The sequence below is a fragment of the Streptococcus sp. BS35b genome (assembly GCF_000286475.1).
Classification (GTDB): Bacteria; Bacillota; Bacilli; order Lactobacillales; family Streptococcaceae; genus Streptococcus; species Streptococcus oralis_W.
In genome coordinates this window covers 56163-113833 of record NZ_ALKH01000011.1, presented here as the reverse complement: position 1 = coordinate 113833, position 57671 = coordinate 56163, and the positions used below count along the sequence as shown (strand labels likewise).

Annotated in this window: 53 protein-coding genes (2 of these 53 cut by a window edge); 43 read left to right on the top strand and 10 right to left on the bottom strand. The window is 41.0% G+C overall.

Going from position 1 to position 57671, the window contains the following annotated elements:
• Positions 1-1173, bottom strand: the 5' portion of a protein-coding gene (locus tag HMPREF1149_RS09075) for a sodium-dependent transporter (RefSeq protein WP_002879111.1). 168 nt of this gene lie to the left of the window's left edge; 1173 of the gene's 1341 nt are visible here — the first part of the coding sequence; it begins with the start codon at positions 1171-1173; its stop codon lies beyond the left edge, outside the window.
• A gap of 253 nt (positions 1174-1426) precedes the next feature.
• Here HMPREF1149_RS09075 and HMPREF1149_RS09070 point away from each other — a divergent pair, with 253 nt between their 5' ends.
• The gene (locus HMPREF1149_RS09070; RefSeq protein WP_000274763.1) at positions 1427-2167 is read left to right on the top strand and encodes a MerR family transcriptional regulator; all 741 of its coding nucleotides are present in this window, start codon (positions 1427-1429) and stop codon (positions 2165-2167) included.
• 28 nt (positions 2168-2195) lie between these two features.
• Here the strand turns inward: HMPREF1149_RS09070 and HMPREF1149_RS09065 are convergent, their stop codons facing one another.
• Genes HMPREF1149_RS09065 through HMPREF1149_RS09050 form a run of 4 tightly spaced genes read right to left on the bottom strand, consistent with a single transcriptional unit; the run spans position 2196 to position 5281 of the window.
• Entirely contained in the window at positions 2196-2651 is a 456-nt protein-coding gene (locus tag HMPREF1149_RS09065) for an 8-oxo-dGTP diphosphatase (RefSeq protein ID WP_001081770.1), read from the bottom strand.
• 10 nt (positions 2652-2661) lie between these two features.
• Complete coding sequence (locus HMPREF1149_RS09060; protein ID WP_000400047.1) at positions 2662-3183, bottom strand: DUF1697 domain-containing protein; 522 nt, start codon at positions 3181-3183, stop codon at positions 2662-2664.
• Between the two features lie 13 nt (positions 3184-3196).
• The gene (locus tag HMPREF1149_RS09055) at positions 3197-4378 is read right to left on the bottom strand and encodes an NAD(P)/FAD-dependent oxidoreductase (RefSeq protein WP_000680068.1); all 1182 of its coding nucleotides are present in this window, start codon (positions 4376-4378) and stop codon (positions 3197-3199) included.
• 57 nt (positions 4379-4435) lie between these two features.
• Positions 4436-5281 (bottom strand): DegV family protein, encoded by an 846-nt coding sequence (locus HMPREF1149_RS09050; RefSeq protein ID WP_000219948.1) that lies wholly within the window; start codon positions 5279-5281, stop codon positions 4436-4438.
• Positions 5282-5405: 124 nt separating this feature from the next.
• Here HMPREF1149_RS09050 and HMPREF1149_RS09045 point away from each other — a divergent pair, with 124 nt between their 5' ends.
• From HMPREF1149_RS09045 to metK, 21 genes are all read left to right on the top strand, one after another.
• Positions 5406-5963 (top strand): TetR/AcrR family transcriptional regulator, encoded by a 558-nt coding sequence (locus HMPREF1149_RS09045; protein WP_000004151.1) that lies wholly within the window; start codon positions 5406-5408, stop codon positions 5961-5963.
• Between the two features lie 18 nt (positions 5964-5981).
• Entirely contained in the window at positions 5982-6449 is a 468-nt protein-coding gene (locus HMPREF1149_RS09040) for a deoxycytidylate deaminase (protein WP_000136989.1), read from the top strand.
• Between the two features lie 88 nt (positions 6450-6537).
• Positions 6538-7167, top strand: coding sequence for a uracil phosphoribosyltransferase (gene upp / locus HMPREF1149_RS09035; RefSeq protein WP_000515972.1), 630 nt, complete (start codon positions 6538-6540; stop codon positions 7165-7167).
• 172 nt (positions 7168-7339) lie between these two features.
• On the top strand, positions 7340-7930 hold the full coding sequence (locus HMPREF1149_RS09030) for an ATP-dependent Clp protease proteolytic subunit (RefSeq protein ID WP_000613462.1): 591 nt from the start codon (positions 7340-7342) through the stop codon (positions 7928-7930).
• Between the two features lie 78 nt (positions 7931-8008).
• Positions 8009-8278, top strand: a complete 270-nt coding sequence (locus HMPREF1149_RS09025; protein ID WP_000462131.1) for a YlbG family protein — start codon at positions 8009-8011, stop codon at positions 8276-8278.
• Between the two features lie 88 nt (positions 8279-8366).
• Positions 8367-9527 carry an ABC transporter substrate-binding protein gene (locus tag HMPREF1149_RS09020; RefSeq protein ID WP_000726111.1) on the top strand — a complete coding sequence of 387 codons (1161 nt, stop codon included), beginning with the start codon at positions 8367-8369 and terminating at the stop codon, positions 9525-9527.
• Between the two features lie 119 nt (positions 9528-9646).
• Complete coding sequence (locus HMPREF1149_RS09015) at positions 9647-10516, top strand: branched-chain amino acid ABC transporter permease (protein ID WP_000941409.1); 870 nt, start codon at positions 9647-9649, stop codon at positions 10514-10516.
• A 3-nt stretch (positions 10517-10519) separates the two neighbouring features.
• A complete protein-coding gene (locus tag HMPREF1149_RS09010; protein WP_000856253.1) occupies positions 10520-11476 on the top strand; it encodes a branched-chain amino acid ABC transporter permease in 957 nt (318 codons plus the stop codon).
• Entirely contained in the window at positions 11476-12240 is a 765-nt protein-coding gene (locus tag HMPREF1149_RS09005) for an ABC transporter ATP-binding protein (RefSeq protein WP_001186023.1), read from the top strand. Before HMPREF1149_RS09010 ends, HMPREF1149_RS09005 begins: the two co-directional genes overlap by 1 nt.
• Complete coding sequence (locus HMPREF1149_RS09000) at positions 12240-12950, top strand: ABC transporter ATP-binding protein (RefSeq protein ID WP_001132115.1); 711 nt, start codon at positions 12240-12242, stop codon at positions 12948-12950. The genes HMPREF1149_RS09005 and HMPREF1149_RS09000 overlap by 1 nt, the downstream gene beginning before the upstream one ends.
• Positions 12951-13262: 312 nt before the next feature.
• Complete coding sequence (locus HMPREF1149_RS08995; protein ID WP_000255708.1) at positions 13263-15041, top strand: phosphotransferase; 1779 nt, start codon at positions 13263-13265, stop codon at positions 15039-15041.
• Position 15042: 1 nt separating this feature from the next.
• Entirely contained in the window at positions 15043-15228 is a 186-nt protein-coding gene (locus HMPREF1149_RS08990; RefSeq protein WP_000858683.1) for a hypothetical protein, read from the top strand.
• 1 nt (position 15229) lies between these two features.
• Positions 15230-16657 carry a cytosine permease gene (locus HMPREF1149_RS08985; RefSeq protein WP_000041471.1) on the top strand — a complete coding sequence of 476 codons (1428 nt, stop codon included), beginning with the start codon at positions 15230-15232 and terminating at the stop codon, positions 16655-16657.
• Positions 16658-16809: 152 nt separating this feature from the next.
• Positions 16810-17466, top strand: coding sequence for a CBS domain-containing protein (locus HMPREF1149_RS08980; RefSeq protein WP_000268650.1), 657 nt, complete (start codon positions 16810-16812; stop codon positions 17464-17466).
• A gap of 110 nt (positions 17467-17576) precedes the next feature.
• A protein-coding gene (gene prfB, locus HMPREF1149_RS08975; protein WP_155991711.1) for a peptide chain release factor 2 occupies positions 17577-18672 on the top strand; the annotation gives its coding sequence in 2 pieces (ribosomal slippage) (positions 17577-17648 and positions 17650-18672; 1095 coding nt in all).
• Positions 18673-18689: 17 nt separating this feature from the next.
• On the top strand, positions 18690-19382 hold the full coding sequence (gene ftsE, locus HMPREF1149_RS08970; RefSeq protein ID WP_000022273.1) for a cell division ATP-binding protein FtsE: 693 nt from the start codon (positions 18690-18692) through the stop codon (positions 19380-19382).
• Positions 19375-20301 carry a permease-like cell division protein FtsX gene (gene ftsX / locus HMPREF1149_RS08965; RefSeq protein ID WP_000625557.1) on the top strand — a complete coding sequence of 309 codons (927 nt, stop codon included), beginning with the start codon at positions 19375-19377 and terminating at the stop codon, positions 20299-20301. The genes ftsE and ftsX overlap by 8 nt, the downstream gene beginning before the upstream one ends.
• Positions 20302-20516: 215 nt before the next feature.
• The gene (locus HMPREF1149_RS08960; RefSeq protein ID WP_000973834.1) at positions 20517-22703 is read left to right on the top strand and encodes a PTS transporter subunit IIBC; all 2187 of its coding nucleotides are present in this window, start codon (positions 20517-20519) and stop codon (positions 22701-22703) included.
• 51 nt (positions 22704-22754) lie between these two features.
• A complete protein-coding gene (locus HMPREF1149_RS08955; RefSeq protein WP_000670868.1) occupies positions 22755-23570 on the top strand; it encodes an endonuclease/exonuclease/phosphatase family protein in 816 nt (271 codons plus the stop codon).
• A 103-nt stretch (positions 23571-23673) separates the two neighbouring features.
• On the top strand, positions 23674-25017 hold the full coding sequence (locus HMPREF1149_RS08950; RefSeq protein ID WP_009067735.1) for a DEAD/DEAH box helicase: 1344 nt from the start codon (positions 23674-23676) through the stop codon (positions 25015-25017).
• 196 nt (positions 25018-25213) lie between these two features.
• On the top strand, positions 25214-26404 hold the full coding sequence (gene metK, locus HMPREF1149_RS08945) for a methionine adenosyltransferase (protein WP_000003925.1): 1191 nt from the start codon (positions 25214-25216) through the stop codon (positions 26402-26404).
• Positions 26405-26475: 71 nt separating this feature from the next.
• Here metK and HMPREF1149_RS0102170 read toward each other — a convergent pair whose 3' ends face one another.
• A complete protein-coding gene (locus HMPREF1149_RS0102170) occupies positions 26476-26775 on the bottom strand; it encodes a DUF1827 family protein (protein ID WP_000767188.1) in 300 nt (99 codons plus the stop codon).
• 58 nt (positions 26776-26833) lie between these two features.
• The gene (locus HMPREF1149_RS08940; RefSeq protein WP_000013095.1) at positions 26834-27286 is read right to left on the bottom strand and encodes an NUDIX hydrolase; all 453 of its coding nucleotides are present in this window, start codon (positions 27284-27286) and stop codon (positions 26834-26836) included.
• 176 nt (positions 27287-27462) lie between these two features.
• On the opposite strand from HMPREF1149_RS08940, the gene HMPREF1149_RS08935 reads away from it, so the two are divergent.
• Positions 27463-28365 (top strand): helix-turn-helix transcriptional regulator, encoded by a 903-nt coding sequence (locus HMPREF1149_RS08935; protein WP_000841078.1) that lies wholly within the window; start codon positions 27463-27465, stop codon positions 28363-28365.
• A 54-nt stretch (positions 28366-28419) separates the two neighbouring features.
• Positions 28420-29034 (top strand): GyrI-like domain-containing protein, encoded by a 615-nt coding sequence (locus HMPREF1149_RS08930; RefSeq protein ID WP_000873103.1) that lies wholly within the window; start codon positions 28420-28422, stop codon positions 29032-29034.
• A 42-nt stretch (positions 29035-29076) separates the two neighbouring features.
• Here HMPREF1149_RS08930 and HMPREF1149_RS08925 read toward each other — a convergent pair whose 3' ends face one another.
• Both HMPREF1149_RS08925 and HMPREF1149_RS08920 read right to left on the bottom strand, forming a co-directional pair.
• Entirely contained in the window at positions 29077-31338 is a 2262-nt protein-coding gene (locus tag HMPREF1149_RS08925) for an ATP-dependent Clp protease ATP-binding subunit (protein WP_000882475.1), read from the bottom strand.
• Between the two features lie 237 nt (positions 31339-31575).
• Positions 31576-31806: a DUF1797 family protein gene (locus HMPREF1149_RS08920; RefSeq protein WP_000443577.1), complete on the bottom strand. Its 231-nt coding sequence runs from the start codon at positions 31804-31806 to the stop codon at positions 31576-31578.
• Between the two features lie 191 nt (positions 31807-31997).
• Here HMPREF1149_RS08920 and HMPREF1149_RS08915 point away from each other — a divergent pair, with 191 nt between their 5' ends.
• From HMPREF1149_RS08915 to HMPREF1149_RS08825, 19 genes are all read left to right on the top strand, one after another.
• Entirely contained in the window at positions 31998-32681 is a 684-nt protein-coding gene (locus HMPREF1149_RS08915; protein WP_009067706.1) for an amino acid ABC transporter permease, read from the top strand.
• On the top strand, positions 32681-33415 hold the full coding sequence (locus tag HMPREF1149_RS08910; protein ID WP_000140919.1) for an amino acid ABC transporter ATP-binding protein: 735 nt from the start codon (positions 32681-32683) through the stop codon (positions 33413-33415). The genes HMPREF1149_RS08915 and HMPREF1149_RS08910 overlap by 1 nt, the downstream gene beginning before the upstream one ends.
• Positions 33416-33448: 33 nt before the next feature.
• Positions 33449-33769 (top strand): TfoX/Sxy family protein, encoded by a 321-nt coding sequence (locus HMPREF1149_RS08905; RefSeq protein ID WP_000168537.1) that lies wholly within the window; start codon positions 33449-33451, stop codon positions 33767-33769.
• 148 nt (positions 33770-33917) lie between these two features.
• Positions 33918-34775 carry a bifunctional methylenetetrahydrofolate dehydrogenase/methenyltetrahydrofolate cyclohydrolase gene (locus HMPREF1149_RS08900; protein ID WP_000057230.1) on the top strand — a complete coding sequence of 286 codons (858 nt, stop codon included), beginning with the start codon at positions 33918-33920 and terminating at the stop codon, positions 34773-34775.
• A gap of 4 nt (positions 34776-34779) precedes the next feature.
• On the top strand, positions 34780-35553 hold the full coding sequence (locus HMPREF1149_RS08895) for an HAD hydrolase family protein (protein ID WP_000673609.1): 774 nt from the start codon (positions 34780-34782) through the stop codon (positions 35551-35553).
• Positions 35554-35610: 57 nt separating this feature from the next.
• On the top strand, positions 35611-36462 hold the full coding sequence (locus HMPREF1149_RS08890; RefSeq protein ID WP_000863013.1) for an NAD(P)H-hydrate dehydratase: 852 nt from the start codon (positions 35611-35613) through the stop codon (positions 36460-36462).
• A gap of 196 nt (positions 36463-36658) precedes the next feature.
• A complete protein-coding gene (locus HMPREF1149_RS08885) occupies positions 36659-39151 on the top strand; it encodes a bifunctional DnaQ family exonuclease/ATP-dependent helicase (protein WP_000980470.1) in 2493 nt (830 codons plus the stop codon).
• Between the two features lie 5 nt (positions 39152-39156).
• Positions 39157-40380 (top strand): FtsW/RodA/SpoVE family cell cycle protein, encoded by a 1224-nt coding sequence (locus HMPREF1149_RS08880; RefSeq protein ID WP_000830409.1) that lies wholly within the window; start codon positions 39157-39159, stop codon positions 40378-40380.
• Positions 40381-40390: 10 nt separating this feature from the next.
• Entirely contained in the window at positions 40391-40939 is a 549-nt protein-coding gene (locus HMPREF1149_RS08875) for a DJ-1 family glyoxalase III (RefSeq protein ID WP_000048214.1), read from the top strand.
• A gap of 89 nt (positions 40940-41028) precedes the next feature.
• Positions 41029-41592: an HAD-IA family hydrolase gene (locus tag HMPREF1149_RS08870; protein WP_025170457.1), complete on the top strand. Its 564-nt coding sequence runs from the start codon at positions 41029-41031 to the stop codon at positions 41590-41592.
• A 13-nt stretch (positions 41593-41605) separates the two neighbouring features.
• Positions 41606-43552, top strand: a complete 1947-nt coding sequence (gene gyrB, locus HMPREF1149_RS08865) for a DNA topoisomerase (ATP-hydrolyzing) subunit B (RefSeq protein ID WP_000134079.1) — start codon at positions 41606-41608, stop codon at positions 43550-43552.
• Between the two features lie 80 nt (positions 43553-43632).
• Complete coding sequence (ezrA, locus tag HMPREF1149_RS08860; protein WP_000064799.1) at positions 43633-45360, top strand: septation ring formation regulator EzrA; 1728 nt, start codon at positions 43633-43635, stop codon at positions 45358-45360.
• Positions 45361-45463: 103 nt separating this feature from the next.
• The gene (pgdA, locus tag HMPREF1149_RS08855) at positions 45464-46852 is read left to right on the top strand and encodes a peptidoglycan-N-acetylglucosamine deacetylase PgdA (protein ID WP_009067703.1); all 1389 of its coding nucleotides are present in this window, start codon (positions 45464-45466) and stop codon (positions 46850-46852) included.
• An 81-nt stretch (positions 46853-46933) separates the two neighbouring features.
• Positions 46934-47776 carry an aldo/keto reductase gene (locus HMPREF1149_RS08850; RefSeq protein ID WP_000844582.1) on the top strand — a complete coding sequence of 281 codons (843 nt, stop codon included), beginning with the start codon at positions 46934-46936 and terminating at the stop codon, positions 47774-47776.
• Between the two features lie 289 nt (positions 47777-48065).
• Positions 48066-52577 carry a S8 family serine peptidase gene (locus HMPREF1149_RS08845; RefSeq protein ID WP_001081920.1) on the top strand — a complete coding sequence of 1504 codons (4512 nt, stop codon included), beginning with the start codon at positions 48066-48068 and terminating at the stop codon, positions 52575-52577.
• Between the two features lie 317 nt (positions 52578-52894).
• Positions 52895-53266 carry a GFA family protein gene (locus HMPREF1149_RS0102160; protein ID WP_000912009.1) on the top strand — a complete coding sequence of 124 codons (372 nt, stop codon included), beginning with the start codon at positions 52895-52897 and terminating at the stop codon, positions 53264-53266.
• A 211-nt stretch (positions 53267-53477) separates the two neighbouring features.
• Positions 53478-54395: a glycine--tRNA ligase subunit alpha gene (gene glyQ, locus HMPREF1149_RS08835; RefSeq protein WP_000038747.1), complete on the top strand. Its 918-nt coding sequence runs from the start codon at positions 53478-53480 to the stop codon at positions 54393-54395.
• Positions 54396-54655: 260 nt separating this feature from the next.
• The gene (gene glyS, locus HMPREF1149_RS08830; protein WP_000164777.1) at positions 54656-56692 is read left to right on the top strand and encodes a glycine--tRNA ligase subunit beta; all 2037 of its coding nucleotides are present in this window, start codon (positions 54656-54658) and stop codon (positions 56690-56692) included.
• A gap of 44 nt (positions 56693-56736) precedes the next feature.
• Positions 56737-56994, top strand: a complete 258-nt coding sequence (locus tag HMPREF1149_RS08825; RefSeq protein WP_000377481.1) for a DUF896 family protein — start codon at positions 56737-56739, stop codon at positions 56992-56994.
• An 82-nt stretch (positions 56995-57076) separates the two neighbouring features.
• Here the strand turns inward: HMPREF1149_RS08825 and HMPREF1149_RS08820 are convergent, their stop codons facing one another.
• A protein-coding gene (locus tag HMPREF1149_RS08820; protein WP_000673667.1) for an NAD(P)H-dependent oxidoreductase crosses the window boundary here: on the bottom strand, positions 57077-57671 show its 3' end. It continues 650 nt past the right edge of the window; the window shows 595 of its 1245 coding nt (coding positions 651-1245); its start codon lies beyond the right edge, outside the window; its stop codon occupies positions 57077-57079.

Below are 57671 nucleotides of genomic sequence, written 5' to 3'. Positions count from 1 at the left end.
GAGAGCTCCAAATGGCATGAGGAGATTGGAAACCAAGAAGTCCATAGCATCAAAGAAGGTCTTCCCCAAAATGTGAACATCCGCCATGACCCCATAGGATAGAGCTGAAGGAATTCCAAAGACAAAGGTCAAGATTCCTAAAATAGCACTCCATTTAGCACGCTTGCGGTTGTCCTGATTGGTGATATTGCCCACATTGATTTCCAGCATCACGACAGAAGAAGTAACCGTCGCAAAGAGGAAGAGCAAGAGGAAAAGAATGTAGAAAATAGTTCCAAAAGGCATCTTGTCAAAGAGTTGAGGCAAGACGATAAAGAGCAGGCTTGGTCCCCCTTCAGACTGAATATTGAAGGCTGACATGGCTGGGAAAATGGCTAGACCCGCCATGATGGATACAGAGATGTTCATAGCGACAATGGAAATCCCTGACTGGACCAGATTGGTTTTCTTGTCCAAGTAAGATGCATAGGTCAGCATGGCTGTCACTCCTAGTGAGAGAGCAAAGAAAGATTGACCCAGAGCATAGAGGAGACCAGCGCTAGTTAGTTTTGAAAAGTCTGGTTTGAGAAAATAGAGAACCCCTTCCATGGCATTTGGCAAGCTGAGAGAGCGCCCGATGATGACGACAAAGATGATAAAGAGCAGGGGCATCATGACTTTTGAAGCTCTTTCAATCCCTTTTTGAACCCCACGTGATACAATAAAGATATTCAATAAGATAAAGGCTGCTTGAGCTCCTAGGGCAATGGCTGGATTTGAAATGATTGAAGTAAATAACTGAGCATAATCACCCGTTCCACCAAGTTGGAACAATTTCCCAAACTCAATACCTAGATAGACTAAAATCCATCCTCCGATAACACTGTAAAAGGAGAGGAGGATAAAGAGGGCAAAGGCACCAATCCAACCGATAAAGTTGTACTTGTTATTGTTGCCTAGTTTTCCAAAGGTTTTGATAGCGGAAACGCCAGCACTACGGCCAAGGGCAAATTCAGCCAGCAGGAGCGGGAAACCGATTAAAATAGTGGAAATGAGAAAGACTAGTAAAAAGCCTCCACCGCCATTTGCAGCAGTCATATAGGGAAATTTCCAAACGGCACCAAGTCCGATGGCTGAACCAGCAGATGCTAGGATAAAGCCTAGTTTCGAACCCCATTGCGATTTTTCTGACATAGTTGAAACTCCAATCTCCTTTTTTAAAATAAGAAAAGGCTACTTGAGTTGTCAAATAGCCTTCTCTCAATGGCTCTTTATGAGCCTTCTGTTTGATTGATAGACTTGACTATCCTATCATGTTTTCAAAGGTCTGTCAAGAAAACCATTTTCAAGTTTTCACACCTTTCTCAAAAAGTTAAAAATTTTTCGTAAAAACACTTGACTCTGACCTAAGGGGAGGGGTTATACTATTTCTTGTAAGGAGGAAATCATGTACCATATAAAAGAAGCTGCGCAGCTTTCAGGTGTCTCTGTCAAGACCCTGCACCACTACGATAAGATAGGGCTTCTGGTTCCCTTAAAGTCGGAAAACGGCTATCGAACCTACAGTCAGGAGGATTTGGAACGCCTTCAGATTATTCTGTATTATAAATATCTAGGTTTTTCTTTAGAAAAAATAGCAGAGCTGTTAAAGGAAGAAAGGACAGATTTATTGCCCCATTTGACTAGGCAGTTGGACTATTTGACCCAAGAAAGGCGACATCTGGATACCTTGATTTCCACCTTGCAAAAAACTATTCAAGAACAAAAAGGAGAAAGAGAAATGAGTATTCAAGAGAAATTTGCTGGATTTAACTACCAAGACCATCAAAAATACCACCAAGAGGCGGTAGAAAAATATGGTCAAGAAGTCATGGATAAGGCCCTCGAGCGCCAAAAAGGCCGTGAAGACGAGGCTACGACTGCCTTTAACCAAGTCTTTCAAGCCTTGGCTCAAAATCTTCAAGCTGGTCTGCCTGAAACAGCAGCTGAAAACCAAGAGCAAGCAGCTAAGCTCTTGCAAGCCCTTCGTACTTATGGATTTGACTGCTCTATTGAGGTCTTCGGCCATATCGGAAAAGGCTACGTCTATAACCCAGAGTTTAAGGAAAACATTGACAAATTTGGAGCTGGAACAGCTCAATACACATCAGATGTTATTGCTGCTTACGTTCAGACAAATGCAGAATAAATAGGCTAGGAATTTCCTAGCCTATTTTTTACTTCAAATCGTAAAGCCAGTCGTCACCGTCTTTGTAGTAAAAAAATTCACTGAGATTCTCTTCTAAAAAAACACGAAGCATATCAGACATATCATCAGTAGCAAGTTTTAGATGAGACAGATTATCAAAATCCTCCCACCATACCTTTCCTTCGTCTGAAGATTGGAGCTCACCAGTAAAGTGTTCTGTCTTGTAAAAAAGGACGACGTAACGATAATCCTCCTCATCATACCAGTCTTTAATACCACAGAGTTGGGGTTTGGAAATGGTCAGACCAGTTTCTTCTTTGACTTCTCTGATAACGGCATCGGTAAAAGACTCTCCGCGCTCTACATGCCCACCAGGAAAAGTAATGCCAGGCCAGTCAGGATCAACTCGATCTTGAACTAGAACTTTGTTTCCGTTTTGAATCATACACATGTTGACAAATTCGACTAATTCTCGTCTGTTCATATTGTTTTTCCTATTTTGTTAGTAACTTTTCCACGACGTTTAACTTTCGCATGGTCAGAACCACGCCAAACAATTTTTCAAGATAGTTGGTATTGAGCTTTTTTTGTTTTGCAGTTCTAGGAAGATAGAGGTAGAGACAGTAATCGCCTACACAGATTTCTTCCTCGCCGTAGTCAGTTTTCAATTTTTCTAGTGGCAGACTTTGGATAAGTCCTTGATAAAGAATTACATGCACACGATCATGAAGATAGTCTTCTTTAAATGGATTCTCATGAACAATCTTTTCAAAATCGTTCTTATTCTTGATAACCATTTTTAAGTCGGCCCCAATTTTTTCCTTTATCAAAGTATGAATGCGTTCTCGTATTTCTTCTAAATCTGAGTCACTCTCAAGAATGATATTCCCACTTTGAATATAGGTTCGAACGTGTTGAAAACCAGCTTCTGTCAAAATATCTACCAAATAAGACATTTTCGGGATAGCATTTTTTCCATTAGGAGTAACGCCTCTTAGTAAAATAATATGTTCCAAAGGACTTCCTTTCTTATTTGGTATTTATTGGATTGGAGCCTGCCACCCAGCCGGTGCAGAGGGCAGAAGTGATGTTAAAGCCACCCGTGTGGGCATTGATATCCAGGACCTCGCCAGCAAAGTGAAGTCCAGGAACGAGCTTACTTTCCAGAGTTTTAGGATTGATTTCCTTGAGGCTGATGCCACCTTTGGTGACAAAGGACTTGGCAAGAGACATTTTGCCAGTCACAGGGATTTTTAGGGCCTTGATGGACTGGAGCAGTTGGTCTCGTTCCTTTTCAGTTAGTTGTTTGACTTTTTCAGGATAGCCTTGCACAAGAAATTCTGCCAAGCGTTCTGGCAATAAGGTTCTTAAAGCATTTTTCAAGGATTTTTCCCGATTTTCTTCTAGAAATGCCACCAAGTCGCTCTCAGGAAGTTGAGGCAAAACATCCAGTGAAAGAACTTCCCCACCCTTGACAAAGCTGGACATACGCAAGGCAGCAGGGCCCGACAAACCAAAGTGGGTAAAGAGCAGATCGTGAGTGATGATATGCTTGCCATAGCTTAAGGTCACATCGTCTAGTGAAATCCCTTGAAGCGCTTTGTGTGGAAAATCAGTCAACAATGGGCTCTCAGCAGCTTCAAGCTCGGTAATAGTATGTTTGAAATGACGGGCGATTTCATGTCCAAAACCAGTAGAACCAGTAGACGGATAGGATTTTCCGCCAGTTGTGACAATGAGTTTATCACAAGTGAAGCTTTGGTCTGCGGACTTGAGGACAAACTGGTCGTCTATCTTTTTAACCGAAACAATCTCCGTTTGAGTAGCAACTTGACCACCTAGTTCAGTGATTTTCTTTTCCAAGGCCTCGATAATGGTCCGAGATTTGTCACTGGAAGGAAAGACGCGTCCGTGATCCTCGACCTTAAGTTTAACACCATTCTCCGTAAAAAAGTTGATGATATCGTGGTTATCAAACTGGGAGAAGACACTGTACAGAAAGCGTCCATTTCCAGGAATTCCAGCCAGAAGGTCATCTAAAGTTCCATTGTTGGTCACATTACAACGACCACCACCGGTACCAGCTAATTTTTTTCCGAGTTTCCGATTTTTTTCGATGAGAAGAGTTTTCTGACCATAAAAGCTACTGGAAATCGTAGCCATCATGCCAGCAGGCCCTCCACCGATGACAATAGTATCAAAATGTTTCATAGCTCTATTGTACCACAAAAAACAAGAGATGCTTGGCATCTCTTGTTGCTCATAATCTTAGTTAATTTCATATCCCATCAATAAACCGCCATCTTCTGCATAGAAACTGCAGAGACCAGACGTCGGGATGATTTTGATATTGGCTTGTGGGAAGGTTTCCAGCAAGCGTTCTGACAATTGCTGACAGAATTTTTCATTGCTGCGATGAGCCATGACGATACGGCCACCAGCGTAGCCAGCCTTGATGAGTTCTTCATAGGCTGCTTGAAGGGATTTTTTTGGTCCACGCGCTTTTTGGAGCAGTTCTAGGGTTCCAGTTTCACTTGCTTCCCCAACCATACGGATGTTGAGAAGGCCAACAACTGTACCGATAAGCTTACTCAAACGACCATTTTTGACCAAGTTATCGACCTTAGCAAGGACAAAGAGCAACTTCGTTTTTTCTTGGTAGGCTGTAATGGCTTCAACAATTTCCTCATAAGAAAGTCCTTGATCAATCAAGCTATTGATTTTTTCGACAATCAAGTCAACCTCACCACCTGCAGACAATGTATCGATCACATGAATCTGAGTGTCAGGGTGTTCTTCAAGGTAGATATTTTTAGCGAGCTGTGCACTATTATGGCTACCTGAAAGAGTACCAGTGATAGTAACGACAAAGATATGCTTAGCACCTTCAAATGCACGCAAGTAATCATCAGGGCTAGGACAAGCTGATTTTGAAGCCTCAGAAGTCGCATACATGGTTTCCATCATGTGGTCAATGTCAAGATTGGCATCATCAATAAAGACCTGATCAGCTACTTGAATGGTTAAAGGAACACTAACAAATTCAGTATCAATAGCAGGAGTTGCCAGTTGGCGATAATCACAACCAGAGTCAGCCACAATCTTCCAAGTCATAGAAATTCTCCATCTTTGTCACTTATACATTGACAAAGGTTCTGTCTTTTTTTACAATTGTATCATGAATGTCCTTGAAACAAAAGCACCATCCGTCTGTTGTTACAAGTAGAAAGAAATTGTTATGTCTGAACGTAGAATATCTGAAAACTCTCTTGAAAATCTCAGAAAATCAAATCAAGAATCCAATTTTTTAACCAGAGAAGCAATCGAGACGGCTCTTTTGCAACTTCTAGAGAAAAAGGACTTGGCAAAGATCAGTATTTCAGAATTAGTCAAGCGGGCGGGCGTCTCTCGTGCCGCCTTCTATCGTAACTATGACTCCAAAGAAGAGATTTTGGAAAGCGTCTTTAAACGCAGTGTCCATAATATTATGGAACAGTTGAGCCACTACGATGTCAAAACAGACCTTTATCTAGTCTGGGTTCACCTTTTCCGTGCAGCCAAGAAAGAAGCCAAGGTCATCCAACTTGCTCTGGACTACCACTTAGAAAAGATTTTTGTCCAAGCCATGCAGGAATTTCTGGAAAAATACCACGGAAAGTCAAAAGGCGTTAGCAGCTACCTTCATTCCTTTTGGAGTTCTGCCATCGTATCAGTCCTGCTCAAATGGATCAAGGATGGCATGAAGGTTCCAGCTGAAAAGATTGCCGATTTACGCTTGCCATTTTTCAAAAAATAGAGGAAAAGGAGAAGATTTATGACAGAAAAAAGACTGGCTTGGGATGAGTACTTTGCAGCCCAGGCTTTACTGATTGCCAATCGTTCGACCTGTAAACGTGCCAAGGTGGGAGCTGTCCTAGTCAAGGACAATAAAGTCATTTCAACAGGCTATAATGGTTCCGTATCGGGAACGGAGCACTGTATTGACCACGAATGTTTAGTCATTGAAGGTCACTGTGTCCGAACCCTTCACGCCGAGGTTAATGCCATCTTGCAAGGAGCCGAACGAGGGGTTCCCAGAGGTTTTACAGCCTATGTGACCCATTTCCCTTGTCTGAACTGCACCAAACAACTGCTACAGGTTGGTTGCAAGCGCGTGGTTTATATCAACCAGTACCGAATGGATGACTATGCCAAATACCTCTATCAAGAAAAAGGGACCGAGCTAACCCATTTACCATTAGAGACTGTTCAGACAGCTCTCCAAGAGGCAGATTTGATTTAAAAATTAATAAAAATAAATGGTTTAGAAAGCTTTTTAAACCGTTTTTTGATATAATAAGAAGAATAAATTGAAAGAAGGAACTCAGAAAATGGGAAAAATTGAAGTCATTAATCATCCACTCATTCAACACAAATTGTCAATCTTGCGTCGTACAGACACTTCTACAAAAGCTTTTCGTGAGCTAGTAGATGAGATTGCAATGTTGATGGGATATGAAGTACTTCGTGATCTTCCACTTGAAGACGTTGAAATCGAAACACCTATTACAAAGACCGTTCAAAAACAATTGGCTGGTAAAAAATTAGCGATTGTTCCAATCTTGCGTGCAGGTATCGGGATGGTAGATGGTCTCTTGAATCTGGTTCCAGCAGCAAAAGTTGGACACATCGGTATGTACCGTGATGAAGAAACCCTTCAACCAGTTGAATACTTGGTGAAATTGCCTGAAGATATTGACCAACGTCAAATCTTTGTCGTTGACCCAATGCTTGCAACAGGTGGCTCAGCAATCTTGGCTGTAGATTCGCTTAAAAAACGTGGTGCTTCAAATATCAAGTTTGTCTGCCTGGTATCTGCTCCAGAAGGTGTAAAAGCCCTTCAAGAAGCACACCCAGATGTAGAAATCTTTACTGCGGCTTTGGATGAACGCTTGAACGAACACGGTTATATCGTTCCAGGTCTTGGAGATGCTGGAGACCGCTTGTTCGGTACTAAATAAAATCCCAAAGTAAATAGTGAAACTAGAAGTTCGTTTTTAACTTGAAAGGAGGTTGAGTTTTTGTTTCTGTTTAGAGAATAGAGCAAAAATTTGACCTTTTTTGACCAAAAAGATATAATAGTTCTGTATTGAGTCGTAAGACTAAGAAAATTCAACATAAAAGGAGAAATGAATGATTCCTGTAGTTATTGAACAAACAAGCCGTGGAGAACGTTCCTATGATATTTACTCACGTCTACTAAAAGATCGTATCATCATGTTGACTGGACCAGTTGAAGACAACATGGCCAACTCCGTTATCGCCCAATTGCTCTTCTTGGATGCCCAAGACAGTACAAAAGATATTTACCTTTATGTAAATACTCCGGGTGGTTCTGTTTCAGCTGGTTTGGCAATCGTTGATACCATGAACTTTATCAAGGCAGATGTCCAAACAATCGTTATGGGGATGGCAGCCTCAATGGGGACTATCATTGCATCAAGTGGTGCAAAAGGCAAACGCTTTATGCTTCCAAATGCAGAGTACATGATTCACCAACCAATGGGTGGTACAGGCGGTGGTACCCAACAAACAGATATGGCAATCGCTGCAGAACACTTGCTCAAAACTCGTAAGACTTTGGAGCAAATTCTTGCAGATAACTCTGGTAAAACAGTTGAGCAAATTCATGTAGACGCAGAACGTGATTACTGGATGAGTGCCCAAGAAACACTTGAGTATGGTTTTATTGATGAAATCATGGCCAACAATTCTTTGAGCTAACCAAGCTAAAAAGCAAACTCGACGGGGTTTGCTTTTTTTGATATAATAGGAGAAGATTTCTTAGAAAGAGGATTTATCATGTTTGAAAAGGTCAATCGTTCAGGATTAATCATCTATCTTTACTATAATCGGGATGCAAAGAAACTTCAGGAATACGGTGACATCTGTTACCATTCTAAGAAGCATCGCTATTTGCAACTCTATGTTCCAACTGAGGAGTTAGATGACTTAGTAGAGAGATTAGGTAAGGAAAGATTTATCAAGAAAATTAGACGGTGTCACATTCAAGAGTTAGAAACTCCCTTTGTTGGCAATCTCTATCGAAATAAAGAAAACGTTATCATTTAAAAAAGTGAATAAAAAGGTTGACAATTTTCTGATAATTCGGTATATTCTTAACATACTATTTTGGAACAATATTATAAGGAGATAAAAAATGAAGAAAAAATTTGCCCTATCTTTTGTGGCCCTTGCTAGCGTAGCCCTTCTCGCTGCTTGTGGAGAGGTCAAATCAGGAGCCTCAAACGCTGCTGGTAACTCAGTCGATGAAAAGACAATTAAAATCGGATTTAACTTTGAAGAAACAGGTGCCGTAGCAGCCTACGGAACATCTGAACAAAAAGGAGCTCAACTTGCCGTTGATGAAATCAATGCAGCAGGTGGTATCGATGGAAAACAAATCGAAGTTGTAGACAAAGACAACAAGTCAGAGACTGCCGAAGCAGCTTCTGTTACAACGAACCTTGTTACCCAATCAAAAGTAGCAGCTATTGTAGGGCCTGCGACATCTGGTGCAACTGCTGCAGCTGTAGCTAACGCTACCAAAGCTGGAGTGCCATTGATTTCACCAAGTGCTACTCAAGACGGTTTGACTAAAGGTCAAGATTACCTATTTATCGGAACATTCCAAGATAGCTTCCAAGGGAAGATTATTTCTAACTATGTAACAAACAAGTTGAATGCTAAGAAGGTTGTTCTTTATACGGACAATGCTAGTGACTATGCTAAAGGTATTGCTAAATCTTTCCGCGAAACCTACAAGGGTGAGATTGTAGCAGATGAAACGTTTGTAGCAGGTGATACAGACTTCCAAGCAGCACTTACTAAAATGAAAGGGAAAGAGTTTGACGCTATCGTTGTTCCAGGCTACTACACAGAAGCAGGTAAAATTGTAAACCAAGCCCGTGGTATGGGAATTGATAAACCAATCGTTGGTGGTGATGGATTTAACGGTGAAGAATTTGTTCAACAAGCAACAGCTGAAAAAGCATCAAACATTTACTTCATCTCAGGATTCTCAACTACAGTTGATGTTTCTGAAAAAGCTAAAGCCTTCCTTGAAGCATACCGTGCTAAATATAATGAAGAGCCTTCAACCTTCTCAGCCTTGGCTTATGACTCAGTTTACCTAGTAGCCAATGCTGCAAAAGGTGCTAAAAACTCAGGTGAGATCAAGGATAACCTTGCTAAAACAAAAGATTTTGATGGTGTAACTGGTCAAACGAGCTTTGATGCTGACCACAATACAGTGAAAACTGCTTACATGATGACCATGAACAATGGTAAAGTAGAAGCAGCAGAAGTTGTAAAACCATAACATTAGAATAGTAGTTGAAATAGGGAATGAGCCTTTGACTCACTCCCTGTTTCGGTGTTTATGAACTTGTGAAAATGATGAAATTTTCTAAAAAATAACGATAGAAAAGAGTGAATGCTATGCTCCAACAACTTGTGAATGGTTTAATTCTGGGTAGTGTTTATGCACTTTTGGCCTTGGGTTATACCATGGTTTATGGAATTATCAAACTCATCAACTTCGCCCACGGTGATATTTATATGATAGGTGCCTTTATTGGTTACTTTTTGATTAATTCCTTCCAAATGGATTTCTTTTTAGCTTTGATTATTTCAATGGCAGGAACCGCACTACTTGGTGTTGTGATTGAATTTCTTGCCTACCGTCCTTTGCGACACTCTACACGTATTGCTGTATTGATTACTGCCATCGGAGTGTCTTTCCTACTGGAATACGGAATGGTTTATCTAGTAGGCGCCAATACTCGTGCCTTCCCTCAAGCAATTGAAACAGTTCGCTTTGACTTGGGGCCAATTAGCTTGACAAATGTTCAATTGATGATTTTAGCAGTTTCTGTACTCTTGATGGTTTTATTGCAATTGATCGTCCAAAAAACAAAAATGGGGAAAGCCATGCGTGCGGTATCAGTTGATAGTGACGCAGCTCAATTGATGGGAATTAATGTAAATCGTACAATCAGCTTTACCTTTGCTTTGGGTTCAGCCCTTGCTGGTGCAGCAGGTGTCCTCATTGCCCTTTACTACAACTCTCTTGAACCGTTGATGGGTGTGACTCCAGGTCTAAAATCATTCGTTGCGGCCGTACTTGGTGGTATCGGGATTATTCCTGGTGCAGCTCTAGGAGGATTTGTGATTGGCTTGTTGGAAACATTTGCTACTGCCTTCGGTATGTCTGATTTCCGTGATGCCATCGTATATGGGATCTTGCTTTTGATTCTGATTGTTCGACCTGCAGGTATCCTTGGTAAGAATGTGAAAGAGAAGGTGTAAACAATGAAGACAAATCTTAAAGTAAATATTCTCTGGTTATTCCTTCTGTTAGCGGGTTATGGATTGATTAATGTACTGGTTTCTGCTGGTGTTCTCAATCTATTCCATGTCCAAATTTTAGAACAAATTGGGATTAATATCATCCTTGCAGTAGGTCTGAACTTAATCGTTGGTTTTTCAGGACAATTCTCACTTGGTCATGCAGGTTTTATGGCGATTGGGGCTTATGCAGCAGCGATTATTGGTTCAAAATCACCAACCTATGGTGCCTTCTTTGGAGCAATGGTCTTGGGTGCCTTGATTTCTGGTGCAGTCGCTTTGCTCGTTGGTATTCCAACACTCCGTTTGAAGGGTGACTACCTGGCTGTTGCGACACTAGGTGTTTCAGAAATCATTCGTATCTTTATCATTAATGGTGGAAGTTTGACCAACGGTGCTGCTGGTATCTTGGGTATTCCAAACTTTACCAACTGGCAAATGGTTTATCTTTTTGTGGTGATCACAACTATTGCAACTCTCAATTTTCTACGTAGTCCAATCGGACGCTCTACTCTATCTGTTCGTGAGGATGAGATTGCTGCAGAGTCTGTTGGGGTAAACACTACAAAGATCAAGATTATCGCTTTTGTCTTTGGTGCTATTACAGCAAGTATTGCTGGTTCACTTCAGGCTGGTTTTATCGGATCTGTTGTGCCAAAAGATTACACCTTTATTAATTCCATCAATGTGTTGATTATCGTTGTATTTGGTGGACTTGGATCGATTACTGGTACCATCGTTTCAGCGATTGTTTTAGGAATTTTAAATATGCTCCTTCAAGATGTTGCTAGCGTGCGTATGATTATTTACGCTTTGGCCTTGGTATTGGTCATGATTTTCAGACCAGGTGGACTCCTTGGAACATGGGAATTGAGTCTGTCACGTTTCTTTAAAAAATCTAAGAAGGAGGGACAAAACTAATGGCATTACTTGAAGTTAAACAGTTAACCAAACATTTTGGCGGTCTAACAGCTGTTGGAGATGTCACTCTTGAATTGAACGAGGGAGAGTTGGTTGGTCTGATTGGACCAAACGGGGCTGGTAAAACAACCCTTTTCAATCTCTTGACCGGTGTTTATGAACCAAGCGAAGGTACTGTGACACTAGATGGTCACCTCCTAAATGGGAAAACTCCCTACAAGATTGCCTCACTTGGTCTCAGTCGTACCTTCCAAAATATTCGTTTGTTCAGGGACTTGACAGTTTTGGAAAATGTTTTGATCGCATTCAGCAATCATCATAAACAACATGTCCTTGCGAGCTTCCTACGCCTACCAGCTTTTTATAAGAACGAGGAAGAATTAAAAAGCAAAGCTTTGGACTTGCTGAAGATTTTTGATTTGGATGGTGACGCAGATACTCTTGCCAAGAATCTGGCCTATGGTCAACAACGTCGATTAGAAATCGTTCGTGCTCTGGCAACTGAACCTAAAATTCTCTTTTTGGATGAACCGGCAGCTGGGATGAATCCTCAAGAAACAGCTGAATTGACAGAACTGATCCGTCGTATCAAAGATGAATTTAAAATTACTATCATGCTCATCGAACACGATATGAATTTGGTTATGGAAGTCACTGAGCGTATCTATGTTCTTGAATATGGTCGTTTGATTGCTCAGGGAACTCCTGACGAAATTAAGACGAATAAACGTGTTATCGAAGCTTATCTAGGAGGTGAAGCCTAATGCCTATGTTAAAAGTTGAAAACCTCTCTGTACATTATGGTATGATCCAAGCAGTTCGTGATGTGAGTTTCGAGGTTAATGAAGGAGAAGTTGTTTCCCTTATCGGTGCCAATGGTGCTGGTAAAACAACCATTCTTCGTACCCTTTCAGGTTTGGTTCGCCCAAGTGCTGGTAAAATTGAGTTTTTAGGAAAAGAAATTCAAAAGTTGCCAGCGCAAAAAATCGTGGCAGGTGGCCTTTCACAAGTTCCTGAGGGACGCCATGTTTTCCCAGGTTTGACTGTTATGGAAAACTTGGAAATGGGAGCTTTCTTGAAGAAAAATCGTGAAGAAAATCAAGCCAACTTGAAAAAAGTCTTTTCACGTTTCCCTCGTCTGGAAGAACGCAAAAACCAAGATGCGGCAACTCTTTCAGGTGGTGAACAGCAGATGCTGGCTATGGGACGCGCTCTCATGTCTACACCTAAGCTCCTTCTCTTGGATGAACCGTCAATGGGACTTGCCCCAATCTTTATCCAAGAAATTTTTGACATCATTCAAGATATTCAGAAGCAAGGAACAACGGTTCTCCTAATTGAACAGAACGCTAACAAGGCCCTTGCTATCTCTGACCGTGGTTATGTACTTGAAACGGGCAAGATTGTCCTATCAGGAACAGGAAAAGAACTCGCCTCATCAGAAGAAGTCAGAAAAGCATATCTAGGTGGCTAAAACAATCCAGTGGATTGTTTTAGTCGGTGGATGAGAGTTGCATAAGCAATCCCTCTATAGACCGGGGGACATTTCAATGGTTAGATGAAGATGGTCAAACAATCATCCTATAACAGGGACTTACTTTCCCAATCATCAGATGATAGAATGTTCTGGAGCTCCAACTTAGGAGCTTTTTCGTTTATAGTTGGATTTTGGAAATAGATGAAATGGTGCCTTAATTTTAACTAGATGATTTCGTGTTTGAATTGACAGTCATTTTTGTTCATATTATAATATGGGTAAGTGGAAATTGAACAGGAGGACTAATGAATGGTAACAGAAAAACAATTTAAACTTTTGCGGTTTATGTTGATACATAAAGAAAAGACCTTTACTCAGAGACAGTTAGCTGAAGAGTTAGGTCTATCTGTAGGGACAGTTAACACATTATTGAAAAAACTGAAAGAAGAGAAGTGGATTGATGAGGAGCATCACTTAACAGAACTAGGCCAGAAAGTTTTAGAGCCCTATCGAGTAGAAAATGCTATTATAATGGCTGCTGGAATGAGTAGTCGTTTTGCTCCTTTGTCTTATGAGATTCCTAAAGGATTGCTTCAAGTTAAGGGGGAACGCTTGATAGAGAGGGAAATCAGACAACTGCAAGAAGCAGGAATAGAAGATATAACCGTTATCGTAGGCTATCTTCAAGAAAAAATGTTCTATCTTGCTGAGAAATTTGGTGTAAAAATTGTAGTGAATAATGACTACTACAAATACAATAACTGTTCATCTCTCATGTTGGTTAAAAATCAACTTTCCAACACTTATATTTGTTCATCGGATAATTATTTTGTGGAAAATCCGTTTGAGCAATATATTTATAGAGGTTATTACTCGACCATATTTGCAGAAGGTCAAACGGACGAATATTGTGCTATAGAGGATTCGAATCACACGATCATTGATATCCAGATTGGTGGAGAAAATACTTGGGCCATGGTGGGGCACGTTTATTTCGACCGTGCATTTAGCGAGAAATTCAAGGAAGTTTTAGAAACCGAGTTTAAGCACGAACCTTATCGGGAACAGCTTTGGGAGGATTATTATAGTCGGCATGTCAAGGAACTCCTTTTAGAAGCTCGTCACTATTCAGCGGATATTGTTAAAGAATTTGATTCACTAGATGAACTTCGTCAATTTGATGAACGTTATTTGGTAAATGCAGATTCGGCCATTATTGATAATATCTGCAAGACATTAAAGTGTGTGGCTTCAGATATTGTCAATATTAAACCCCTAAAAGACGGTTTGACCAACACTTCGTTTTCATTTGACTGTCTAGGGAAAAAATATGTTTACCGACATCCGGGCAGGGGAACTGAAAATTATATCGATCGAGCTAGTGAAGCAGCTTCTATGGAAATTGCCGCAAAATTAAAGATTGATCGTACCTTTGTAGCTATGAACAAGGATGAGGGCTGGAAAATTTCAGAATTTATTCCCAATGCTAAGCAACTTGACTATGAAAATTGGGATGATGTGACAAAAGCAATGGACCTCTTGAGACGGTTACACCAATCTGGAGAAAAAACGGGACATTCCTTTGACCAATTTGAGGGAATTGATGATTTTAGAGAAAAATTGAAGGCTAGAAATCGATTTGAGTTTGATGGCCTCGAGGAATTGGATGAAATTGTTTCACTTCTCAAAAATTATTTACAGAATGATCCCAAACAGGTTGTCCTTTGTCATGGAGATTCCTATAGTCCTAATTTCTTGTTGAATGAAGCAGGCGAAATGAGCTTGATTGACTGGGAATATTCTGGAATGGGAGAGCCAGCAGGAGATTTGGGCACCTTTATCGCGTGTTCCAATTATACTGTAGCAGATGCTGAAAAAGTACTGGAATTGTATCTACAAGGAGTTCCAGATAAGAAAACCAAACGTCACTATTTGGCTTATGTAGCAGTGACCTCATATTATTGGTTCTTGTGGGCTTTGTTCCAGGAGAGTGTCGGAAAACCAGTTGGTGAGTTCCTCTACATCTGGTATCGCTATACCAAACAATATGGACAACTGGCCCTTGACTTGTATTTGGAGGAAAACTAAGATGAAAACGACATTCGAAATTGAAGATTTAGTAGCAACTGAAACAAAGAGAAGATTGGAAGAAATGGAGTCGCCAAACTACGAGTTTGTTCAACCCTTCCTAAAAAGTGATTTCATTTTAATCATCTCCATAGTCCTAATCAACCTTGTTTTGATTATCTTAGCAATGACGGGAGGAATTCAATAACATGTCTAAAATGAATGACTATATCCAACAAGAAACCATAACCGGAATTGTTCCCATGACCAATAAGGATCGTCAGTATTCTTTCTGGGATCTCTTTCTATCGACAAGTGGTTTTGCCATTGCTACTTGGTGTTATACCCAAGGAGCCTATGTAGCTCAATATTTGACCTTTAATCAAATGTTGATAAATATTTTTAGCTTTAACATTATCTGGGTCTTTATTGAATGTCTTCCTATTTTATTTGCGGTTAAGTATGGAATTGATTTGTGGATTTGGTTGAGAGCCGTTCTAGGAAAAAGAGGTGTAGCCCTGTTATCAACCATTATTAGCTTGGCTAACTTTGGGTGGTATGCTGTTGCGGCCAATCTTTTTGCCAGTTCCATGATTCATTTGGCAAATAATTTTGGTCTTGGTTTGGACAAGGGAGTATGGGCGCCTATTCTTGGTACCCTCTGTGTTCTTCTTGGGACTCTCATTGCTCTTGGAGGTCCAGAAGTGATTAAATGGACCAATCGCTTTTTGGTTATCGCCTTATTGATTGTCGGTCTGATTATCGTTGGAATCTGCTTTGTCGCCGTTCCTATAACTGATATTATGAATATCCAACCAGCCACTCAAGGAGATTTGACGCCATTAGAACGCTTCATGCTCTCTGGAGAAGGAAATGTTGCCTTTGCCTTCTCTTGGTCTACACAAGCATTGGTCTTGCCACGTTTGGCAAAATCAGAACGCAGTGGTTATTGGGCTACAGCCTTATCATACGGAGTTGTGGCTCCATTCTTCGTTGCGACAGGTGGAGTCATGGCTCTAGCCATGTTTGTCAAAACAGGTGTGTATGAAAGTGATCCAACAACCATGCTATCAACTCTAAGCACCCCAGCCTTTGCTCTCTTAAGTCTACTACTAGTAGCCTTTGCCAATATTGGAACCCAAGGGACAGGATCATATGTGAACTGTATGATTGTAAAAAGTGGGATGCCCAAAGTAAGCTATAAACTAATGGTTTGGATTGCCATGGTTTACGTGAGTCTACTCACTATCTGGGGAGGAGTAGAAGAGTATTTCGGATCCTTCATCTCCCTAGCCGCCTATATTCAGGGGCCAATTATTGGTATGATAGTTGTCGATTATTTTATCTTAAGAAAACGAAAACTCGATTTGCGTTCAGCCTATTTCCTTGAAGGGCATGATGCCTACGAGTTTACTAAAGGATTTAACTTAGTTGGCTTGTCTTGTGTGTTTATCTCCTTATTGGTAGCGGTACTATTTGTTTACAACCCTGTAACCGCACAAATTCAAAGTCCAATCTTTTTAATCACAACTGGTAGCGGATTTACTGCGCTATTTGGTGGTCTACTATACTGGCTAGCTAGTCTTAGCCCACTGAAACGTTATATGATAAAAGATCGAGACACTGTTACGATTTAAGAAGAGAGGGGACTTCGGTTCCCTTTTAATTTACACTGGCATTTTATGCAAACTTCTCAAATTATTCAAAATCTTGAAAAAGAGATGAAAGCGTTTGATAGATTTTCTAAGAAAGTGTATAATAAAAGTAGCAATATAGAAGGAGAAGTCTCATGGCAGTTAAAGATTTCATGACCCGTAAGGTAGTTTATATCAGTCCAGATACGACTGTAGCACACGCAGCAGATTTGATGCGCGAGCAAGGTTTGCACCGTTTACCTGTTATCGAAAATGATCAATTAGTCGGATTGGTAACAGAAGGAACCATCGCGGAAGCTAGCCCATCTAAAGCAACAAGTCTCTCTATCTATGAGATGAATTATCTTTTGAATAAAACCAAAGTAAAAGATGTGATGATTCGAGATGTCGTGACTGTTTCTGGATATGCTAGTCTAGAAGATGCGACCTATCTGATGCTGAAAAATAAAATTGGGATATTACCAGTCGTAGACAACCATCAAGTTTATGGAGTAATTACAGATCGCGATGTCTTTCGGGCATTCTTGGAAATTGCCGGATACGGAGAAGAGGGAATCCGCGTTCGTTTTATCACAGAAAATGAAGTCGGTGTACTGGGAAAAATTGTAGCTCTAATCGTAGAAGAAAATCTAAATATCTCGCACACAGTTAACATTCCACGTAAGGATGGGAAGGTCGTCATCGAAGTTCAAATTGATGGAAAAATCGATTTGACTTCATTAAAGGATAAGTTTGAAAAAGAAGGAATTCAAGTGGAGGAGATTACTCAGACCTCTGCCAAAGTCCTTTAAACCAGAGGCTTTCGGGCCTCTTTTCTTTTGCCACAAAAAGCGATGAAAAGCAAAATATGGAAAGAAATAAGAGATTATGGTATAATAAAACGATATGAAAAGGAGTATCTATGGACATTTCAGAAATTCGTCAAAAAATTGACGCAAATCGTGAAAAATTAGCTTCTTTCAGGGGGTCTCTTTGACCTCGAAGGCTTAGAGGAAGAGATTGCCATCTTGGAAAACAAGATGACAGAACCTGATTTTTGGAACGATAATATCGCGGCCCAAAAAACGTCGCAAGAATTAAATGAATTAAAAAACACCTACAACACCTTCCGTAAAATGGAAGAGTTGCAGGATGAAGTTGAGATTTTATTGGACTTTTTAGCAGAAGACGAGTCAGTCCATGATGAACTGGTCGAGCAGCTAACCGAGTTGGATAAGATGATGACCAACTACGAGATGACCCTTCTCTTGTCGGAACCTTATGACCATAATAATGCCATCTTGGAAATTCATCCAGGATCTGGTGGTACTGAGGCTCAGGACTGGGGGGATATGTTGCTCCGCATGTATACTCGTTATGGAAATGCAAAAGGCTTTAAAGTAGAAGTCTTGGATTACCAGGCAGGTGATGAAGCAGGTATCAAGTCTGTGACCTTGTCTTTTGAAGGTCCCAATGCATACGGACTACTTAAATCAGAAATGGGTGTTCACCGTTTAGTCCGTATTTCACCATTTGACTCTGCCAAACGTCGCCATACTTCATTTACATCCGTAGAGGTTATGCCTGAGCTGGATGATACCATCGAAGTGGAAATTCGTGAAGATGATATCAAAATGGATACCTTCCGTTCAGGTGGTGCTGGTGGACAAAACGTCAATAAAGTTTCAACAGGTGTGCGTTTGACACACATTCCTACAGGAACTGTCGTCCAATCAACGGTCGATCGTACCCAGTATGGAAATAGAGATCGTGCCATGAAGATGTTGCAGGCTAAGCTCTATCAGATGGAGCAAGAAAGGAAAGCTGCGGAAGTTGATTCTCTCAAAGGTGAGAAAAAAGAAATCACATGGGGAAGTCAGATCCGTTCTTATGTTTTCACGCCTTATACTATGGTAAAAGATCACCGAACAAGCTTTGAAGTTTCCCAAGTAGATAAGGTCATGGATGGAGATCTTGATGGTTTTATCGATGCCTATCTCAAATGGCGAATTAGCTAAGAAAGAAAGGAACTCATATGTCAATCATTGAAATGAGAGATGTTGTCAAAAAGTATGACAATGGAACGACTGCCCTGCGTGGTGTCTCTGTCACCATTGAACCAGGAGAGTTTGCCTATATCGTAGGACCTTCTGGGGCAGGTAAGTCAACCTTTATTCGAGCTTTATACCGAGAAGTAAAGATCGAAAAAGGAAGCCTAACAGTTGCAGGCTTTAATCTAGTTAAAATTAAGAAGAAAGATATCCCGCTTTTACGTCGTAGTGTCGGAGTTGTCTTTCAAGATTACAAACTCTTGCCAAAGAAAACGGTTTATGAGAATATTGCCTACGCAATGGAAGTTATCGGAGAGAATCGCCGTAACATCAAAAAACGTGTTATGGAAGTGTTGGACCTAGTAGGTTTGAAACACAAGGTTCGTTCTTTCCCGAATGAACTCTCAGGTGGAGAACAGCAACGGATTGCGATTGCCCGTGCGATTGTCAACAATCCTAAAGTATTGATTGCTGATGAACCAACAGGAAACTTGGACCCAGATAATTCGTGGGAAATTATGAATCTGTTGGAACGCATCAATCTTCAAGGTACAACTGTTTTGATGGCGACCCACAACAGCCAGATCGTAAATACCTTGCGCCACCGTGTCATTGCCATTGAAAACGGCCGTGTCGTTCGTGACGAAGCTAAAGGAGAATATGGATACGATGATTAGTAGATTTTTTCGCCATTTATTTGAATCATTAAAGAGTTTAAAACGAAATGGCTGGATGACAGTAGCAGCAGTAAGTTCGGTTATGATTACCTTGACGCTCGTTGCTTTGTTTGCATCTGTAATTTTTAATACAGCAAAACTGGCTACCGATATTGAAAACAACGTTCGTGTTATGGTCTACATTCGTAAGGATGTAGCAGATAACAGTGAAACGATTGAAAAAGAAGGTCAGACAGTTACCAATAATGACTACCACAAGGTCTATGATGCTTTGAAAGCTATGCCTGCTGTAAAAAGTGTTACCTTCTCAAGTAAAGAAGAACAATACGAAAAACTAACGGAAACCATGGGTGACGATTGGAAAGTCTTTGAAGGGGATGCAAATCCTCTCTATGATGCCTATATCGTCGATACAAATTCTCCAAGTGATGTTAAAACAGTAGCTGAAGAAGCGAAGAAAATTGAGGGAGTATCGGAGGTTCAAGATGGTGGAGCCAACACTCAACGACTTTTCGAACTGGCTTCCTTTATCCGTGTTTGGGGATTGGTTATTGCAGGGCTCTTGATTTTTATCGCAGTCTTCCTCATCTCCAATACCATTCGTATCACCATTATTTCACGTAGTCGTGAGATTCAGATCATGCGTCTTGTAGGAGCGAGAAATGGCTATATCCGTGGCCCATTCTTGCTAGAAGGTGCTTTTATTGGCTTGCTTGGCGCAGCGATTCCTTCAGTTCTTGTCTTCTTTGTTTACAATATCGTTTATCAATCGGTCAATAAATCCTTGGTAGGTCAAAACTTGTCAATGATTACACCAGATGTGTTTGTCCCTTTGATGACAGTTCTACTATTTGTAATCGGAATTTTCATTGGTTCAATTGGTTCAGGGATTTCGATGCGTCGATTCTTGAAAATCTAATTGGATATAAATGCAAATTGAGATAAAAACAGAAAAACAAAACATTTTTAAAGAGAAGTTTTCGTAAACTTCTCTTTTTCCTTTTAAAAATTAAAAAAAGTAGATATTTTTTTATAAAAGCCTTTACAAAAAAAATAAAAGTGGTATAATTAATACATAACCAAATGCAAACGTTTTCGTAAAACGTTTGCCTAAATAAAATAAAGGAGATTTGAATGATGAAAGCTACATTCAAAAATGTCTTGTCTTTCGAATTTTGGCAAAAATTCGGTAAGGCTCTAATGGTGGTTATCGCCGTTATGCCAGCGGCGGGATTGATGATCTCAATCGGTAAATCAATCGTGATGATCGACCCCAATCTTGCTCCTCTAGTGATTACAGGTGGAATCCTTGAGCAAATTGGTTGGGGGGTTATCGGTAACCTTCATATCTTGTTCGCCCTTGCTATTGGGGGAAGCTGGGCAAAAGAACGTGCAGGTGGTGCATTTGCAGCCGGGCTTGCCTTTATCTTGATTAACCGTATCACAGGTACTATCTTTGGAGTTACAAGTGATATGCTGAAAAACCCTGAGGCTATGGTCACTACTCTCTTTGGTGGCTCAATCAAAGTTGCTGATTACTTCATCAGTGTTCTTGAAGCACCAGCATTGAACATGGGTGTTTTTGTAGGGATTATCTCTGGTTTTGTAGGGGCAACCGCCTTCAACAAATACTACAACTACCGTAAACTTCCTGATGCGCTTTCGTTCTTCAATGGGAAACGCTTCGTACCATTCGTTGTCATCCTTCGTTCAGCTATTGCAGCAATTGTACTTGCAGCTTTCTGGCCAGTAGTTCAAACAGGTATCAATAACTTTGGTATTTGGATTGCCAACTCTCAAGAAACTGCTCCAGTTCTCGCACCATTCTTGTATGGTACTTTGGAACGTTTGCTCTTGCCATTTGGTCTTCACCACATGTTGACAATCCCAATGAACTATACAGCTCTTGGTGGAACATACGAAATCCTTACTGGTGCAGCTAAAGGAACTCAAGTATTTGGTCAAGACCCACTTTGGCTTGCTTGGGTAACAGACCTTGTTAACCTTAAAGGTTCAAATGCTGACCAATACCAACACCTTCTTACAACTATCACTCCAGCTCGTTTCAAAGTTGGTCAAATGATCGGTTCATTCGGTATCTTGATGGGTGTCATCGTTGCTATCTACCGCAATGTTGATGCTGACAAGAAACACCAATACAAGGGTATGATGATTGCGACAGCCCTTGCAACATTCTTGACAGGGGTTACTGAACCTATCGAGTATATGTTTATGTTTATCGCAACACCTCTTTACCTAGTGTATGCTCTTGTTCAAGGTGCTGCCTTTGCTATGGCGGATATTGTTCACCTTCGTATGCACTCATTCGGTTCAATTGAATTCTTGACTCGTACTCCGCTAGCTATCAACGCTGGTCTTGGTATGGATATCATTAACTTTATCTGGGTAACTGTCCTCTTTGCAGTCATCATGTACTTCATTGCCAACTTCATGATTAAGAAATTCAACTATGCAACTCCAGGACGTAACGGAAACTATGAAACTGCTGAAGGAGCATCAGAAGATGCAGCTCCAGGAGAAACAAAAGTTGCAGCAGCTTCTCAAGCTGTAAATATCATTAACCTTCTTGGTGGTCGTGCAAACATCGTAGATGTAGATGCATGTATGACTCGTCTTCGTGTAACTGTTAAGGATGCAGATCGTGTTGGTACTGAGGAACAATGGAAATCTGAAGGAGCTATGGGTCTTGTCATGAAAGGACAAGGTGTCCAAGCTATCTACGGACCAAAAGCTGACGTATTGAAATCTGATATCCAAGATATCCTTGACTCAGGTGAAGTAATTCCTGAAACCCTTCCAAGTCAAATGACAGAAGCTCAAAAGAATACTGTACATTTTAAAGGTGTAACTGAGGAAGTTTACTCAGTAGCTGATGGTCAAGTTATTGCCTTGGAACAAGTGAAAGATCCAGTCTTTGCTCAAAAAATGATGGGTGATGGTTTTGCAGTAGAACCAGCAAATGGAAACATTGTATCTCCAGTTACAGGTACTGTATCAAGTATCTTCCCAACAAAACATGCACTTGGGCTTGTTACTGAATCAGGTCTTGAAGTACTTGTTCATATTGGTTTGGACACTGTAAGCCTTGAAGGAAAACCATTTACTGTTCACGTTTCTGAAGGACAAAAAGTGGCTGCTGGTGACCTTCTTGTGACAGCTGACTTGGATGCTATCCGTACAGCAGGTCGTGAAACATCAACAGTGGTTGTCTTTACAAATGGTGATGCTATCAAATCAGTTAAATTAGAACAAACAGGTTCTCTTGCGGCTAAAACAGCAGTTGCTAAAGTAGAATTGTAATATACTCGAGGTTGGAAGCTGTTTTCCAACCTCTTGTTTTAGGAGAAAAGCATGAAATTTTTAACACTCAATACTCATAGTTGGATGGAAAAAGAAGCAGAGGAAAAATTCCAGCTCTTGCTCCAAGATATTCTTGACAATGATTATGATTTGATCTGTTTTCAAGAAATTAATCAAGAAATGACTTCGCCTGAGGTAGAGGTTAACAATCACTATCAAGCTTTGCCATCAGCAGAACCTATTCATCAGGACCACTATGTACAACTCTTGGTTGAAAAATTGGCTGAGAAAGGGAAAAACTACTACTGGACTTGGGCTTATAATCATATTGGCTATGACCGCTACCATGAAGGCGTAGCTATCTTATCCAAAACACCTATTAAGGCGCGTGAAATTTTAGTGTCAGATGTAGATGATCCAACGGACTACCATACTCGCCGTGTTGCCTTGGCGGAGACAGAAGTTGAAGGTAAGGAACTTGCTCTTGCAAGTGTCCATCTCTCTTGGTGGGATAAAGGTTTCCAAGAAGAATGGGCACGATTTGAGGCTGTATTAAAAGAGTTAAATGAACCTCTGATTTTAGCAGGTGATTTTAATAATCCAGCTGGTCAGGAAGGCTATCAAGCGATTTTAGCTAGTCCATTAGGATTACAAGACGCGTTTGAAGTTGCGAAAGAAAGAAGTGGTAGCTATACCGTTCCACCAGAAATTGATGGTTGGAAAGGTAATACCGAACCACTACGAATCGACTATGTCTTTACGACAAAAGACTTAGAAGTAGAAAGTTTGCATGTAGTTTTTGATGGTCAAAATGGTCCACAAGTCAGTGACCACTATGGTTTGAATGCTATTTTAAACTGGAAATAAAAATGAAAGGAATTACTTCCTTTCATTTTTTGCTTCTCGAACTGGACTACTGAAAATGTTCAAAATATGGTATAATGGTTAGATGAATAGAATCGAGGATAATATGTCATTTACGAAATTTCAGTTTAAAAACTATATAGAAAAGGCATTGGAGGAGTTGAAGTTTACGACTCCTACAGAGGTACAAGAAAAATTAATTCCTATTGTCTTGGCGGGTCGTGACTTGGTCGGTGAATCAAAAACAGGTTCAGGAAAGACCCATACTTTCTTACTACCCATTTTTCAGCAATTAGATGAAACTAGCGATAGTGTACAAGCAGTGATTACTGCACCAAGTCGTGAGTTGGCTACTCAGATCTACCAAGCAGCCCGTCAAATCGCAGCCCACTCAGATGTTGAAGTTCGTGTGGTTAATTATGTAGGTGGTACGGATAAGGCGCGTCAGATTGAAAAACTTGCCAGCAACCAACCACATATCGTTATCGGAACGCCAGGTCGCATCTATGATTTGGTCAAATCTGGTGATTTAGCTATTCACAAGGCCAAGACCTTTGTAATTGATGAAGCTGATATGACCTTGGATATGGGATTTTTGGAGACCGTTGATAAGATTGCAGGAAGACTTCCAAAAGACTTGCAATTCATGGTTTTTTCAGCGACGATTCCTCAAAAATTGCAACCGTTCTTGAAAAAATACTTGTCAAATCCTGTTATGGAAAAAATCAAGACCAAGACAGTCATCTCAGATACCATTGATAACTGGCTCATTTCGACCAAGGGCCGCGACAAAAATGCTCAAATTTACCAGCTGACTCAGTTGATGCAGCCTTATTTAGCTATGATTTTTGTTAACACAAAAACGCGTGCTGATGAATTGCATGCCTACTTGACTGCTCAAGGATTGAAGGTAGCAAAGATTCATGGAGATATTGCCCCTCGTGAACGCAAACGGATCATGAATCAGGTGAAAAATCTGGATTTTGAGTACATTGTTGCAACAGACTTGGCAGCGCGTGGAATTGACATTGAAGGGGTCAGCCATGTTATCAATGATGCCATTCCGCAAGACTTGTCTTTCTTTGTTCACCGTGTTGGACGTACTGGACGCAACGGACTGCCTGGTACAGCGATTACCCTTTACCAGCCTAGTGATGACTCGGATATCCGTGAGTTGGAGAAATTAGGGATCAAGTTTACTCCTAAGATGGTCAAAGACGGAGAGTTTCAAGATACCTATGACCGTGATCGTCGTGCCAATCGTGAAAAGAAGCAGGATAAGCTTGATATCGAAATGATTGGCTTGGTTAAAAAGAAAAAGAAAAAAGTTAAACCGGGTTATAAGAAGAAAATCAAATGGGCGGTTGATGAAAAACGCCGCAAAACCAAGCGTGCTGAAAATCGCGCACGTGGGCGTGCTGAGCGAAAAGCTAAACGCCAAACATTTTAAGAACAAAATTGGAGCTGAATGGCTCCTTTTTGTAACTTCATTTTATAAATTATCGAAAAGAATGCAAAAATGAGTAAAAAGTGGTATAATGATAAGGTTATATAGTCCCGATAAGATGGTAGGTATTCATTACTAGTAGTTTTCCTATCAGTACTTTGTAACTCTATAACAATATTTTTTAAGGGGGGACATTTTTATGTCAGAACGTAAATTATTCACGTCTGAATCTGTATCTGAGGGGCATCCGGATAAGATTGCAGACCAAATTTCAGATGCGATTTTGGATGCTATTTTAGCAAAGGATCCAGAGGCGCACGTTGCTGCTGAGACAGCTGTGTACACGGGTTCTGTCCATGTTTTTGGTGAAATTTCTACGAATGCCTATGTGGATATTAACCGTGTGGTTCGTGATACCATTGCAGAGATTGGCTATACGAATGCAGAATATGGTTTTTCTGCGGAAACAGTTGGAGTTCATCCATCGCTTGTTGAGCAGTCACCAGATATCGCCCAAGGTGTTAACGAAGCCTTGGAAGTCCGTGGAAATGCAGATCAAGATCCGCTTGACTTGATTGGTGCTGGTGACCAAGGTCTCATGTTTGGATTTGCAGTGGATGAAACAGAAGAACTTATGCCATTACCAATCTCACTCAGCCACAAGTTGGTTCGTCGTTTGGCAAAACTTCGTAAGTCTGGTGAAATTAGCTATCTTCGTCCTGATGCTAAATCACAAGTTACAGTTGAGTATGATGAAAATGATCGTCCAGTACGTGTGGACACAGTCGTGATTTCAACTCAGCACGATCCAGAAGCTACTAATGAACAAATCCATCAAGATGTGATTGACAAGGTTATCAAAGAAGTTATTCCAGCTTCCTACTTGGATGAGCAAACAAAATTCTTCATCAACCCGACCGGCCGCTTTGTAATCGGTGGACCTCAAGGAGACTCAGGTTTGACTGGTCGCAAGATTATCGTGGATACCTATGGTGGCTACTCTCGTCACGGTGGTGGTGCCTTCTCTGGTAAGGATGCTACGAAGGTGGACCGTTCAGCCTCTTATGCAGCTCGCTACATTGCTAAGAATATCGTTGCAGCAGGTCTTGCTAAGAAAGTAGAAGTGCAATTGGCCTATGCCATCGGTGTGGCACAGCCTGTTTCTGTTCGTATCGATACTTTTGGTACAGGAACAGTAGCTGAAAGCAAGCTTGAAAAAGCAGCGCGTCAAATCTTTGACCTTCGCCCTGCAGGAATTATCCAAATGCTGGATCTCAAACGTCCAATTTACCGTCAAACAGCGGCCTATGGACACATGGGACGTACAGATATTGACCTTCCATGGGAACGTTTGGATAAGGTAGATGCTTTGAAAGAAGCTGTGAAATAAAATTAAAAGATTGGTAGTACACAACTACCAATCTTTTTTGTAAGTGAAGAGCAGCTTTTAAGCTGGTCTCCTTATTTTATAGGGATTGAGATCTCAATCAATTTATCCGAATAGAGGGTTTTGATATTGGCTTCATCGATGCTTCCTTTGTCGATTTTACGTTTCAAGAAGAAGTCTTGGATGGTTTCAATTTCAGGTTCACGAATAGCACGGTATTTGTTGGAAATGAGGATTTCATAGTGAAGCGGGGCTTGTGTGAAAACCACATCTGTATTTCCGGCAGAATAGACCTCGACAAGAGTTGCGTCAGTACTTTCTAATTGGTTTTTAACAAGTTGCGAGTGTGAATTAGTCGTGTTGATAAGCTTCATAACAGTTCCTCCGATTTTCTAACTCTATTATAGCACTTTTTGGATAAAATCGTGTATTTTAGTCAATTCCATGCTGGATTTTCCAAGCTTCTATTCCCCATTTATGGCTACCACGTTTGAGTTTTTCAATTGCTTCATCAATAGGAAACCAGGCAATATGATTAAAATCTTCCAATGGTTTTTGTACTTCTTGGAAAGAAATGGCTTCATAGAGATAAGCTGGGTTGTAGTAGTAGGTATCGCGGTGGCGAGAATAGAAATACTCATCAGCTTGCCCATAATAGGTTCCAATCTCAGCTGTAAAGCCAAGTTCTTCGATTAGTTCTCTCTTCAGTGCTTCTTGGTGATCTTCGCCTGCTTCAATTTCTCCACCTGGCAAGAACCAAGCACCATTGGGAGCTTGAACTAAGACGATTTGTTTTTTTTCTGCATCAGGAATAACTGCGTACACACCATAGCGGGGCTGGTAGGTCACATTCTCTCTTTTTTCACCAAAAGTTGGGTTTGCCATTGCATTTTCCTCATTCTCTAGTATCTTTATTATTATCATAATGGACGAGGGGCAAGCTGTCAAGAATAAACCAACGAACTTATGCAGAAAAAGCTACTTTGTTTGGATCAATACTTGTCTAGTTAAACTTTCCAACCCTAGCACTATAACTGGTATAATAAAAGAGAGGTGATTTTATGGCAGAATCAAGACTATTTCGTATCCTATATCTACTTTTAGAAAAAGGCAGTACAACGGCTCCTGAACTAGCTCGATTGTTTGAAGTATCTGTACGTACGATTTATCGCGATATTGAGCGGTTGAGTATGGCGGGAATCCCTCTATATTCAGTACCTGGAAAGGCAGGTGGGATCTTTTTAATGAAAGACTTTGTTCTGGATCGCACTCTAGTTTCTGAGGATGAAAAATTAGAACTTCTATCATCTTTGCAAGGAATTCAAGCCTTGACCGATGACAGGCAAGATCTGTTACTTGAAAAGTTGGAATCTATTTTTCAAGTTTCTACCAGCCCTTGGATAGAGGTAGACCTGACTGACTGGAGAAAACGAGAAGGTCAAAAAGAATTATTTGATAACATCAAACATGCTATTCTAGAGAAAAGGCGACTGGCGATCACTTATCTAGGTGGGAGTGGTCAGAAAACGATTCGTACAGTTGAACCTTTTAAACTCATATTTAAAAAGAGAGATTGGTATCTTCATGCCTACTGTTGTTTGAAAGAAGAGTGGCGTTTTTTCAAATTATCCAGAATTAGGAATTATCACCTAACAACTGAAACTGTGAAGCAGAAAAATGTGCTGGATTGCGTTGATAGTTCAGATCAAGTGGCACATCAAATCGAAGTTTCCCTGAAGTTTAGTCCCAAGCTTGCTTTTCGGGTTTATGAAGATTTTTCAGAAGATGAGATTAGCTTGGGGAAAGATGGATGTTATTATGTCAAGACAGTCCTACCAGAGCATGAAAGTCTGTATACTTACCTCCTTTCTTATCTAGATGGTGTGGAAATACTCGCCCCCAATCATCTGAAGAAGGAATTGCTTTCTAGATTAGAAAAAATCCAAAAACTTTACAAAACTTGACAAAAGATGTCAAGGTTTTGGTGCTATACTAGAGATAGAAAGGAGAAGAACCAAATGAAATATGAATGGAGAAAAGAATCGAAAGATCTTTATCAAGTGAAAGCTAGGCCCAGCATCTTGCAGGTGCCAGGTCAATCCTATATCGTGATTGATGGTAAAGGTGATCCAAATCAAGAAGATTTTTCAGAACGCGTAGGGACCTTATATGCCTTAGCCTATGCGATAAAGATGAAGTATAAAAAAGAACCTTTGAATCAAGTTTACACTGATTTTACTGTCTTTCCTTTAGAAGGTGTCTGGAAAAAGGAGAAGGGGGGAGAACTGGTAAAAAGTGAGCTTTCTTATAGCATTATGATTGGGCAACCCGATTTTATTACGCGAGAACTATTTGAGGAAGCTCTGGAAGAGGTCAAAATCAAGAAGCCAAATCCTCTCTATGAGGCTGTTCGTTTTGAAAAGATAGAAGAAGGCCAAATCCTTGCTATGCTTCATGTAGGACCTTTTGATACTGAAAATGAGACTTTTGCAGAGATGGAGCATTTTTGTCAACTTCATAAGCTCAAAAGAACTTCGGAAGTCCACCGAGAAATTTATCTCAATAATCTTCATCGAACGGAACCAAGCAAATTAAAAACAATTCTTCGCTATCAAGTTCAAGAAGAGAATTAAAAAAGAACAGGAAACAAGATTTCCTGTTCTTTTTTATGAGTTCTAATCTTCTCTTTCAGAAGTATTCTCTTTGATTTTTTCAGTTTTTTTGGCAGATTTGATCTGAATCTTACCATTGCTTGTCATGACTGCCTTGAGGTCTTTTTCACTTGGGTTTTCAAGGTAGTAGTCTGTGATGGCATCCTCGATATGGTCTTGAATGGTACGGCGGAGTGGGCGTGCTCCCATTTTTGGATCATATCCCAAGTCAACCAACTTTTCCTTGACCTTGTCTGTCACATCAAGGTGGATATTGTTGCTGGAGAGGCGTTTGTTGACATCTGCTAGCATGAGTTCGACGATTTGGAGAAGGTTGTCCTTGCTGAGAGGTTTAAATTCGATGATGCCGTCAAAACGGTTCATAAACTCAGGACTAAAGAAGTTGCCGAGTTCACCGAGAACAGAGTTGGTTCGCCCTTCACGAGAAGCTCCAAAACCAACGCTGGCTTCGGCCTTACCAGTACCCGCATTTGAGGTCATGATAATGATGGCATCCTTAAAGCTAACTGTTCGTCCTTGCCCATCAGTCAAACGACCATCGTCCAAGACTTGGAGGAACATGTGCATCACATCTGGGTGGGCTTTTTCAACTTCATCGAGAAGGATGAGAGAGTAAGGATTGCGACGAACTTTTTCCGTTAACTGACCAGCTTCATCGTAGCCGACATAACCTGGAGGGGCTCCGACCAATTTAGCCACGCTGTGTTTTTCCATGTATTCACTCATATCAAAGCGAATCATGCTGTCAGCAGAACCAAAGAGCTCAATGGCTAGTTGTTTAGAGAGTTCTGTCTTACCGACACCAGTTGGTCCGACAAAGAGGAAACTTCCGATTGGGCGATTGGGAGTACCAAGTCCAACACGATTACGACGGATGGCCTTGGCAATCTTATCGACAGCTTCATCTTGACCAATGACATGAGCTTTGAGGTCGTCTGCTAGATGGATAAGCTGAGATTGTTCCTTTTCTTTTAGCTCACCAACAGGGATATTGGTTTTCTGCTCGATGATATGTTCAATGGTTTTCTCGCTGATGATTGGAGTATCCTGATCGGTCACCTTGTTCTTTTGCATTTCCTTGTACTTGGCAATCTGATCACGGAAGTAGGCAGCTTTTTCAAAGTCTTCCTCTCGTGTAGCTTGAGCCTTGAGATTCTCAGCCTCAATCAAGCGCTGATCAATTACTTTAGGATCAACAAAGTTCAGCGTCAAATTCATCTTTGAACCGGCTTCGTCTAAAAGGTCAATAGCCTTGTCTGGCAAGAAGCGGTCTTGGATATAGCGATTGGAAAGATTCGCAGCAGCTTCGATAGCAGCATCAGTATACTTGACGTGATGGTAGTCTTCGTATTTCTTTTGAACCCCTTTGAGGATGATAATGGTTTCTTCGACAGTTGGTTCATCTACCTTGACAGGCTGCATACGGCGCTCTAGAGCAGCATCTTTTTCAATGATACGGTATTCATTGAGAGTAGTGGCACCGACCAGTTGCAATTCACCACGGGCAAGGGCAGGTTTGAGGATATTTCCTGCATCCATATTGCCATCGCCAGCAGATCCTGCACCAACAATTTCATGGATTTCATCGATAAAGAGAATGATGTCCTCGCGTTTGCGGATTTCTTCCATGAGCTTTTGCATACGCTCTTCAAATTGACCTCGAATACCTGTTCCTTGAACTAGACTGACCACATCCAAACGGATAACTTGCTTGCCTTGGAGTTTATGGGGAACATCACCATCGACAATCTTCTGAGCTAGACCTTCTACAACAGCTGTTTTACCAACACCAGGTTCTCCGATAAGGACAGGGTTGTTCTTGGTTCTTCGGTTGAGGATTTCGATAACTCGGATAATCTCCTCATCTCGACCGATAACAGGGTCAATATCTCCTCGACGAGCTATTTCAGTCACGTTGATACCATACTCCTCTAGGAGTCCTCTTTCTTGGCTAGGAGGAGGTGTTTGAAGCGGTCCGCGGTTTTGAGGTCCATAACCACCGTTTCCTCCATATCCCCCACCAGATTGAGTTGGAGGGACGTTATTAGAAGAAGGTTTGAAATTGTTCAAGTCATTGAAAAAGTCGCCGAATGGATCAAAGTCATGATTGTTTAAGTCAGTCATTCCTTTAAAGAGAGTATTATTTGGATCTGTTTTGATAATTTTATAGCAGTTTTGACAGAGATCAATTTGCTTTTGCTGCCCATTGATATTGGTATACAGATGAATTGTTGAGTCGTTTATTTTACAGTTTTGACAGAGCATACATCTACCTCATTTCATTCGTATACTTGGCCTAAGAAAAAGGTCAAGAATAGTCAAAGTTTTATACTCTCATTATAGCATGATTAAGGTGTAAAGCAAGTAAAAAGATTGGGAAGTGGTCGTTTTTAAAAGAAGGATTTATGGAGAATCAAGCGACATTGAAGGTAAGAAAAAATCCCATTTGTGGTGACAAAAAGGATTCTCATTCATCGGGACTTACTGCCCGTTGTTTTTATATTAGTAAAGAAGTTCGTAGATCTCCATTGCAATCAAATCAATGCTATCAAAGGTATAAGTTTCACGAGCTTCTACATCGCGAAGGGTGAAGAGTGATCCGTTTTCTTCGTCATGGCTGTATGCAACTTCTGCGACAACAACACCTTCACGTTCAAAATTACGTTTTAGATTTCCACCATCTTTTGTCATTGCTTCTAGGCGGTTAATGATTCTAACCAAATGTGATTCCATTTTGATTCTCCTCCATTTCTTATCGTTTCTATTTTACCATAAACAAGAGGTAGTTGACTAGAAAAAAACTGTGATTTCTCTCTATTTCTCTATTCTATCAAGTTAATTGTTAAAATTAGGGAAAAGGGATTGCATTTTAATTCAATTCATGTTATAATCATACAATCTAATACATAGAAAGTTGATTGAATATGAATTTTTCTTTTTTACCAAAGTATTTACCATATTTTAACTATGGTGCTCTGATTACCGTGTTAATTTCCATCCTTGTCGTCTGCTTAGGAACCATTATAGGCGTGTTACTGGCCTTTGCTCAGCGATCACGCTTTAAACCGCTCGTTTGGTTTGCAAATGTGTATGTTTGGATCTTCCGTGGTACTCCGATGATGGTTCAGATTATGATTACCTTTGCTCTTATGCATATCAATGCTCCGACTATTCAAGTGGGAATTTTAGGAGTTGATCTTTCTCGTTTGATTCCTGGTATTCTGATTATTTCTATGAACAGTGGAGCTTACGTTTCAGAAACTGTTCGTGCGGGGATCAATGCGGTTCCTAAAGGGCAGTTAGAGGCCGCATATTCTTTAGGTATTCGTCCGAAAAATGCCATGCGTTATGTCATTTTGCCACAAGCTATCAAAAATATTCTTCCAGCTCTAGGAAATGAATTTATCACCATTATCAAGGATAGTTCCCTCTTGTCGGCGATTGGGGTGATGGAGTTGTGGAATGGTGCAACGACAGTAGCAACAACAACGTATTTACCGTTGACTCCCCTTTTATTTGCAGCCTTTTACTATTTGATTATGACCTCTGTTTTGACAGTGGCGTTGAAAGCATTTGAAAAACATATTGGACAAGGAGACAAGAAATAATGACAGAAACCTTGATTAAAATTGAAGAACTACATAAGTCTTTTGGGAAAAATGAAGTTTTAAAAGGCATCAATCTTGAGATTAAACGTGGAGAAGTTGTGGTCATTATCGGTCCGTCAGGGGGCGGGAAATCAACTCTCCTTCGTTCGATGAATCTCCTTGAAGAAGCAAGTAAAGGTAAGGTTATCTTTGAAGGAGTTGATATCACAGATAAGAAAAATGACCTTTTTGCTATGCGTGAAAAGATGGGTATGGTATTCCAACAATTCAACCTCTTTCCCAATATGACAGTGATGGAAAATATCACTTTGTCACCAATTAAAACCAAAGGTGAAAGCAAGGAAGTTGCGGAGAAAAGAGCACAGGAACTGTTAGAAAAAGTTGGCTTGCCAGATAAGGCAACGGCCTATCCACAGAGTTTGTCAGGTGGTCAGCAACAACGGATTGCCATTGCACGTGGACTTGCTATGGAACCAGATGTTTTGCTTTTTGATGAGCCGACTTCAGCCCTAGACCCTGAGATGGTTGGAGAAGTCCTAGCTGTTATGCAAGACCTCGCTAAATCAGGGATGACTATGGTGATTGTGACTCATGAAATGGGCTTTGCGCGTGAGGTAGCAGACCGTGTTATCTTTATGGCGGATGGAGTTGTTGTCGAAGATGGAACACCAGAGGAGATTTTCGATCAAACAAAAGAACAACGGACCAAGGAATTTTTGAGTAAGGTTTTGTAAGACCTCATTTTTAGAAGAAATGGAGTAGGCATCATGGCTTCCAGTAAAGAATATTTAGATTTCATTCTCGAACAGCTATCAGAGCTAGAGGAGATGAGTTATCGTCCAATGATGGGAGAGTATATCCTTTATTATCGTGGGAAGATTATTGGGGGAGTCTATGATAATCGTTTGTTACTGAAGCCTGTGAAGGTGGTCATGGATCAACTGGGAAAGACTAGGCTTGAACGTCCTTATGAAGGAGCTAAGGAGATGATTTTGATAGAAGACATTGAGGATAAGTCATTTCTAACGAGATTAATTAAGGATATGTATGAAGTCTTACCGGCTCCAAAAGTTAAAAAGAAAGCATGACAGATTTACCCAGTATAAATAGGTACAAAAGCTCTATAAGGGCTTTTTCTTATAGTTTCAGACTATAAGGTCTATTAGTCAAGAAATGTTAGAATGACAAGGTATTTTTTGTTATAATAGAAGATATTTGATAGAAAAGAGAAGAGATATGGCTCAGATTATCGATGGGAAGGCTCTTGCAGCTAAGTTACAAGGACAGTTAGCTGAAAAGACTGCCAAACTAAAAGAAGAAACAGGTTTAGTTCCAGGCTTGGTGGTGATTTTGGTGGGGGACAATCCTGCCAGCCAAGTCTACGTTCGCAACAAGGAACGGTCAGCTCTCGCTGCTGGCTTCCGTAGTGAGGTAGTGCGAGTTCCTGAGACCATTACCCAAGCGGAATTGTTAGACTTGATTTTCAAATACAATCAAGATCCAGCTTGGCATGGGATTTTAGTCCAGTTACCTTTGCCAAAACATATTGACGAAGAGGCAGTTTTATTAGCCATTGACCCCGAAAAAGACGTGGATGGTTTCCATCCCCTAAACATGGGTCGCCTCTGGTCTGGTCATCCAGTTATGATTCCTTCGACACCTGCAGGAATTATGGAAATGTTTCATGAGTATGAGATTGATCTAGAAGGAAAAAATGCGGTTGTTATCGGTCGCTCAAACATTGTTGGAAAGCCCATGGCTCAGCTTCTTTTGGATAAAAATGCGACTGTGACCTTGACCCACTCACGCACCCATCATCTTGCCAAGGTGGCTGCTAAGGCAGATATTCTTGTGGTTGCAATCGGTCGCGCTAAGTTTGTGACTGCTGACTTTGTCAAACCAGGAGCGGTTGTCATTGACGTTGGGATGAACCGCGATGAAAATGGCAAGCTTTGTGGAGATGTTGACTATGATGCTGTTGCACCACTTGCCAGCCACATCACACCTGTACCGGGTGGAGTTGGACCTATGACCATTACCATGCTGATGGAGCAAACCTATCAGGCAGCGCTTCGAACACTAAACAAGGACTAGGAAGATGAAATTCGTATTTGATCTGGATGGGACACTGTCTTTTGACTACATGACCATAGATGAGGAGATTAAGCAGGTTCTTTTAAAGGCTGAAGATTATGGGCATGAGCTTGTGTTTGCCTCAGCTCGCTCTTATCGGGATTGCCTGGGTTTATTAGGCCCTGAACTCAGTCAGCGCTTGGTCATAGGGTTGAATGGTGGCGTAGCCTATCATTTGGGGAAGGCTATCTTCGAAAGGAATCTCGATGCTAGAGTTTATCAGGCGCTAGTGGATTATTGCCAGACTTATAATCTCCCTTTCTTTGTAGATGATTGCTTTGACTATAGTGGTCAGATTGTAGAGAAGATTCCATTTTTCTCCAGTGTGGATCCCCTAAAGGTGGCTCGTCATCAGAAACTCGAGGACTTAGGGACTCCGATTAAGGTAGTCGTTTATATGGGTGACCATGAGGAGTTGCTTGATGATCTGCTTGGTCAGCTAGAAAGACTGGGGCTGGCTCATCTGTCCTATCATGCGCATGAAAAGTGCCTTTATGTTAATCCCTTGGATACTCATAAGGCAACAACTGTTGAAAAATTATGTGGGGAGAACTTCATCGCTTTTGGAAATGACCAAAACGATATTGAACTGTTTAAAACATCGCTCTATTCAGTCCAGATAGGAGATTTTGCTGGCCTTACTCCATATGCAGATGACACGTTAGAGATAAAAGGAGCTCCTTCTCCAGCAGTAGCAGCTAAAATCTTACAGACTTTTGCGGAATTTAAGGGAAAATAGTATAGAAGGAGGTTCTAGCCTCCTTTTGTAGTATAATGGAGTGAGAGGGAAAAAACGATGAAAGTGATTGATCAAGCTTTATTAGAAAAAGTCATTATTGAACGTTCTCGTTACAGCCATAAGGGAGATTACGGGCGTTTGCTCTTGCTGGGAGGGACCTATCCTTATGGGGGAGCTATCATCATGGCAGCCATTGCAGCTGTTAAAAGTGGGGCAGGGTTGGTGACTGTTGGCACGGATAAGGAGAATATTTCGGCTTTGCACAGTCATTTACCTGAAGCTATGGCTTTTTCTCTAGAGGATACAGCATTACTAAAGGAACAGATAGAGAAGGCAGAAGTCGTCTTGATAGGTCCGGGTTTACGAGAGGATGCATTCGGAGAAGAACTCGTAAAACGGGTCTTTGATAAGCTCAGAAAAGACCAGATTTTGATTGCAGATGGTGGTGCTTTGAGCATTTTAGCAAAAGTCCAGTTACCATTACCTTCTAGTCAGCTCATCCTAACTCCCCACCAAAAGGAATGGGAAAGGCTGTCTGGTATAGCTCTTGGGCATCAAAATACAGAGACGACATCTAGGGCTCTTTCAGCTTTTCCTCAAGGAACGATTCTTGTCGAGAAAGGTCCGGCAACTCGTATCTGGCAAGCTGGTCAGTCTGAATATTATCAGTTACAGGTTGGAGGTCCCTATCAAGCAACTGGTGGGATGGGAGATACTCTGGCTGGGATGATTGCGGGTTTTGCAGGTCAGTTTCACCAAGTCAGCCTCTATGAAAGAGTGGTGGTAGCGACTCACCTTCATTCAGCTATCGCGCAAGAACTAGCTCAAGAAAACTACCTTGTTTTGCCAACAGAGATTAGCAAGCTACTCCCAAAAACAATGAAAAAAATATCTCAAAAAGGCAGCTAATATCTTGGTTGCCTTTTTATGTTGATGTAGCTTTGTTGATAAGGTTTTTAAATACCTCAGAACCAGCGACTAACTGCTGAACTTGCGTGAAATTCTCTCTTTTAAGGTCTTGATTTTTAGTCAAACTCAAAAGGAAAGCGAGATTGTTATCAAAGTTGAGGGGTGTCAAATCATGCTTTTTTTGATATAATTTTTAATGATGAATGCGAGACATGATCGGTATGTAGTCGTTGATTTAGAGGCGACCAGCACTGGAAGCAAGGCAAAAATTATTCAAGTAGGCATTGTGGTGATTGAGAATGGCGAAATCGTCGATCAGTATGCGACTGATGTCAATCCTCACGAACCCTTGGATTCTCATATCAAAGAATTAACGGGTCTGACCGATCAGCGTTTGGCTGTGGCACCAGAATTTTCTCAGGTGGCTGGAAAAATTTTTGAATTGGTTAAGGACGGTATTTTTGTTGCGCACAATGTACAGTTTGATGCTAACCTTCTTGCAGAATTCCTCTTTTTTGAAGGATATGAATTGCGTACACCGCGGGTGGATACAGTTGAGCTTGCCCAGGTTCTGTATCCTCAGTTTGAAAAGTATAACTTAGGTATCCTTTGTCAAGAGTTGGACATTGAGCTGGAACATGCCCATACTGCCCTGTCAGATGCTCAGGCAACAGCTGAACTCTTGCTTTACATGCGTCAAAAACTATTTGAGCTACCAAAAGGGCTCTTAGAAAGCTTGTTAAACCTTGCAGACAACCTTCTCTATGAAAGTTATTTGGTGATTGAGGAGGTCTATCAGCAACAATCTCTCTTATCTTCGCCAGACTTGATGGAACTTCATGGGCTTTTCCTCAGAAAGGGAAGCAAAGCCTTAGTCCTACGAAAGTTATCCAAAGACTTTGCTAAAAACATTTCTTTATTGGGGCTGGAGGAGCGACCGCAACAGTTGGAATTTGCGGAGAAGATTGAGCAATTATTGGAAGAACACCAGACTTCCTTTATCCAAGCCCAAACGGGACTGGGCAAGACTTATGGTTATCTCCTCCCAGCTTTGAACTTGGAGAGTCAAGCAGGTATCTTAGTGAGTGTTCCGACCAAAATTCTTCAAAATCAGATCATGCAAGAAGAAGGTCAGCGCTTAAAAGAGGTCTTCCATCTGGAAATTCATAGTCTCAAGGGGCCTCAAAATTACTTGAAATTGGATGCCTTTCATCAAATTCTCTATCGACCGGAGTCCAATCGCCTTTTCACACGTTTTAAAATGCAACTGCTCATCTGGTTAACAGAGACAGAGACTGGTGACTTGGACGAAATCGGGCAGCTTTATCGCTACCAGCACTTTCTGCCGGAACTAGTCCACGATGGTAAGCTTTCAAAGAAAAGTTTATTTGCTACAGAGGATTTTTGGAAACGAGGGCAGGAAAAGGCCAAGACCAGTCGCGTTCTCTTGACTAATCATGCCTATCTGGTCACTCGTTTGGAAGACAATCCAGAGTTTGTCGATAACCGTTTAGTAATTTTGGATGAAGCTCAAAAAATGCTGCTAGCTCTCGAAAATCTAGCTCAACAGGCTTATCGCCTAGAGGATCTTGTAACTCAAATTGAAAAGTCCTTAGAGTCAGAGGAAGATTTGGTTCAGAAACGCTTGCTTGAGAGTATCGGCTTTGAATGTCGTTACTTGATGGAGCACTATCAGTCAGGTCTGAAGAATGGAAAGTGGTTGGATTCTCTTGAACAGTTGCGCCAGCATTTTTCGGAGTTAGCTCTCCCAGAGTATAGAGAAATTGCAAATTTTTTCACATCGGACCGTGAATTTTGGCTTGCTGCAACTGAGAAGTCTAGCAAGGATGTTTTGATTTGTTCAAGCAAAAAAGGCCGCTTTATACTAGCAGACCTATTGCCAGAAGATTGCAGGCTCCTAGGAGTATCGGCCACTCTTGAAATCAGCAATCGGGTTTCCTTAGCAGATTTATTGGGATTTCCAGATGCTCCGCTTGTTAAGCTTGATGTAGCAAAACAGGAGCAACAAGAAGTCTTTCTAGTCAATGACTTTCCTCTTGTGACTGAAGTTTCACCTGTTGACTATGCTAGTGAAGTGGCTTCTGTTATCCGAAGGTTACAAGCCTTTCAAAAACCCATACTGGTCTTGTTTACCTCAAAAGAGATGTTGCAGGCAGTTTCAGACTTGCTCGACCAACCGCATCTAGCTCAGTATAAAAATGGGGAACCAAGCCAACTGAAAAAACGTTTTGAAAAAGGCGAACGCCAGATCTTGCTTGGAACAGGTAGTTTCTGGGAAGGGGTTGATTTTTCAACCCATCCTTGTGTAATTCAAGTGATTCCGAGATTGCCTTTCCAAAACCCCCAAGAACCGTTAACCAAAAAATTAAACCAAGAACTGCGTCAAGAATGGAAAAATCCCTTTTATGATTATCAGTTGCCGATGGCTATCATTCGGCTAAAACAAGCCCTGGGTCGTACTGTTAGACGTCCTGACCAAGGTTCGGTTGCTGTAATCTTAGACAGTCGTGTTGTCAGCAAGCGTTACGGCAAACAAATCGCCCAGACCTTGTCAAAAGAAAGGACGGTTCAGGTCCTTTCTAGAGAACAGCTAGAAGCTGCTGTAGCTGATTTTCTCCAATCCCATCGCAATAGAATGAAAGAAAAATCTAAGAAAGAGAAAAGGTAAAAAATATGAAACGTTCCTTCGACTCTCGAGTCGATTATAGCCTTCTCCTACCAGTGTTTTGTTTACTGGTGATTGGAGTAGTGGCCATTTATATAGCAGTTAGTCATGACTATCCCAATAATGTACTTCCAATACTGGGTCAGCAAATCGCTTGGATTGCTTTAGGGCTTGTCATTGGGTTTGTCGTCATGTTCTTCAATACCGAGTTTTTATGGAAGGCGACTCCTTATCTTTATGGCCTGGGGCTAGCTTTAATGGTCCTCCCACTTGTTTTCTACAATCCAAATCTTGTAGCGTCAACAGGTGCCAAGAACTGGGTATCGATTGGTGGAACGACACTCTTTCAGCCATCGGAGTTCATGAAGATTTCCTATATCTTGATGTTGGCTCGAGTCATCGTACAATTCACGCAAAAACACAAGGAATGGCGACGGACTATTCCCTTGGATTTCCTATTGATTGGTTGGATGATCGCCTTTACCATCCCAGTCTTGATCCTCTTAGCCCTACAAAGTGACTTGGGGACTGCCTTGGTCTTTGTAGCTATTTTTGCAGGTATGGTTCTCCTTTCAGGTGTTTCGTGGAAGATTATCATTCCGGTCTTTGCGACAGGAGTGACTGCAGTTGCAGGCTTCATGGCCATCTTTATAAGCAAGGATGGACGTGCCTTCTTGCATCAGATTGGGATGCCAACCTACCAGATCAACCGCATTTTGGCTTGGCTCAATCCCTTTGACTTCGCGCAAACAACGACTTACCAACAGGCGCAGGGACAAATTGCGATTGGAAGTGGTGGCTTGTTTGGACAAGGTTTCAATGTGTCCAATCTCCTCATTCCAGTACGTGAGAGTGATATGATTTTTACGGTGATTGCTGAAGACTTTGGCTTCATTGGTTCAGTATTTGTTGTTGCCTTGTACTTACTTCTCATCTATCGAATGTTGAAGATTACGCTCAGGTCAAATAACCAGTTCTACACCTACATTTCGACTGGATTTATCATGATGTTGCTCTTCCATATCTTTGAAAATATCGGTGCCGTGACAGGCTTACTTCCTTTGACAGGGATTCCTCTGCCTTTCATTTCTCAAGGGGGCTCCGCAATTATTAGCAACCTCATTGGTGTCGGTCTCCACTTATCTATGAGTTACCAGACCAACCTAGCGGAGGAGAAAAGTGGAAAAGTTCCATTCAAACGAAAGAAAGTCGTCCTAAAACAAATCAAATAAGGAGGCCACTATGTCAAAAGTAGCAGTTATTTTAGCCCAGGGTTTTGAAGAAATTGAAGCCTTGACAGTAGTTGATGTCTTGCGTCGAGCAAACATTTCATGTGATATGGTAGGATTTGAAGAGCAGGTGGCAGGATCACATGGCATTCAGGTAAAAGCCGACCGTATCTTTGATGGTGATTTGTCCGACTATGACTTGGTCGTTCTTCCAGGTGGCATGCCAGGCTCAGCTCACCTACGGGATAATCCAGTCCTCATTTCTGAGATTAAAGTCTTTGACCAAGCTGGAAAGAAAATTGCAGCCATCTGTGCAGCTCCAATCGCCCTCCATCAAGCAGGTATCCTGAAAGACAAGCACTTCACCTGTTATGACGGTGTTCAGGAGAACATCAGTGATGGAATTTATCAAAAGCAAACAGTGGTTGTGGATGGCAATCTAACAACTAGCCGAGGACCGTCAACCGCACTTGCCTTTGCCTATGAGTTGGTAGAGCAGTTGGGAGGGGATGCTGAAAGTTTACGAGTCGGCATGCTCTATCGAGATGTCTTTGGAAATTAACAGTAAGACGAGAGTTCGGCTCTCGTTTTTGCTTGGAAAAATCTAGGAAATCATCGCTTTTTTCATAAAAAAATGGTATAATGAAGGGTATGAAATATCACGACTACATATGGGATTTAGGTGGTACCCTATTGGATAATTATGAGACTTCTACAGCAGCCTTTGTAGAGACCTTAGCCCAATACGGAATAGAGCAAGAACACGACCGTGTTTACGAAGCCTTGAAGGTTTCGACAGCTTTTGCCATTGAGAAGTTTGCCCCAGACATCGAGAATTTTTTAGAAAACTACAAAGAAAATGAAGCGCGTGAGCTAGAGTATCCAGTTTTGTTTGAAGGGATTCCAGAGTTACTAAAAGACATCTCTGACAAGGGTGGTCGTCATTTCTTAGTCTCTCATCGAAATGACCAAGTTTTAGAACTTCTTGCAAAGACTCAGATAGCTGACTATTTCACAGAAGTCGTGACTGCCAGTTCTGGTTTCAAACGAAAACCAGATCCTGAGTCCATGATTTATTTACGTGATAAATATCATATCTCATCCGGTTTGGTCATTGGAGACAGGAATATTGATGTAGAAGCAGGTAAAGCTGCCGGCTTAGATGCCTATCTTTTTAAAAACGTTGCGACACTGAGACAAGCAATAGACATGTAAGAAAAGGGAAAAAATGACAGAAGAAATCAAAAATCAACAGGCACAGGATTATGATGCCAGTCAAATTCAAGTTTTGGAGGGGCTGGAAGCTGTTCGTATGCGTCCAGGTATGTATATTGGGTCGACTTCAAAAGAAGGCCTTCACCATCTAGTCTGGGAAATCGTTGATAATTCAATTGATGAAGCCCTAGCAGGATTTGCCAGTCATATCCAGGTCCTTATTGAGCCAGATAATTCCATCACCGTTGTGGATGATGGACGTGGTATTCCTGTTGACATTCAGGAAAAGACAGGACGTCCTGCTGTTGAGACCGTCTTTACCGTTCTTCACGCTGGAGGAAAGTTCGGCGGTGGCGGATACAAGGTATCAGGTGGATTGCACGGTGTGGGTTCATCAGTAGTAAATGCCCTCTCAACTCAACTAGATGTTCGGGTTCATAAAAACGGAAAAATTTATTATCAAGAATACCACCGTGGGAATGTCGTTGCTGATCTTGAAGTGGTTGGAGATACGGATAAAACCGGAACAACAGTTCACTTCACGCCGGACCCAGAGATTTTTACAGAAACAACGACCTTTGATTTTGACAAATTAAATAAACGTATTCAAGAACTAGCCTTTTTGAACCGGGGGCTTCGAATCTCCATCACAGATAAGCGTGAAGGTCTCGAACAAAGCAAGCATTACCACTATGAGGGTGGGATTGCTAGCTATGTTGAATATATCAACGAGAACAAGGATGTTATCTTTGACACACCAATCTACACAGATGGTGAGATGGATGATATTACTGTTGAAGTAGCCATGCAGTACACAACCGGTTACCACGAAAATGTCATGAGTTTCGCCAATAATATTCACACCCATGAAGGTGGAACGCATGAGCAAGGTTTCCGTACAGCACTGACGCGTGTTATCAATGATTATGCCCGCAAAAATAAGCTACTAAAAGACAATGAAGACAACCTAACAGGGGAAGATGTCCGTGAAGGTCTGACTGCAGTTATCTCAGTTAAGCATCCAAATCCGCAGTTTGAAGGACAAACCAAGACCAAGCTGGGCAATAGTGAAGTGGTTAAGATCACCAATCGCCTCTTCAGCGATGCCTTCTCTGATTTTCTCATGGAAAATCCACAGATTGCCAAACGCATCGTGGAAAAAGGAATTTTGGCTGCCAAAGCTCGTGTGGCTGCCAAGCGTGCGCGTGAAGTCACTCGTAAAAAATCTGGTTTGGAAATTTCCAATCTTCCAGGAAAACTAGCAGACTGTTCTTCAAACAACCCAGCTGAAACCGAACTCTTCATCGTCGAAGGAGACTCGGCCGGTGGATCAGCCAAATCTGGTCGTAACCGTGAATTCCAAGCTATCTTACCAATTCGTGGTAAGATCTTGAACGTTGAAAAGGCTAGCATGGATAAAATTCTTGCTAACGAAGAAATTCGGAGTCTCTTCACAGCCATGGGAACAGGATTTGGCGCAGAATTCGATGTCACTAAGGCTCGTTACCAAAAACTCGTTTTGATGACCGATGCCGATGTTGATGGAGCCCACATTCGAACTCTCTTGCTAACCTTGATTTACCGCTACATGAAACCAATCCTAGAAGCTGGTTATGTTTATATTGCCCAACCACCGATTTATGGGGTTAAAGTTGGAAGTGAGATCAAAGAATACATCCAGCCAGGTACAGATCAAGAAATTAAACTCCAAGAAGCCTTAGCACGTCATAGTGAAGGGCGCTCAAAGCCAACCATCCAACGTTATAAGGGGTTGGGAGAAATGGATGACCACCAATTGTGGGAAACAACCATGGATCCTGAACATCGCTTGATGGCGCGTGTTTCGGTAGATGATGCTGCTGAAGCAGATAGAATCTTTGATATGTTGATGGGAGATCGGGTAGAACCTCGTCGCGAATTTATCGAAGAAAACGCTGTTTACAGTACACTTGACGTCTAAAAAATGTGGGAAATAGTTCCCTTGGTTTAAAAAATATGATATAATCATTACGATTGTTTCTAGTATAAAAGGAGTTTGATATGTCTAATGGACAACTAATTTATCTAATGGTTGCGATTGCGGTCATTTTGATTTTAGCTTATGTAACAGCCATTTTTCTACGTAAGCGTAATGTAAGCAGATTAACGGCGCTTGAAGAAAGAAAAGAAGAACTCTACAACCTTCCTGTAAATGATGAGGTTGAAGCCGTTAAAAATATGCACTTAATTGGTCAAAGTCAGGTAACCTTTCGTGAATGGAATCAAAAATGGGTTGATTTATCTCTGAACTCATTTGCAGACATCGAAAATCACCTCTTTGAAGCTGAAAACTACAATAATTCTTTCCGTTTCTTTAAAGCAGCTCACAAGATTGATCAAATTGAAAGCCAGATTAGTTTGATTGAAGAGGATATTGCAGCTATTCGCAATGCCCTTTCTGAACTTGAAAAGCAAGAATCTAAGAATAGTGGTCGTGTCCTACATGCTTTGGACTTGTTTGAAACCCTTCAACATACTGTTGCAGAGGACTCAGAGAAATATGGAAAAGCTCTTCCTGAGATTGAGAAGCAATTGGAAAACATCCAATCGGAATTCTCTCAATTTGTTACCCTTAACTCATCAGGTGACCCAGTCGAAGCTGCAGCAATCTTAGATGATACTGAAAATCATATTCTTGCTCTAACGCATATTGTTGATCGGATTCCAGCTCTTGTTGAAACCTTGACAAAGGAATTGCCAGATCAATTAGCAGATTTGGAAGAAGGCTATCGCAAGCTGTTGGATGCCAACTACCACTTTACTGAAACAGATATTGAGTCACGTTTCCAACTTTTGCATGAATCTTTGAAGAATAATCAAGAAAACATTCGTCAGTTGGAGTTGGACAATGCAGAGTATGAAAATAATCGCATCCAAGAAGAAATCAACGCACTTTATGATATTTTCACTCGTGAAATTGAGGCTCAAAAAGTCGTTGAGAATCTCCTCTCAACACTTCCAACCTATCTCAAACACTTGAAAGAAAATAACCAGGTGCTTGTTCAAGATCTTGAACGCCTGAATAAAACTTATCTTCTTCCAGAAAGTGATGGAAATCATGTTCGCCGACTTCAAGAAGAATTAGCTGCACTTGATACTGCTATTTTAGAAGTAACAGAGGATCAAAGAGAATCTGCTCAAGCCTATTCTGTTCTTGAAGAACAGTTGGAAATGCTTCAAAGCAATCTCAAAGATATTGAAGATGAGCAAATTTCTGTGAGCGAACGACTTGCGCAAATTGAAAAAGACGACCTCAATGCTCGCCAAAAAGCAAATGTCTATGTGAATCGTTTGCACACCATCAAACGTTACATGGAAAAGCGAAACTTACCAGGAATCCCTCAAAGTTTCTTGAAACTCTTCTTTACTGCAAGTCATAACACTGAAGATTTGATGGCGGAGCTAGAACAACCGCAGGTTAATATTGAATCTGTTAAGCGAATTCTTGAAATTGCAACGAATGATATGGCAGTACTTGAGACAGAAACATACGACATTGTTCAGTATGCAACTTTGACAGAGCAACTTCTTCAATACTCAAATCGTTACCGTTCATTTGATGAACGCATCCAAGAGGCTTTCAACGAAGCACTTGAAATTTTTGAGAAAGAGTTTGACTATCGGGCATCATTTGAGAAGATTTCTCAAGCCTTGGAAGTTGCAGAACCAGGAGTTACAAATCGTTTTGTGACTTCATATGAAAAAACACGTGAAGCAATTCGCTTTTAAAATAGAAGCTTAGAGAACTCTAAGCTTTTTCTTTATTTTTGAAATGGAGCTAGATTACCTGTTTATCATTGAAATAATAGCTTTGATTTGATATGATGGAAATATGAAGAAAAATATGAACCGTGTTTCTCACGATAAAAAGAGAAGGTTATTGCTTTCCTTTGTTGGGATCTTAGGAATCGCTATGATTCTTTTGGGAAGTACCATTGGCTACAAGGTTCTACAAAAGCAATCTTATGAACAAAAAATTGAAGCGTTAAAAAGCGAAAAGGATCAGCAATTCAACTCAGGTAGTCAGAGGGACAATTTCCGAAAAGGGCAAGCGGAGGTGATTGCCTACTACCCTCTGCAAGGAGAGGAAGTTATTGCGTCTATTAGAGAAAAAATCAACCAAGACATCAAAGAAAATCTAGAAGATAAAGAGGATTTGGTCTTTTATTATACTGAGCAGCTGGATCCTGTCCTAAAGGGAGTTGTTGCTCGTAATATCAGCAAGCAAGTCTACGATTTATCTGCATCAAAGGTTGAAGAAAAAGAAAAGACTTCTTTAGGAAAAATTTTCTTGACTGAAGATGGGAAAGATTTTGACCTCAGCAAACTCTTCAAAGATGCAAGCAAGGCTAAGGAACTCTTACTGAGTCAAATCAAATCAATTCTAGAAGATAAGAAACTTGACCAGACAAAAATTGATCAGGTTGTCAAAAACTTCACAGATCAGGATTTGGCATCTTGGAGTTTTGATTATAAAGATAGTCAAATCATCCTTTATCCTGCTAATCCTGGAGAGACTGTTGAAGAAATTGCTTTACCAATATCTAGTTTCTTTGATGTCATTGATTCCTCTTATCTATTAGAAAAGGATGCTGAGCTTTATCAAGCTTACTTTGCCAAGAAAAATAAAAAGGTTGTAGCCTTGACCTTTGATGATGGTCCAAATCCGACTACAACTCCACAAGCCTTGGATACCTTGGCTAAGTATGGTGTAAAAGCAACCTTCTTTGTACTTGGAAAAAACATAGCAGGAAATGAGGATCTTCTGAAACGAATGAAATCGGAAGGTCATGTTGTGGGAAATCATAGCTGGGATCACCCTATCCTTTCTAAATTATCCCTCGAAGATGCTAAAAAGCAAATCACTGATACAGAAGATTTGTTGACTCAAGTTTTAGGATCAAGCTCTAAACTGATGCGCCCACCTTATGGTGCCATCACTGATGATATTCGAAACGGCCTTGATTTAAGCTTCATCATGTGGGACGTGGATAGTTTGGACTGGAAGAGTAAAAACGAGACAGCCATTTTGACAGAGATTCAACGTCAGGTTCGCAATGGTTCTATCATTCTCATGCATGATATCCATGGTCCTTCAGTTAATTCCCTACCAAGTGTCATTGAGTATTTAAAGGGTGAAGGGTATACATTTGTGACCGTTCCTGAATTGCTCAATTCTCGCTTAAAAGCTCACGAGATCTATTACGATCGTGATCAATAATTGTTAAAATCTAAAGGAGCAAGTGTTCTGATAATCAGGATTTTGTTTCTTTAGATTTTCTTCACATAGAAAGGAAAAACGATGAAATCTTACACCCTTAATAATGGAGTTTGGATTCCTGTACTAGGATTTGGAACATGGAAAGCTGAAAATGGAGAGGTAGCCTACCAAGCCGTTTTAGAAGCCTTAAAGGCTGGTTATCGTCATATCGATACTGCAGCTATCTATAAAAATGAGGAAAGTGTTGGTCGTGCTATTCGAGATAGCGGTATTCCAAGACAAGAAATCTTTGTAACGACCAAACTCTGGAATACCAATCACAGCTATGATGAAGCTCGCCAAGCATTTGAAGAATCAATGGAAAAACTGGGATTGGATTATCTAGATTTGTACCTTATCCATTGGCCAAATCCAAAACCACTAAGAGAAAATGGCGAATGGAAAACTCGCAATGCTGAAGTCTGGAGAGCTATGGAGGATCTTTACCAAGAAGGCAAAATCCGTGCTATCGGCGTTAGTAATTTCCTTCCTCATCATTTGGATGCCTTACTTGAGACAGCAAGAATCATCCCTACGGTCAATCAGGTACGCTTGGCACCAGGAGTTTATCAAGAGGAAGTGGTTGACTACTGTAAAGAGAAAGGAATTCTCTTAGAGGCTTGGGGACCTTTTGGCCAAGGAGAGTTGTTTGAACAGAAAGAAGTCCAAGAAATTGCTGCTAAGCATGGGAAATCAGTGGCTCAAATCGCCTTGGCTTGGAGTTTGGCAGAAGGATTTTTACCCCTACCTAAGTCAGTGACAGCCTCTCGCATCCAGAGCAATCTTGACTGTTTTGGAATTGAACTCAGCAAAGACGAGCGAGAAGTCTTAAAGACAATTTCAGTGACTTCGGGCGCACCTCGTGTGGATGAGATGGATTTTTAGTTTGTGAAATCTATTTATACCGAAATAACAAAGACTAGGAATTTTAAATCCTAGTCTTTTTGTGTATAAAAAATCTAAATTGTTTGTATAATGAAATAATTTTATGGATTGAAATATAGGAACGAATTTAAAAAACTTTGGTTTGATGGAGCAAATAACACGAATGATAAAATTAAATAAGTAAAATATATACGTAAATATTACATTTTTGTGACAATTCAGATTTTTATGAAAATTTATGATTATTTGCGTTATAATAGGTATACTTTAAAGAAAAAGGAGATTATTTATGAATAGACGACAACGTTTTTCATTAAGGAAATACAAATTTGGTCTTGCTTCAGTTTTATTGGGAACTGCTTTGGTTTTTGGAGCAAGTCAAGTCAGTGCTAATGAGCAGAGTACAGGTGAAAATCAAGCACAAACTCAGGCAATCAAGACAGAGCTAAAAGACGATAAACACTCAAACTCTGCGACTGACTTAACTACCACTAATGGGATAGCACCAGTAGTTAGAGAGAAACAAGAAGCTGAAACTTCTAAAGAGGATGCTAGTAAACAAGATGCTAAGGTAGAAGCTCCGGTTGATAAAACTGCTGAAGTCCAAGAATCAGGAAAAGATAGCGCAGTTGCAAATGAAGAGAATCAAGGTGTCGTCCAAAAAGAAACAACAGTAGATGCCAGTCCAGCGCCTGCTACTGAGAAGGCTTCTACAATAGAGAAAAAAGAGACTCAAGCAACGACAGCTCCTAAAACTACTGGAGAAACGGCAACTACTGAAAAAGAACAAGAAAAAGCTGAGTCTGCAAAACCCAATAGTCTTTCAAGCAATGATATCATCACAGTACCAAAAACTTGGAAGGCTGGTTACAAGGGGACGGGGACCGTTGTTGCCATTATTGACTCTGGACTTGATTTGAATCATGAGGTACTTCGAATTTCGGATCCGTCAAAAGCAAAATTTAAAAACAAGGAAGCCATCGAAGCAGCTAAAAAGGCTGCTGGAATCGATTACGGTAAATGGTATAGTGATAAGGTTGTCTATGCCTACGATTACTTTGACGGAACAGATAAAATCAAAGAAGCAGAAAGAACTTCTCATGGGATGCACGTAACAGGGATTGCAGCTGGAAACCCTGATAAAGAAGCACCAAATGGTGAAAAGGTCTATGGTGTGGCGCCAGAAGCTCAAGTTATGTTTATGCGTGTCTTTTCAGACCGCCAAAAAACGACCAGTTCTGCCCTTTATGTAAAGGCGATTGATGACGCAGTTGCCTTGGGAGCAGATGCCATTAATATGAGTTTGGGATCTAGCACAGGTTCTATGGTGGATGCTGGTTCTGATATTGTGGATGCCATCAAACGGGCTCGTGCCAAGGGAGTGTCTGTTCTTATCTCAGCAGGAAATAGCAATACATTCGGAAATGGTTATTCAAAACCGCTAGCCGAAAACCCAGACTATGGCTTGGTTGGAAATCCATCCACTGTTGAAGACTCAATTTCAGTTGCTTCTGTCAACAATAAAACATTGACAACAGCCGTTTTTGAAGTTAAAGGTCTAGAGGGAAATGCCGGCCTTCATAACGGAAAATTTGATTATAATCAACCTGAAGCAGATAAGGACTTTGAAAAAGGAAAAGAGTACGAATACGTCGAAGCAGGCTTAGGTCGTGAAGAAGACTTTGCGAAGTTGGATTTAACTGGGAAACTTGCCCTCATTCAGCGTGGAGCCATGAACTTTTCAGAGAAGATCAAAAATGCACGAAAACACGGTGCAGTTGGTGCTTTGATCTACAATAATGTAGAAGGTGCAAATATCAATATGTCTATTGATGATGAGGCAAAGAAAATTCCTTCTGTATTTATTTCTAAACAGTATGGTGAAGCCTTAAAATCAGGAAACTATAAGATTGTTTTTAATGGTAAGATGGATAATCGCCCTTCCGATGTAGCCAATCAGCTATCTGACTTTTCAAGTTGGGGAGTGACTACCGATGGACAATTGAAACCAGACGTAACAGCTCCTGGTGGCAATATCTACTCATCCTTTAATGACAATACCTATGGAAGTATCAGTGGCACCAGTATGGCGGCTCCTCACGTTACGGGTGTTGCAGTTCTGGTTAAGGAATACCTCCAAAAACACCATCCAGAATTGACTCCTGAGCAAGTATCAGAGACTGTCAAGGCCTTGATCATGTCAACTGCAAAACCACATGTTAATAAGGACACAGGCACTTATACCTCTCCTCGTCAGCAAGGTTCTGGTATTGTGGATACAGCTGCTGCAGTGTCAACAGACCTCTATGTAACGGGTGAAAATGGTTATCCAAGCGTGACTTTAGGAAATGTTGGAGATCAATTTACTTTCAAGGTCACTGTACACAACATTTCAGATACTGACCGCACTCTCAAGATGGTGGTGAATACCAATACAGACGAAGTCCAAGATGGAAAATTCACCCTTCGACCTCGAAAACTAACGGAGACAGTCTGGCCTGAAGTGACGGTCAAAGCCCACAGCAGTCAAACAGTCACTGTTAAAGTAGATGCTCGAAAATTTGCTGCTGAACTCAGCAAACAAATGCCAAATGGCTATTTCCTTGAAGGGTTTGTTCGCTTTGTAGATCCAGCAGATGACGGGGATATTGTGAGCCTTGCATTTATGGGCTTCCGAGGTGAATTCCAAAATCTCCCCGCTGTCGAAAAACCAATTTACAACCTTGTTCGAGAAGGAAAAAATGGATTTTACACAGAAGTAGACAAGGAAAATCCTGCCGTTAACTACTCTAATGATGCGACCTATCTAGCCACCTTGCAAAATGACCTTCTAGTGTCTAAAGGTCAACGCCAAGGACGCCGAATTACCGTTCTTGGGATTGAACAAAATGCTGAAGGTAAGCATGTTCTTCAGTTGGACGAAAAAGGGAATGTCCGTATTGCCATTTCTCCAAATGATGATGGAAACAAAGACCTAGTTGAATACAAAACGGTTGCTTTGAGAAATCTTGTAAATCTTCGGGCAACAGTTTATGCGGCTACGGATACCAAGCATGAACATCCTATTTGGGAGGGCGATGCAAAGGATCTTCGCAAGAATTATTTTGATGGAGACAGTAGAAATCTGAAAAGCTATATTCTAGATAATACTGCTTGGAGAGGTCAGAATTTTGATGGCAATACTGTTGCAGATGGTTTATATGACTATGTTATCAGTTATACACCAGACGTTCCAGGAGCCAAAGAACAATACACGACCTTCAAAATTCAAATTGATACTCAAAAACCTGTCATCACAAGTGGATATATTCGCTTTAAAGATGGAAACCAAGAATTCGTAGCTCGCAAACCAAAAGATGTGGGTCAAGGTGGTATTCTTTCAGAAAAAGTCTTCTACCTCACACCATTTGACCAGAAAGGGACCATGGTTCTAACTGGAAAAGACCAGTCTGGAACTCGTGCGCTTGAGAACACCCATCTGATTAAGGCCAATGCTGACGGTAGTTATACACTTCCTAAGGATGTTGATAAGGCTAATATTTACTATCTTGTTGAGGACTATGCAGGAAATGTAGACTATATCTCACTTGCCGAACTTGTCCGCGATCAAAATAGTGGTCGAGTTAAAATTGACTTGAAGGATGCAAAAACAAACCAAGATATTGATACCCTCTACGTCTATCGAATCAAAAATAGCAAGGGGCAATATGTTGATGTTGACAAGACAAAAGCGATTCATTTCTTACAATTTGGTCATTATACAGCAGAAATTTTCAGTTATGATCGAACAGAATTGAAATTTATCAGTGCCTTGTCCAAAGAGTTTGACTTGACGGAAGAAAATAGTTTCCAAACCATTACCTTCCTAGCAAATCTCTTAGAATATGCACCTGTGTCTGTTTCCTTCAATCAAGCAGTTCCAAAGACGACTACTGTGGTTCTGAAAGGAGAAGATGGGGCAAGTATCACTCTTCCCGCTGAAAAATACGGTCAATACGCCTTTGGTAAGAAAGTTGCTACAGGTCGTTATACTGTACAAGTCACCTTGCCAACTGGATATGAACTCCTTGAAGATCTTGTTTCCTTGCTCGTTCAGCCAGGTCGAAATAATGCTTTGCGTCTATCTGTTGTGTCTAAGTTGGCCTTGATTGCTGCGGTAAATCAACAAAAAGAACTGGTAGAAACGTCTCGTTACTTTAATAGTAGTGCAGATAAGAGAAAAGCCTATGACCGAGCTTTCCAAGTGGCACAGTCAGCCTTGTCAAGCAAATTAAAGCAAGAATTGATTGATGGCGTTCTCGCTAGTCTTGAAGCTGCTGGTAAAGCTTTGGATGGAAAAGATTCGAACGTTACAGCCTTGAAAGAAGCTATGAAAGCTTACTACGCAACGACTAAAACTGGACGATATGCTAATGCCAAGGAAAAAGTACGTCGAGCTTATGATCGTGCCTTCCAAGAAATCGCTTTACTAGCTGTGGATCCTAAAGTTAAACAGGATCAAATTGACCAATCTCTCATTGCCCTAGCAACAGCTAAAAGCAAACTAAATGGCAAAGCTACTGACTTCTCTAGTCTGAAGAAACTGGTCAAGGATGAACGCCTTTTCCAAGAAAAGAGTGCGAGATTTATCTATGCAGACAAGAAAGAAAAAGCAGCCTATCTTCTAACTTTTAAAGAGGCACAGGAACTCCTTAAAGATCCAGGAGCGAGCCAAGAAGATGTCAAAGATGCCATTACAGCATTGAAACAAGCCAAGAGAAATCTACATGGCAAAAAACCAAAAGCGAAAAGACATCCTTAAACAGGAGTTTCTGAAGTTTTACTATTAAATGAGTCTGGAACTTTGTTTTCAGACTCATTTTTGGTTTACACTAACTAGAAAATCTGCTATAATACTAGCTAGGAAAGAAAGTCTTATGGCGTTCTTCAAGCGAGCTTGGGGTAGTGGGAGCCAAGTAGAACAAGGTAAGAAACTGGCACTTTCTGTCGTATTTTTAAAAACAATGAAGTAATAAATTAGGGTGGAACCGCGTTTCTGACGCCCCTAGTCGCAAGGCTTGGGTGTTGAAATTCGGTTCTTTTTGAATTTCCTCTAATGCCTAAGTAGAAAGGAGCATAATGCTTAAAGGATCTTGTTTATGCAAAGCAGTGACCTACACTTTAGATGATGAATTGTCGGAATTAGTTTTTTGCCACTGCTCATTCTGTCGGAAAGCAACTGCGTCTGCCTATACAGTGAATGCCAAAGTTAGCAGTAAAAACCTAGTATTGCATGGAAAAGAACAGTTGGTTACCTATAGTTCATCTCCAGGAAAACAACGCTATTACTGTCAGAACTGTCATAGTCAAATTTTCACTGCTCAAGAAAATATACCAGAAGTCTGTGCTTTGAAATTAGGTACAATAGACGAATGCGATCAGAATTTACAAACGGTTCCCAAACGTCATATTTTTCAGGATCCAGCTTTTTCTTGGTTGCTTGATGAATAAAGCTAAAAAGATAATATAAATTAAAGGAGTAAACAATGTCTAAAAAATTGACTTTCTACTGCGTCAGTGGCATAGACCTCCTTACAGTCGGACTGCCCCACGCTCAGCACTAGAGTGCCTGAGCTAGACGCAGTACTAACTCGTCTTGCCTCGTATAATCGACAAGGCAGACTCGTGTCGCAAAAAATCATTTTTTATTAAGGAGTATTCAATGTCTAAGAAATTAACATTTCAAGAAATTATTTTGACTTTACAACAATTTTGGAATGACCAAGGTTGTATGCTCATGCAGGCTTATGACAATGAAAAAGGTGCGGGGACAATGAGTCCTTACACTTTCCTTCGTGCTATTGGTCCTGAGCCATGGAATGCAGCGTATGTAGAACCATCACGTCGTCCTGCTGACGGTCGTTACGGGGAAAATCCTAACCGTCTCTACCAACACCACCAATTCCAAGTGGTCATGAAGCCTTCTCCATCAAATATCCAAGAACTTTACCTTGAGTCTTTAGAAAAATTGGGAATCAACCCTTTGGAACACGATATTCGTTTCGTTGAGGACAACTGGGAAAACCCTTCTACTGGTTCAGCTGGTCTCGGTTGGGAAGTTTGGCTTGATGGGATGGAAATCACTCAGTTCACTTATTTCCAACAAGTTGGTGGATTGGCAACTGGCCCTGTGACTTCGGAAGTTACCTATGGTTTGGAACGTTTGGCTTCTTACATTCAAGAAGTGGACTCTGTCTATGATATCGAGTGGGCTGATGGCGTAAAATATGGAGAAATCTTCATCCAGCCTGAGTACGAGCACTCAAAATATTCATTTGAAATTTCGGATCAAGAAATGTTGCTTGAAAACTTTGATAAGTTTGAAAAGGAAGCTGGTCGTGCATTAAAAGAAGGCTTGGTTCACCCTGCCTATGACTATGTTCTCAAATGTTCACATACCTTTAACCTACTTGACGCGCGTGGTGCCGTATCTGTAACAGAGCGTGCAGGCTATATCGCTCGTATCCGTAACTTGGCCCGTGTCGTAGCCAAAACCTTTGTCGCAGAACGCAAACGCCTAGGCTACCCACTTTTGGATGAAGCAACACGAGCTAAACTCTTAGCAGAAGACGCAGAATAGTAAGTAATACTGTGCTCTAAAATCGTTAAAGGCAAGTCGAAGACTTGCTAGAGGGATATGCAACGCCGTACTGTTATGTGGGGATTTTTGAAACCTTGGGTTCAAAAATCAGTCAGCTAAATCCACTTTGATGAGACTGTTGGAAATCTTAGTTTATTTGGTATAAGATTTCCTTACAGACTCACAAAAGTTAGTTAGCGACATCCCCAGTACTAAGGTGCATATCAAAAAAAGATTGAAGAAAATGTAAAGGAAAAAACATGACAAAAAACTTATTAGTAGAACTCGGTCTTGAAGAGTTACCAGCCTATGTGGTAACTCCAAGTGAAAAACAACTAGGTGAAAAAATGGCAGCCTTCCTCAAGGAAAACCGCCTGTCCTTTGAAAACATTCAAACCTTCTCAACACCACGCCGTTTGGCTGTTCGTGTGACTGGTCTTGCAGACAAACAGTCTGATTTGACAGAAGATTTCAAGGGACCAGCAAAGAAAATTGCCTTGGATAGTGATGGGAACTTCACCAAAGCAGCTCAAGGATTTGTCCGTGGAAAAGGCTTGACAGTTGAAGATATTGAATTCCGTGAAATCAAGGGTGAAGAATATGTCTATGTTACCAAGGAAGAAGTGGGTCAAGCAGTTGAATCCATTGTTCCAGGTGTAGTAGACGTCTTGAAGTCACTGACTTTCCCTGTCAGCATGCACTGGGCTAACAACACTTTTGAATATATCCGCCCTGTACACACTTTGACTGTTCTTTTAGATGAAGAAGAGTTTGACTTGGATTTCCTTGATATTAAGGGCGGTCGTGTGAGTCGTGGTCATCGTTTCTTGGGACAAGAAACTAAGATTCAGTCAGCATTGAGTTATGAAGAAGACCTTCGTAAACAATTTGTAATTGCGGATCCTCGTGAACGTGAGCAAATGATTGTTGACCAAATCAAGGCAATCGAGGCTGAACATGGTGTACGTATCGAAATTGATGCTGATTTGCTGAATGAAGTCTTGAACTTGGTTGAATACCCAACTGCCTTTATGGGAAGTTTTGATGCCAAATACCTTGAAGTTCCAGAAGAAGTTTTGGTGACTTCGATGAAGGAACACCAACGTTACTTCGTTGTTCGTGATCAAGACGGTAAACTCTTACCAAACTTCATTTCAGTCCGTAACGGAAATGCAGAGTATTTGGAAAATGTCATCAAGGGTAATGAAAAAGTCTTGGTTGCCCGCTTGGAAGACGGTGAATTCTTCTGGCGTGAAGACCAAAAATTGGTGATTTCTGACCTTGTTGAAAAATTGAACCATGTGACCTTCCACGAAAAGATTGGTTCCCTTCGTGAACACATGATTCGTACAGGTCAGATTGCCGTCCTTTTGGCGGAAAAAGCTGGTTTATCAGTGGATGAAACGATTGATCTTGCCCGCGCAGCATCTATTTACAAGTTTGACTTGTTGACAGGGATGGTTGGTGAGTTTGATGAACTCCAAGGAATTATGGGTGAGAAATATGCCCTTCTTGCTGGGGAAACTCCAGCAGTTGCGGCTGCCATTCGTGAACACTACATGCCTACATCAGCGGACGGAGCTCTCCCAGAGAGCAAGATTGGAGCCATTCTAGCCATTGCAGACAAATTGGATACGATTTTGAGTTTCTTCTCAGTAGGCTTGATTCCATCAGGTTCTAATGACCCTTATGCCCTTCGTCGTGCAACTCAAGGTGTAGTTCGTATCTTGGATGCTTTTGGTTGGCACATTGCTATGGATGAGTTGATTGATAGCCTTTATGCTTTGAAATTTGACAGCTTGACTTATGGAAATAAAGCAGAGGTCATGGACTTTATCAAGGCTCGTGTTGATAAGATGATGGGTTCTACTCCAAAAGACATTAAGGAAGCGGTCCTTGCAAGTTCGAACTTTGTCGTTGCGGATATGTTGGAAGTAGCAAGTGCTCTTGTCGAAGCAAGCAAGGAAGAAAACTTCAAACCGTCTGTCGAATCTCTCTCTCGTGCTTTCAACTTGGCTGAGAAAGCAGAAGGATCTGAAACAGTTGATCCTGCTCTCTTTGAAAATGAAGAAGAGAAAGCCTTGGCGGAAGCAGTAGAATCACTCGTTTTATCAGGGACTGCAAGTCAGCAATTAGAACAACTCTTTGCGCTTAGTCCAGTTATTGATGCTTTCTTTGAGAATACTATGGTAATGACCGATGATCAAGATATTCGTCAAAATCGATTGGCTGTTTTGTCGCAATTAACCAAGAAAGCAGCTAAACTTGCACGCTTTAACCAAATCAATACCAAGTAGACTCTCTATTAAACGAACTGTATCTTTTTACAAAGGAGATAAACATGGATTCAAAAAAAATCGCTCGTATCAACGAGCTCGCTAAAAAGAAAAAAACAGAAGGCTTAACTTCTGCTGAAAAAGTAGAACAAGCTAAACTTCGTGAGGAATACATCGAAGGCTATCGTCGTGCTGTTCGTCACCATATTGAAGGAATTAAGATTGTTGATGAAGAGGGAAATGACGTCACACCAGAAAAACTACGCCAAGTGCAACGTGAAAAAGGTTTACACGGTCGCAGTTTAGATGATCCTAACTCATAAAATGAAAGGGGGCTGTAGATGATTTACAAGCCCTTTTTCTGTTGTAATAACAAAAGGAGCCAAATGGCTCCTTTTTGGTTTCTTAGTTGCTTGCACCAGAAGTAGCGTCTGCGCCACCACCGTGGCCTCCAGCATCACCTGAATCAGAAGCGCCAGAAGTAGCATCAGCGTCTCCATGACCTCCAGCGGCAGGAGCAAATGGTCCGCTACCACCTACCAAACGTTGACCCGTTTCTTTTAGGTACCAGTCAAGCCATGGTTGGAAGTTAAAGACAATTTCATTGATACCAGCGTATGATCCGTCAGGATAGTACATCGCTTGGTAGTTGTGAGTATTGATGACGCCTGCAGGAGAACCTGGAACGATCGTACGGACGTATTCTTGGTTTCCGTTGCGAAGTGTTCCGATGACCCACTCTACATTCTTCATACGTGCTGGTGGAAGAGAATTGTGAACAGTCGACATACGGTTACCTGATTGAGGTGGTACACGTTTGGCAAACATGGTGTCTGGATCTTGGTGAGCGTTGTTGTAGTAGAGGAATTGGTTGTTATCGTCAGCGTATGTCAATTCAAATGGCATAGCTTTCAAGAACATATCAATTTGGTTAACTGTCAAGATACCGTGGTCCAGTTTGACATAAGTATCACCAGAAACAGCACCAGTGATTGCTGCA

Excerpts from the sequence above, each read along its gene's own strand:
- HMPREF1149_RS08895 (WP_000673609.1), top strand. The coding sequence starts at position 34,780 with ATGAAATTCGTATTTGATCTGGATGGGACACTGTCTTTTGACTACATG.
- HMPREF1149_RS09030 (WP_000613462.1), top strand. The coding sequence starts at position 7,340 with ATGATTCCTGTAGTTATTGAACAAACAAGCCGTGGAGAACGTTCCTAT.
- HMPREF1149_RS08875 (WP_000048214.1), top strand. The coding sequence starts at position 40,391 with ATGTCAAAAGTAGCAGTTATTTTAGCCCAGGGTTTTGAAGAAATTGAA.
- HMPREF1149_RS08910 (WP_000140919.1), top strand. The coding sequence starts at position 32,681 with ATGACAGAAACCTTGATTAAAATTGAAGAACTACATAAGTCTTTTGGG.
- HMPREF1149_RS08960 (WP_000973834.1), top strand. The coding sequence starts at position 20,517 with ATGATGAAAGCTACATTCAAAAATGTCTTGTCTTTCGAATTTTGGCAA.
- HMPREF1149_RS09010 (WP_000856253.1), top strand. The coding sequence starts at position 10,520 with ATGAAGACAAATCTTAAAGTAAATATTCTCTGGTTATTCCTTCTGTTA.
- metK (WP_000003925.1), top strand. The coding sequence starts at position 25,214 with ATGTCAGAACGTAAATTATTCACGTCTGAATCTGTATCTGAGGGGCAT.
- ezrA (WP_000064799.1), top strand. The coding sequence starts at position 43,633 with ATGTCTAATGGACAACTAATTTATCTAATGGTTGCGATTGCGGTCATT.
- HMPREF1149_RS08980 (WP_000268650.1), top strand. The coding sequence starts at position 16,810 with ATGGCAGTTAAAGATTTCATGACCCGTAAGGTAGTTTATATCAGTCCA.
- HMPREF1149_RS08995 (WP_000255708.1), top strand. The coding sequence starts at position 13,263 with ATGGTAACAGAAAAACAATTTAAACTTTTGCGGTTTATGTTGATACAT.
- HMPREF1149_RS09055 (WP_000680068.1), bottom strand. The coding sequence starts at position 4,378 with ATGAAACATTTTGATACTATTGTCATCGGTGGAGGGCCTGCTGGCATG.
- HMPREF1149_RS08925 (WP_000882475.1), bottom strand. The coding sequence starts at position 31,338 with ATGCTCTGTCAAAACTGTAAAATAAACGACTCAACAATTCATCTGTAT.
- HMPREF1149_RS08955 (WP_000670868.1), top strand. The coding sequence starts at position 22,755 with ATGAAATTTTTAACACTCAATACTCATAGTTGGATGGAAAAAGAAGCA.
- HMPREF1149_RS09050 (WP_000219948.1), bottom strand. The coding sequence starts at position 5,281 with ATGACTTGGAAGATTGTGGCTGACTCTGGTTGTGATTATCGCCAACTG.
- HMPREF1149_RS0102160 (WP_000912009.1), top strand. The coding sequence starts at position 52,895 with ATGCTTAAAGGATCTTGTTTATGCAAAGCAGTGACCTACACTTTAGAT.
- HMPREF1149_RS09005 (WP_001186023.1), top strand. The coding sequence starts at position 11,476 with ATGGCATTACTTGAAGTTAAACAGTTAACCAAACATTTTGGCGGTCTA.
- ftsE (WP_000022273.1), top strand. The coding sequence starts at position 18,690 with ATGTCAATCATTGAAATGAGAGATGTTGTCAAAAAGTATGACAATGGA.
- HMPREF1149_RS08985 (WP_000041471.1), top strand. The coding sequence starts at position 15,230 with ATGTCTAAAATGAATGACTATATCCAACAAGAAACCATAACCGGAATT.
- HMPREF1149_RS08920 (WP_000443577.1), bottom strand. The coding sequence starts at position 31,806 with ATGGAATCACATTTGGTTAGAATCATTAACCGCCTAGAAGCAATGACA.
- HMPREF1149_RS09070 (WP_000274763.1), top strand. The coding sequence starts at position 1,427 with ATGTACCATATAAAAGAAGCTGCGCAGCTTTCAGGTGTCTCTGTCAAG.
- HMPREF1149_RS08825 (WP_000377481.1), top strand. The coding sequence starts at position 56,737 with ATGGATTCAAAAAAAATCGCTCGTATCAACGAGCTCGCTAAAAAGAAA.
- HMPREF1149_RS08890 (WP_000863013.1), top strand. The coding sequence starts at position 35,611 with ATGAAAGTGATTGATCAAGCTTTATTAGAAAAAGTCATTATTGAACGT.
- HMPREF1149_RS09045 (WP_000004151.1), top strand. The coding sequence starts at position 5,406 with ATGTCTGAACGTAGAATATCTGAAAACTCTCTTGAAAATCTCAGAAAA.
- pgdA (WP_009067703.1), top strand. The coding sequence starts at position 45,464 with ATGAAGAAAAATATGAACCGTGTTTCTCACGATAAAAAGAGAAGGTTA.
- HMPREF1149_RS0102170 (WP_000767188.1), bottom strand. The coding sequence starts at position 26,775 with ATGAAGCTTATCAACACGACTAATTCACACTCGCAACTTGTTAAAAAC.
- HMPREF1149_RS08950 (WP_009067735.1), top strand. The coding sequence starts at position 23,674 with ATGTCATTTACGAAATTTCAGTTTAAAAACTATATAGAAAAGGCATTG.
- HMPREF1149_RS09040 (WP_000136989.1), top strand. The coding sequence starts at position 5,982 with ATGACAGAAAAAAGACTGGCTTGGGATGAGTACTTTGCAGCCCAGGCT.
- HMPREF1149_RS08935 (WP_000841078.1), top strand. The coding sequence starts at position 27,463 with ATGGCAGAATCAAGACTATTTCGTATCCTATATCTACTTTTAGAAAAA.
- HMPREF1149_RS08900 (WP_000057230.1), top strand. The coding sequence starts at position 33,918 with ATGGCTCAGATTATCGATGGGAAGGCTCTTGCAGCTAAGTTACAAGGA.
- HMPREF1149_RS08915 (WP_009067706.1), top strand. The coding sequence starts at position 31,998 with ATGAATTTTTCTTTTTTACCAAAGTATTTACCATATTTTAACTATGGT.
- HMPREF1149_RS09065 (WP_001081770.1), bottom strand. The coding sequence starts at position 2,651 with ATGAACAGACGAGAATTAGTCGAATTTGTCAACATGTGTATGATTCAA.
- HMPREF1149_RS08990 (WP_000858683.1), top strand. The coding sequence starts at position 15,043 with ATGAAAACGACATTCGAAATTGAAGATTTAGTAGCAACTGAAACAAAG.
- upp (WP_000515972.1), top strand. The coding sequence starts at position 6,538 with ATGGGAAAAATTGAAGTCATTAATCATCCACTCATTCAACACAAATTG.
- HMPREF1149_RS08905 (WP_000168537.1), top strand. The coding sequence starts at position 33,449 with ATGGCTTCCAGTAAAGAATATTTAGATTTCATTCTCGAACAGCTATCA.
- HMPREF1149_RS08940 (WP_000013095.1), bottom strand. The coding sequence starts at position 27,286 with ATGGCAAACCCAACTTTTGGTGAAAAAAGAGAGAATGTGACCTACCAG.
- HMPREF1149_RS08870 (WP_025170457.1), top strand. The coding sequence starts at position 41,029 with ATGAAATATCACGACTACATATGGGATTTAGGTGGTACCCTATTGGAT.
- ftsX (WP_000625557.1), top strand. The coding sequence starts at position 19,375 with ATGATTAGTAGATTTTTTCGCCATTTATTTGAATCATTAAAGAGTTTA.
- HMPREF1149_RS09000 (WP_001132115.1), top strand. The coding sequence starts at position 12,240 with ATGCCTATGTTAAAAGTTGAAAACCTCTCTGTACATTATGGTATGATC.
- HMPREF1149_RS08930 (WP_000873103.1), top strand. The coding sequence starts at position 28,420 with ATGAAATATGAATGGAGAAAAGAATCGAAAGATCTTTATCAAGTGAAA.
- HMPREF1149_RS09025 (WP_000462131.1), top strand. The coding sequence starts at position 8,009 with ATGTTTGAAAAGGTCAATCGTTCAGGATTAATCATCTATCTTTACTAT.
- HMPREF1149_RS08850 (WP_000844582.1), top strand. The coding sequence starts at position 46,934 with ATGAAATCTTACACCCTTAATAATGGAGTTTGGATTCCTGTACTAGGA.
- glyS (WP_000164777.1), top strand. The coding sequence starts at position 54,656 with ATGACAAAAAACTTATTAGTAGAACTCGGTCTTGAAGAGTTACCAGCC.
- HMPREF1149_RS08845 (WP_001081920.1), top strand. The coding sequence starts at position 48,066 with ATGAATAGACGACAACGTTTTTCATTAAGGAAATACAAATTTGGTCTT.
- HMPREF1149_RS08880 (WP_000830409.1), top strand. The coding sequence starts at position 39,157 with ATGAAACGTTCCTTCGACTCTCGAGTCGATTATAGCCTTCTCCTACCA.
- HMPREF1149_RS09015 (WP_000941409.1), top strand. The coding sequence starts at position 9,647 with ATGCTCCAACAACTTGTGAATGGTTTAATTCTGGGTAGTGTTTATGCA.
- HMPREF1149_RS08885 (WP_000980470.1), top strand. The coding sequence starts at position 36,659 with ATGATGAATGCGAGACATGATCGGTATGTAGTCGTTGATTTAGAGGCG.
- gyrB (WP_000134079.1), top strand. The coding sequence starts at position 41,606 with ATGACAGAAGAAATCAAAAATCAACAGGCACAGGATTATGATGCCAGT.
- HMPREF1149_RS09020 (WP_000726111.1), top strand. The coding sequence starts at position 8,367 with ATGAAGAAAAAATTTGCCCTATCTTTTGTGGCCCTTGCTAGCGTAGCC.
- glyQ (WP_000038747.1), top strand. The coding sequence starts at position 53,478 with ATGTCTAAGAAATTAACATTTCAAGAAATTATTTTGACTTTACAACAA.